Genomic DNA, 57,671 nt, shown 5'->3' on the forward strand with positions numbered 1-57,671 from the left:
TACAGAAAGGTTCCAAGAAAAACTTCACGGCCTTTCCCCGATAGAATATCGGGAAAAGGCCGTGGCATAATACTCTTTTTATTACTGTCTACTTGACAGGGAGATGACCACATCGGCTCTTTTTTTATTTCCCTTCATTTTTCTCTAACACGTATAAATCTTCTTCCATATTCGTTAATTTCTCACTTACAAGCTTTCTTGCATCTCCAATTGCTTGATTGTATGCAAATGGTCCAACTAATTTAATCATTTCTTCTATTAAACGCTCTGCTTGGAAACGCCCAATTTCATCTAGATCTTCTTCCATGAAAAATTGCTGAATTTGCGCTACAAGCTCTTCTTTTTTATCATTTGGTATTTTTATATTCATCATCGTTGTTACTCCTCTATATTTAAGATAATATCTTCCTTAACTCTACCATAGAAAAACGATTACCAGGACAGCTTTTTGTAACTCCTTCTAACTCCCTATGACCTAGTATATTTTCTTTCTTTATAGCAAATTGCTTCATAAACATTTTGCATAAAGAATATAATGCATTCACTTGCGGGGGAGTGGGATCGTATTTATCGAAATTTCCCGTCATACATATTCCAATTGTATGACGGTTATGGTCTTTCGCGTGCGCTCCAATATGTAAACCTCGCCCTTCCACTACAGTTCCATCCTTTTCGATAAAATAGTTGTAACCAATTCCGCTCCACCCCCTTACAGTTTGATGAAATTCATGCGTTTTATACACGTCCCATCCATCTTCAGCTGTATGGTGAATAATCAGTTTGTTTACTTTTTCTAAAGGAACTAATTCATCTTGAAATGTTAGATTGACACGTTTAATTTCCATTTGAACTGCCTCCTCTTAAAAATCAATCATTATAATCGTTTTATCATCTGGCCTTATTCTCTTTTCCGCTTCTAGCTCTTCAATAATTGCTATATATTCGTTTATACTATTCTTTCTTATATATGCAACAGTTTGTTCTAATGACCAATCTGGGTGAAATAACCCGTCTGAACAAATAAAAATCCCACTCACTTCATCTGTATGTACTTCACCATGTTGTAAATAATGTATCGCTTCTTTCATTCCATTTGCAACTGAATAACCATTTGGCATATTTGCAAGATAACGATTGTATTTTAACTGTTCTCGAACATCTTGAAAAACATATTCTTCTGGTACAGATAACCCTTTTTTACGATCTTCTTCCCTCTTCTTTTTTGCTCTTTTACTAATTCCTTCAACTGTGTCTTTCGTTAATACTTGCATCGTTCCATTTTGAAAAGTTGCGACAATCATACAGTCCCCAAGCTGCGCATATTCAATTTTCTCACCAACTATTTGGACTGCCGCGATACATGTGCACCACAAATGCTCTTTTTTTCTCGTGTCTACTTCATATTCTAACATTTTGCTTTGCAATACTTCATTTGCTTTGGCAACTGCAAATTGTAAACTATGATTCTCTCGTAATGCAGTAAAATAACTTGCAAATAAATGCGAAGCGATGTATGCTCCATTATGTCCCTTTTCATCACGAAACGGGACAAGTGGTGTTGCACCGTCACATACACCATAAATCTTTTTTTCTTTATTACAAAAATAAGAATCCTCACATTCTTGCTTCAACGGGCTTTTCTGTTGATATGTTTTTATCTTCACAACTGTATCCCCTTTCAAATGATAAAATACTCAAATTCTTTTGATTAATCTAATTTACCTAAATAAACTGTTTTTACCCAAAACTTTCAATATCATATATAATCTTGAAATAATATGAATTTTTCAGTGAAGGACGGGAAAGAAATGGTCAGATTCCTTGGTGTTATTATCGGTTCTATTATTATTGCGGTTGCCTTTAATCTTTTCCTTATCCCCCACAAAATTTTAAGTAGTGGAATTGGCGGAATTGCTATTATTTTAGGGATTGTAACCCCTGTAAACACAGGCATTATTAACTTTGTATTAAACTTACCTATCCTTATTTTAGGGTACATAGGTCTTGGAAAAAAAGTAATTTTTAACACAGTTGTCTCTGTAGTTGTATTATCTGTTGCATTATACTACGTTCCAGTAAAAGTCGTAGCAACAGATCCATTGTTATCTTCTATCTTCGGAGGTGTAATCGCCGGAGCTGGTATTGGTCTTGTTTTTAACTGTAATGGATCCACTGGTGGATTTGATATTATCGGTATGCTTTTATCCCGCAAGCGAGACATTAAACTTGGCGGATTCCTTATTATTTTAAATGCAGTCGTTGTAATAATCGCAGGATTCTTCTTCACCTGGGATGTTGCACTTACAAGCTTACTTTCAATTTATGTAACTGGTAAAGTAATTGATGCTGTTCATACAAAACATCGTAAAGTTACACTTATGATTGTAACAAATGAAGCAGAAAAAATGAAAAAACAACTTCTTTCAACTGTTGTACGTGGAATAACGTTACTTGATGGCGAAGGTGCTTATTCAAGCGAGAAAAAGCGTGTACTTATGACCGTCGTTTCTCGTGAAGAATTAGCAAGTATGAAACTAACAATTTCTGAAATCGACCCGAATGCATTCGTTAATATTACAGAAACTGTAGAAGTGTTAGGACTTTTCAGAAGAAGTTAAAGACTAGGTGGGAATCCACCTAGTCTTTATTTTGCATAAATTCAATTCGGTTTCCAAATGGATCTGACACGTAAAATCGAATTACATCTGGTCGTGCATAATCATCAATCACTTTAACACCTTGCTCTATAAGTGTTTGCTTAAATTCATTAATTTCATTCACATAAAAAGCTGGATGAGCCTTTTTAGCTGGTGTAAAGTTCCGCTCGACACCAATATGGATTTCTTGATTTCCACATTTAAACCAACATCCACCTCGTTTTTTCAACTCTTCTGGCTTTGGAATTTCTTCCATACCAATCGTATTCCCATAAAAATCACGCGCCTCTTCTTCACACCCTACAGGTGCAGCTACTTGCACGTGATCAATCCCTTGAATATAATTTTTCATTTTCTCTCCCCCTCCTCTACCCTAATGTTATACGGAAAACAACCGTCTGTAACTTACAAAAGGTTTATAAAACAATATAAGCTCCCCTTATTACCATCCTGCATTCACTTTGCAAAAAATAAAAAAACAAAATTTATTCTATAACTTCCATTTTTTATAGAAATACACATCACATCTATATTATAGTTATGAATAGACAAATCTTTTTAGATGCTATTTGTACGGAGGAACTATTATGAGTCGTAAAAAATATTCACCAACTCAAAAAAAACGTCATCCGAACATTTCTAGACGTTTGCGAAACCATATACAAGATCGTTCATTAACAGAAATGTACGCATCTCTGTTCGAACACAATCCGGATAGTATTATTTCATTGAATTTAGAAGGAGTTATTCTACATATAAATCCTTCTGCCGAAAGAATATTAGGTTACACTTCTTTAGAATTAGAACAGAAAAATATTACCTCTATTTTAGAAGCCCATATTTCTGAGCAAGTATTACAAAATATAAAGAATACTGAAGCGGATAATCAACAAGAGTATATCTTATCTATTTATCATAAAAATGGATTCTTATTAGATGTTGTGACAAAACTAGTTCCTATTTTTGTTCAAAATCGTCTTACTGGCGTATACGCTATTATGAAGCCGCTTGAAAAATCAGAAAGAATTGAGAATATGCTAAAAGAAAGTGAGAAGAGATTACGTACATTAGTAAACTCCATGCCTGCCTTTGTTATATTTAAAGATCATGAAGGGCGCTGGCTTGAGGCAAATGACTACGCACTTTCTTGCTTCAATTTCCATCATGTACCTTACCACGGGAAAAAAGATAGCGAACTCATTCAATATAATGAAGCATACCGAGAAGCTTTTTTACATTGTGAAGAAATAGATGAACTAGCATGGCAACAAAGACAAATTCTTCATGGCGAGGAATTTATTATACATAGAGATGATTTCGATCTAATCTTAAGTATATCAAAAGTTCCGCTTTATCATCCTGATGGTTCTCGCAAAGGTCTTATCGTGATGGGGAGAGATGTTACTGAGCTAAAAGAAACTGAAAAGTTATTACGAAAATCAGAGAAGCTCGCAGTAGTCGGACAACTGACAGCTGGAATTGCCCATGAAATTCGAAATCCACTCACTTCTCTAAAAGGTTTTCTAACGTTGCTCCTCCCTGAAATAAGTGAGGAGCAGAAATGGTATATCGATGTTATGTTAAGTGAGATTTCACAAATGGAATCCATCACGAGTCAATTTATGGCGATGTCTAAGCCACAAGTATTATCTATCCAAACTTGTAACATACAAACTTTAATTGAAGAGGTAGTTACATTTATTTTACCGACTGCAATTATGCATAGCGTTCATATCATCATGGATCATTTTGATTACGTATATGATATTCAATGTGACGGTAACCAATTAAAACAAGTGTTTATAAACATATTAAAAAATGCGATAGAAGCAATGCCAAATGGCGGAAATATTTTCATCCAAACAAAACCATTAGAGGATAATTTCATCTTAATACGAATTATCGATGAAGGTTGCGGCATTCCTGAAGATCGTATCTCCCGTCTAGGCGAACCTTTTTATAGTTTAAAAGAAAAAGGCACAGGACTAGGATTAATGATGTGTTACAAAATAATTGAAGAACATCATGGTAGATTACACATTTCAAGCGAATTAAATAAAGGTACGATTGTTGATATTGAGCTACCACTTTCTTCATCTCATCTTGCAATCCAGTCTTAAATAAAAAAGAAGCATCTGCTAATCGTTAGCAGATGCTTCTTTTTTTAAAATGCTTTGTCATACCACTCTTTTGCTTTTTCTACTTCACCCATCGTTAATTGATGCCCTCGATTTTCCCAATGCATTGTTACATTCGCATTTGCATTTTCTAATAGTCCCTTCAATTCCTCTGACTCTGCTGATGAACAAATTGGGTCATTTGTCCCAGCAGCAATAAACACAGATTTCCCTGCTAAATTTGCTAATTGCATTCCTCTTCTTGGTACCATTGGGTGATGAAGCACAGCACCTTTCAATGCATTTTCGTAATGGAATAATAAGCTTGCTGCGATATTTGCCCCATTCGAATAACCGATAGCTACAATGTTATTTCTATCGAATTTATATTCTTTAGCCGCTTCATCTAAAAATTCATTTAATTCCTTCGTACGGAAAATTAAATCCTCTTCATCAAAAATGCCCTCTGCTAATCGGCGGAAAAAACGCGGCATCCCATTCTCTAACACATTTCCCCTAACGCTTAATACCGACGCTTCCGGATCAACTATTTCTGCAAGTGGTAGTAAATCTAATTCATTACCACCTGTGCCATGAAGTAATAACAGCACTGGTTTTGACGTATCTTTTCCTTTTTGAAAAACATGTTTCATCATAATCCTTTTCCCCCTTCAATCACTTTAATCTAAATTTCTCACTTCAAATGGTAAAAGCGTTTGTTCAATCTGTTTTCTATGTTGTTCATATTGTTCCGGTAACTTTAATTCCTCCCCCATCGTCTCTAACGATTCATCATGAGCGAAACCAGGAGGATCTGTTGCAATTTCAAATAAGATTTCACCATGTTCTCTAAAATAAATCGCGTTAAAATAATTTCGATCTTGTACAGGAGTTACGTGATATCCAAAACGCGACACATACTCTTTCCAGTCTAGCTGATCAGCATCATCACTCGCTCTCCAGGCTATATGATGAACTGTACCAACGCCCATTTGGCCACGACCGATTGTTGATAATTTCAAATCAATAATATTTCCAATGTCAGCAGAAGAACGGAATCGAACAAATTCGCCCTCTTCTCCAATTTTTTCAAGACCCATAATATGTTCTAACAATTCAGCTGTTTTTTGAGGCTGTGCAGATAAAAGAACAGCACCTCCAAACCCTTTAATTGCTACTTCTGGTGTAACTTCTCCAAAACTCCAATTGTTTAATTCGCCTGCTTCTCTTTCAACTAATTCTATATGCAAACCATGCGGATCATCAAATTCTAAATACTGCTCTCCAAAACGAGTCATTTTTGTATACGAAACATCGAATTTTTCTAATCTATTTTCCCAAAACTCCATTGTACCTTTTGGTACAACGTAAGACGTAATTCCTACTTGACCGTCCCCAATAATACCTTGACGAGCACCTGCCCATGGGAAAAACGTAATAATTGTTCCAGGCTTTCCTCCTTCATTTCCAAAATAAAGATGGTACGTACCTGGATCATCAAAATTCACTGTTTGTTTCACTAAACGTAACCCTAATACACCAGCATAAAAGTCTACATTTTCTTGTGGATGCCCTACAATCGCTGTAATGTGATGGATTCCCATTGTTTTCTTTTCCATTTCTTCCACTCCTTTTTTATTTCATTATAAAAATTCTTTTACATTTAAATTCATTATTCATTTTGTCCATGCTGCAAAGTAAAATCCGTTATAATAATTTTATCTCGAATTCGAGATATTAATTACAAAAATACCTATTGGTGTCTAACCTATCAAATTATCTTGAACTCAAGATAATTTACAAAAAATATTCGTTCGATTTATAACCATAATATTTCTTCATTATGCATGTTATTTATCTCGAACTCGAGATTTATTATAAGTTACTTATTTTTTATTGTCAATAAGTCCTTACTTTCATTTTACATGTAAAAAGAGTAAACGCTATTCATCGTTTACTCTTTTTGCAAATCATTTCTTTTCTTCTTCCAGTACTGCTTCCATCTCATTAAATTCACGATGAACTGCCTTAACGGGTTCTTTCGTTAATAAACTTACAACGATAACAGTTAATAAACTACAGAAGAATCCAGGTACCATTTCATACATAGTCGCTTTTAAACTTGGAATTTGTACCCAAGTGATAACAACTAATGCACCGACAATCATCCCAGCAAGAACGCCCCATTTGTTCGTTCTCTTCCAATATAAACTTAATAAAATTGCTGGTCCAAATGCTGATCCAAATCCTGCCCAAGCATATCCAACAAGCGTTAAAATTGTATCACTCGGATGATACGCTAAAACAACTGCAATCATCGCTACAACTAATACTGACAGCCTACCGATAAATACAAGTTCTTTATCACTTGCATTACGACGGAAAAATGTTTTATAGAAATCTTCCGTTACTGCACTTGAAATAACAAGTAATTGTGAGGAAATACTACTCATAATCGAAGCCAAAATAGCTGATAATAAAAATCCTGTAATATACGGATGGAATAAAATATTTGAGAATGTTACAAAGACCATTTCTGGGTCTTGTAATGTCGCATTATTTTTAGCATAATAGGCGATACCAATTAGACCAGTAAGCATTGCACCTATAATTGAAATCGTCATCCAACCGATACCGATTCTACGAGAAGTTTTTAAATCTTTAATAGAGGTAATTGCCATAAAGCGGACAATAATATGTGGTTGACCAAAATATCCAAGGCCCCATGCTAAAAATGAAATAATACCAAGTATTGTGGTCCCTTTAAACATATCTAAATGCGATGCATCGACTTGCTTAATCGTATTAAATGTTTCTGTTACACCACCGACATCCGTAAAAGCAACAATTGGCACTAGTACAAGCGCAATAAACATAATACAACCTTGCACAAAGTCCGTCCAACTTACGGCTAGAAAGCCACCAAATAGTGTATACGCAACAACGACACCTACTGTTACAAATAAACCAATTTTATAATCAAGGTTAAAAGAATTTTCAAACAAACGTCCACCTGAAACTAAACCAGCCGACGCATAAAATGTGAAAAATACTAAAATGACGATAGCGGAGACAAAACGAAGTATTTTCGTACGATCTTTAAACCGATTCTCTAAAAAGTCTGGAATCGTAATTGAATCATTTGCTACTTCTGTATACGTTCGTAAACGCGGGGCAATGATTAAATAGTTTGCATACGCACCTATTAATAAACCTATCGCAATCCATACACTTGATAATCCTGTTGCATACATCGCACCAGGTAATCCCATTAGCATCCAGCCACTCATGTCAGAAGCACCAGCTGATAAAGCTGTAACTGCTGGACCAAGTCCCCTCCCGCCTAACATATAATCTGATAAATCGGATGTCTTCTTATAAGACCAATATCCGATATACAACATACCTGCCATATAAATAGCAAGCGAAACCATAATTTCAATCTTCACCAAATCTCTCCCTTAGTCCATAAGCCATTCAAAATTTCGAAAAATGACTTTTTCTATTTTCTTGTTTTCGCTTATGGTTCCCTACCTTAACAAACATTTTTTGTTCTTTCAAGTGAACGAGCACTTTTCATTACATGTGAAAACCTTTATAAACGCCTTTATCCCAGTGGATTACCCTGTTTTCAAAAGAAATTGAAGTAAAAATATTCTGATAATTAAACACCTTATTTTTTAATAAAAATAAGCCATACAAATGTATGACTTTTAATCTATTAAACATAGCTTACTATTTACTAGTAGGAAACAATTCTGAGAGAGGAACTACCCGCCCCATCTCGTCTTTAAATACAATATGATCTCTCTTTAAATGGCGCGGGCTCTTCACTCCCGCCGCTGCCGCTAATGAAAATAAACTATATCTCATACTAATAATATAATTCATGACTCGCCACTTCTTCTCATACGGATCTAACGCTTTTTGATAATGCGGATTCGTCGTGGCTACACCAGATGGACATTGACCAGAATTACATTGAAGGGCCATAATACAGCCACTTGCCATCATAAACCCACGGGCTGAACTTACAGCATCCGCCCCAATCGCTAAAGCAATCGCCACTTTATCTGGTGTGATTAATTTACCCGATGCAAATACTTTAAACTTATTACGGACACCATAATGGTTTGCTGTATCAATAAATGTAAGTAATGCTGGAATAAGCGGCAGTCCCATATAATCTGCCATCGATTTATACGTTGCCCCTGACCCGCCTTCTGAACCGTCGATTGTAATAAAATCTGGGTAAATGTTTAGTTCTTTCATTGTTTTTATTAAATCTTCCAAAGGCTCCTGCTGACCAATTACAATTTTCATTCCAACTGGTTTACCGCTGTTTTCTTGCAACTGTTGAATAAAACAAAGTGTATCCGCTGCATTCTTTAAAAATGAAAATCGATTCGGTGAATTAATCGTCTCTCCCTTTCGGACGTTGCGAACAGAAGCAATTTTCTCATTTACTTTTTGCCCCTCTAAATGACCACCACGTATTTTAGCACCTTGCCCAAATTTCAATTCGAATGCTCTAATATTACTTTCTTTCGCTTTCTCCATGAATTTTCCCATTGAAAAATTACCGTCTTCATCACGGTATCCAAATAACCCTGGACCAATTTGCGCAACGATATTCGCTCCTGTATGTAAATGTTCTGGAATAACGCCACCTTCACCCGTATTAATCCACGATCCGCCTGCCATTTTTGCTCCAAAACCACTCGCTAAAATATAATTTTCTCCAATCGCACCGTAAGAAGTCGCAGATGCACCAAACATGCCATGTAGCTTCCACGGATATTTACGGTTCTCACCGACTATAATTGCATCATCTTCTTCGTACAGCCAAAGATTCGTTGTATCCGCTGTCAATTTTTCTCTTCTTGAAAATAACCCTTCTTTATGAATCACGTACTTTTTACCTTCCCGCTCTTGCGTGAGATTCACACTTAATTCCTCAGTTAATATCGGAAATAATGTATTAGCAATATAATATCCAGAAGCTTCAAAATCTCGTTTTGATCCAAAACCAAGTATTTCAGAGCGATATTTCGCTAAAAACATAACACTTTGAAAATCGTAACGTGAGAAAGGCTTTCCATCCGTATCATGATCAAACCAATATTGTCGAAATTCAGGCCCTATCTTTTCCAGTAAGTAGCGCATTCTTCCTAAGTACGGATGTAATTTTAAAATAGAATGGTGTGTTCGTTTTTTTATAAAAAATGTAATGATAAAAAAGACGATTAAAAGCAACATTAAAAATAGTAATATACTAATAATAACGAGTAGCGTTTCACTCATCCCGCTTCCCCCTATGAAATTCCATAATAAAAGGAGAACACTAGATGTGCTCTCCTTTTATCTTTATTCATACTAACGTAGCAAGATGCTCTTTCGCGTCATATTCAACTAAACTTTCAGCGTGTTTAATTCGATGAACAAAGTCTGGATTAGCAATTAACGGTCTTCCGAATGCCGCTACATCAATCGTTCCTTCTTGCAACGCTTCTTCGGCCTCTTTCGGATTTAAATTACCAACCCCAACAATCGTACCATCCCAATATTTTCTTACTAGTTGATGAAAATTCTTTCCGTCAGCAATCTCTTGGGTATAATTCATCGTTGAAGGATGGATCATCGTTAACCCAACCTCTTTAAACATATTTATGAACGTTTCAATTGCAAACTCAGGGTTTTCCCACATATAAGTAGGATTATCACCTTTGAAAGCAGAGAAACGAAGAAGTGTTTTATTAGCTCCAACAGCTTCTATTACAGCCGCCGTTACTTCTTTCATAAACGTTAACCTTTGTTTTAAATCACCGCCATATTTATCTGTTCGCTTATTCGCAAACTCATACGTAAATTGATCGATTAAATATCCGTGTGCACCGTGAATTTCTACTCCATCAAATCCAGCTTCGATCGCATTTTTCGCAGCTTGTGCGTATTGCCCGATCACTTCTTGTATTTCTTCTAACGTCATTGCTTCTGGCGTATCAAACGGTTTACGAAAGCGTGGAACATTTCCCTCTGCAGCGATAGCCGACGGTGCTTGTGGCATTTGACCACCAATTATTTCATGATGACTCATACGCCCAACATGCCATATTTGAGCAATAATCGTCCCGCCTTCTTTATGTACCGCCTCTGTAACAGGTTTCCAAGAATCGATTTGCTCTTGTGTATAAATACCTGGTACTCCTGGGTTTCCTTTTGCTCTCGGACTAATGACAATTCCTTCTGTAATAATTAGTCCAATTCCATCCGCAGCACGTTTTCTGTAGTACTCCACTACATCCGCACCAACTACTCCAGTCTCATTATCTGCAAAGCATCTTGTCATCGGTGCCATCGCTATACGATTACGAAGAGACCAAGCTCCAACTTGAATTGGATCAAACAACTTTGTTTCTTCAACGTTTTCAAAAAATCCCCCAGCATTTACATTTGTTCCTTCATAAATACTCGCTGCTTTATTACTTGAACTTGTCATTTTTCTTCCCCCTAAAAAATCTTACTATAATCGCATCATACTTACTTTTAGATAGTAACGTCAATTTTTACGACTTTACAATAAAAAATTCGAATATCAAAAAATAAAATGCTATAAATAATATTAAAAAGGTTTCCTTAGGAGGAAACCTTTTTTGTTGACCATATATGGCTGTCAATTCGTTTATCTCTTTAATAAAAAAACACCTTATCAATAGAAGTGAAAATGGTTCAGTATTCTTCTAAAAATAATAACTTATATACCTAAAACAATGAAAGCCCTACCTCTCTTTCATCCTTACGGCTCCTCGTCCGTGCCAGTGTGAATCAGGATTGCAAAAATCAAGTAACTATTTTATCGAAGTATTCAATTAAACTTCGAACATTCATAAATGAAATTAAAAAATAAAAATGGATTTGATTGTAGTAATAACAATAGAGGTAATGCTCTAAAAGTGGTTTGAAAGAGTTGAATGTCTTTGAAATGATAAATTTTCTATAATTATGTTCCCAAAAAATTCAAGATCTTTTTTGGGATATAATACATTATTTGTAATGAACCTTAACAAAAGCTTTTTATCTGATTTTCTGTGATACCTTTAATTAATCCCAGTTCACTAATCAAAAATTCATATGCGTTATCTAACATCTTCTTTTCGCTTGCATTAAGTGCTTTTTCTTTCTGTATACGCATTAAATCACGCACAACTTCAGCACCTTCTTGCATTTTACCCGTCTTTATTTTATCAGTGTTCAATTTATACCTTTGTTTCCATGTAAGTAATCTATCTGATTCCCCATGTTGAAAAATATCCATTATGTGTGCTAATGCGGTTATATCCGTAACTGGACGTATATTCGAATTCAATATTCTCCCTGCTGGAATCATTAGTTCCATATTACTAGCCGACATTTTTATAACATAATACTGTTGTTTTTCTCCTGAGATTTCCTTCTCTTCTATGGCTTTAATTATACCTGCTCCCTGCATTGGATAAACAATGTTATCGCCAATTTGAAACAAATAATCCACCTCCATATATGGTAACCTTCTCAAGCTTAACACACTTTTAGTTTTTTAGCAAAATTTTTATTTTATCATAAAATTATTTTACACGTCAACACTTCAGAAGCAAGAAATTAAATTTACACAATACACTATAAAAATCGCAATTCCATTAACGGTTCCACACACACATTCATTCTCTTTTAATACAAAAACACATCACTACATTTAAGTAGTGATGTGTTTTTGATAAGACATAAATAAAAATCTACTTTTCCGTCTATATGCTAACCTGCTTACTAACCGTTTCCCTCGCTAAAAGAAAACTCATAATCACTTGCGCTGCTACTCTACTCGTCATATCTCTGAAATCAAGAGTTGGATCAATCTCTACTATATCCATCCCTTGAACGAGCGGTTCTTTACCAAGGAATTCAATCGCATCTAGTAAAGTCGTACTATCCATTCCACCAGGCCCAATTGCTGGACAACCTGGTGCAAACGCTTGGTCTAGCACATCCATATCAAGAGAAATATAAATAGAAGTCACACCTTGATTTCTTAATAATTCAATACTTTCCGTGATAATATCTTTTATTTCTCGCTCTCGTACGTCTTTCATTGTATACACTGTTACACCATGCTCTATTGCATATTCATGGTACGCACGTGCATTAGAAAAATTACGAATTCCAATTTGAACAAGTTGTTTCCCTGTAATGACATCATTTTCTAGTAAACTACGGAATGGTGTACCATTTGATGGGCCTCCATCATCTAAATTACGTAAATCATGATGAGCATCAAATTGAATAATCCCGACCTTTCCTTTACTGTTTGCAAAACCTGTTATACTCGGAAAACTAATCGAGTGGTCACCACCAAGAACGATTGGTATCATGTTCGGGTTTACTTTCGTTACATGACCAACTGTTTTCGCAATTCGTTTGTGACTTTCTTTTATATCCGTCACATGCATCGTAATATCGCCGCAATCATATAAGACACTTTCTTTCATATCGTGTTTTTCTGTAATTGCATATGTACTATATGCATCTAACATCGCACGAATTGTCTTTGGAGCAAAACTCGCTCCTGAATGACTAATAGATGGTTTAGAAAGGGGTGCTCCAATTAAGGCAGCACCGAATATTTCTACACCTTCCTCCCAATCTTTAATCATCTCACTCCATTTTGTCACTTCACGATCAATAAACTTTGCGTTTTTCTTTAAATAGTGGCCGTGCTCCACGATTGTTCACCTCTTGTATATGCAATATTACCATTCTTCCATACTGTATTCACATGACTTACGCCGTAATGATACGGTACGTAAGCATAATTGTAAGCATCCCATAAAACTAAATCTGCCTTACGACCAACTCTAATTTTCCCAGCTACATCACCACGGTTAATGGCATATGATGAGTTAACCGTTACGGCATTCCAAACTTCTTCTGGTGTCATTTTCAGTTTTAGCATCGCAATGCTCATAATAAGCTGAATATTTTCAGTTGGACAGCTACCTGGGTTAAAGTCTGTAGCTAACGCAACTGCAACACCTTCATCAATCATTTTACGACCACGAGCAAAGCTTTCTTTATTTAAATAGAAAGTTGTTCCTGGTAATAATGTTGCTACTGTATTCGAGTTTGCAAGCATTTCAATCCCTTTATCAGAAGCGCCAACTAGATGGTCTGCTGATGCTGCACCGATTTCTGCCGCTGCTTCCGCACCACCAAGAGGGTCGATTTCATCTGCATGAATTTTCACATCAAAGCCAAGCTCTTTCGCTTTTAATAAAAATTCTTTTGATTCTTCTACTGAGAACACACCTGTTTCACAGAAAATATCAACGAATTCCGCCAATTGTTTCTCTTTCATTTCTGGTAATAAGTCTAACATCCATTGTAAAAATTCTTTCGATCTACCTTTATATTCTTTCGGAACTGCATGAGCACCTAAAAATGTGGAAACTAAATCGATCGGATGCTCTTTTTGTAATTGTGCAGTTGCCTCTAATTGTTTCCATTCCGTCTCATCATCTAATCCGTAACCACTCTTCGCTTCTACAGTTGTAACGCCGAAAGATAACATACGGTCTAAATGGAATTTCGCTTTTTGAACAAGTTCTTCTTTCGACGCCTTTTTCGTTGCATTTACAGTTGAAAGAATACCTCCGCCTTGTTCTAAAATTTCTAAGTACGGAACTCCTTGTAATTTTAGCGCAATTTCGTTTTCACGCGATCCACCAAATACAAGATGGGTATGCGGGTCAACAAGACCAGGAGAAACCATTTTCCCCCCGCAATCAATAACTTCTTTCGCTTGTAATCCTTTCGCTTCTTCCGCTGTTCCAACGAAAGTGATTACACCATTTTCAATTCCAACCGCACCGTTTTCGATAACAGGAAGCGTGTTCATCGCTTCCCGTCTTAACAAGCCATCTTCTTGATCCATTGTTAGTAATTGACCGATATTGATTAGTAAAGTGTCCAGCATGCTTTCTCCTCCTTATTTCATCATTGGAATGTTAACGCCTTTTTCTTTCGCAGTTTCCACAGCTAAGTCATACCCTGCATCCACGTGACGAACAACACCCATACCAGGGTCAGAAGTTAATACGCGCTCAATACGTTTTGCTGCTGCTTCTGTTCCATCTGCAACGATAACCATTCCCGCATGAAGTGAATAACCCATACCAACGCCACCACCGTGGTGAACAGATACCCAGCTTGCACCGTTTACACTATTAATTAATGCATTTAAAATTGGCCAGTCAGCTACTGCATCACTACCATCTTTCATCGCTTCTGTTTCACGGTTTGGAGATGCTACTGATCCACAATCTAAATGGTCACGACCGATAACGATTGGTGCTGATAATTCACCATTTGCAACCATTTCATTAATGATGCGACCAAATTTCGCACGCTCACCGTAACCTAACCAACAAATACGTGATGGAAGTCCTTGGAACTCAACTTGTTGACGTGCCATACGAATCCAGTTACATAAATGTTCATTATCAGCGAACTCACGTAAAATTACTTCGTCTGTTTTATAAATATCTTCTGGATCACCAGAAAGCGCTACCCAGCGGAATGGCCCTTTTCCTTCACAGAATAATGGACGAATAAATGCTGGAACGAATCCTGGGAAATCGAAAGCATTTTTCAAACCTTCATCGAAAGCAACTTGGCGAATGTTATTTCCATAATCAAATGTAATTGCGCCTTTTTCTTGCATCGCAAGCATCGCTTCCACATGTTTTGTCATACTTTCTTTTGATAATTGTACGTAACGTTCTGGATCTTCTTCACGAAGTTTCGCTGCTTCTTCTAACGTGTAACCTACTGGAATATAACCGTTTAATGGATCATGAGCAGATGTTTGATCTGTAACTAAATCTGGCGTAATATTACGCTTCACTAGTTCTGGTAAGATCTCTGCCGCATTTCCTAACAAGCCAATTGAAATTGGTTCTTTCTTCTCTTTATACTCGTTCGCAACAGTTAATGCTTCTTCTAATGATTCTGTATACATGTCACAATATCTCTTTTCAATACGACGATCGATGCTGCGCTTATCAACATCAATAGCAATAACAACACCGCCGTTCATCGTTACAGCAAGAGGTTGTGCACCACCCATACCACCTAAACCAGCAGTAAGTGTTAATGTACCTTTTAATGAACCATCGAAATGTTGACGAGCTGCTTCACCAAATGTTTCATATGTTCCTTGTAGAATCCCTTGCGTTCCAATGTAAATCCAGCTACCAGCTGTCATTTGTCCGTACATCATAAGACCTTTTTTCTCTAGTTCTCGGAAGTGATCCCAGTTTGCCCATTTTGGTACTAAGTTTGAGTTCGCTAACAGAACGCGAGGTGCATCTTCATGTGATTTAAAAATGGCAACTGGTTTTCCTGATTGAACAAGTAACGTTTCATCGCTTTCTAACGTTTTTAATGAATCTACAATCGCCTGATAGCTTTCCCAGTTACGAGCTGCACGGCCAATTCCGCCATACACAACTAATTCTTCTGGTTTTTCAGCAACTTCAGGATCTAAATTGTTCATTAACATTCGAAGTGCAGCCTCTTGAACCCACCCTTTCGTTTGTAACTCAGTACCTCTTGGCGCACGAATTGTTTGTTTTACTTTTTCCATTTCAATCTCTCCCTTTTCTCGTTTTATAGTGCTGCGTTTACATCCAATCTTTCTTTTATCGAATAATTCGTTTTTAACCAATGTGCAATATTTTCAATATCCGTTGAGAAGATGCGATCATTTGTAATAGATGGTACTTGCTGACGCCCTTGATGGTAGAAGCTCTTCGTCACTGTACTCATGTTTTCAATTCCGCGATATTCTGCCGCTTGCATCGCACAAATCATTTCAATTGAAAGAACACGTCTTACATTTTGAATAATTTGATGTGCATGACGTGAAGCGATTGTTCCCATACTTACGTGATCTTCTTGGTTAGCTGATGACGGGATTGAATCAACACTCGCCGGATGTGCTAACGTTTTATTTTCAGAAACTAGTGACGCTGCAGCATATTGCATAATCATTGCACCAGACTGAAGTCCTGGTTCTGGACTTAAAAATGGCGGTAAATCGTTTAACTGCGGATTTACTAAACGCTCAATACGACGCTCTGAAATGTTTGCAAGTTCCGCCATTCCTACTTTTAAGAAGTCCATCGCAAATGCAATCGGTTGACCATGGAAATTACCACCTGAAATTACTTTTTCCCCGCCATCAAAGATTAGCGGATTATCTGTTGCGGCATTCATTTCAATTTCTAATTTTTCTTTCACATAATTCAAAACTTGCCAAGAAGCACCGTGTACTTGCGGGATACAACGAAGTGAATAGGCATCCTGTACACGTAGTTCTCCTTGTTTTGTTGTTAACTTACTATCATGAAGAATGTCACGAATTCTGCTTGCTACATCCACTTGCTCTTTATAGCCACGTGCTTTATGAACATTTTCATCAAATGCATCAATAATGCCTTGTAACCCTTCAATTGTCATCGAAGCAATTAGTTCAGCTTGATACGCCGTTGCTTCTGCTTCTATATAAGAAAGAACTCCTTGTGCTGTCATCGCCTGCGTACCATTAATTAACGCAAGACCTTCTTTCGCTTCAAGTTCAATTGGCTCAAGCCCTTCTTCTGTAAGAGCAACCATTGCATGAACGCGTTTCCCCTTATAGAACACTTCACCTTCGCCTAATAATACGAGCGCAAGATGAGATAAAGGTGCTAAATCTCCACTTGCACCAAGTGAACCTTGTTGCGGAACGACTGGATGAATTTTACGATTTACAAACTCAAGAAGCATATTTACAACAAGCGGCCTTACGCCTGATACTCCTTTAAGCATCGTGTTCGCTCGTAAAATTAACATTCCGCGCGATACTTCTTCCGGGAATGGATCACCTATCCCACATGCATGTGACTGAATTAAATTATGTTGAAGTGCCTTTACATCATCTTTTTGGATAAGCACATCACTAAACTTTCCAAATCCAGTTGTAATACCGTAAACGACTTTTCCGTCCTCTACAATTTTCTCAACTACTTCGCGGCACTCCGCTACCTTTTGCATACTAGTTGGACAAGCTGTTACACCTTCTCCTTCCAGTAATAACCTCTTCATTTCTTCAACTGTCAATGTATGTCCTGTTAACGTAATCATCATTTTTCCTCCTTAAAAAGGCAAAAGGGGACCTTATCTTTTTAAGACAGACTTCTGTCCTAAAAAAGTAAGGCCCCCTTCTAACTAATAGACTATGGGCAAATCATATGTGATTAATTCCTAAACCAATCGCCTCATGCTCAGATCCTTTTACAGGTGCACCAATCGTTCCATATAATGCAACAGCAACCCATTCGCCTTCTTTTTTCCCGTCGTATGGTGTACCGCGCACAATCGCAAAACGAAGTCCTACTGTACGAAGAACGTCTGCTAACTGAATTTGACCTCTCGTCACTCCGTACAAAGCTTCCATAATTGCATGATAAAGTGCATGTGTTTCTCTGTAAACGTCTGTTTCAATAACTTGGTTGCTTTTAGCCGCTGTTTCCATTGCTGCGACAACCTTTTGCGAATTCATCGAACCCACTTTCCCCGTACAATACTTCCAACCTTTTGGAATGGATAATACAGGACTTTCATTCTCATCCGCAAGTGCCAACAGCATGGCCATACGACCAATTCGATGTGTTCCTTGAAGAAGCATGTGACTCTCTCATTTCTTTTGAATTATTTGAATATTACTTAATTTAAGAATATATGAAAACGGTTAAATCGTCAATAGTTTAAAATCATATTCAAACATTTTTTTCATCCCCCTAATTTTGTGTACACAAATGATTTACACAAAATTTCCAGACGTGCTATAGTCTCACTAACAGATGCAAAGGGGCGAAATTTCAGTGACAAAACGAAAAGATATTCATTTTCGAATTGAAGAGAAATTACTTGAAAGGTTTGAATCAGCACTCCATTACGAAGGTTTAAAGAAAACAGATGTATTAACACATGCAATCCAACAATTTTGCACAAAGGTGGAATGTGACAAAATGAATGATGTAAAACGTCAATATAACGTTAGCAACCATTTACAAACACGCATCGACACACATACACATTACGAAGAAAAACACGTAGATTTAGATAAGATCGTCATTGAACATTTACACCTTCAAGGGGATGAAAACATATTAGAGGTTGGGTGCGCTAGTGGAAAATTCCTTTCCCTTTTACAAACAAATGGTCATAAAGGCCCATTAACCGGGTTTGATCAATCCGAAGCTATGCTTGCTGAAGCTGCTAAAATAAATAACTTAATAGAATGGAAACGAGGGGACGCTAGTAAACTTCCTTTCGAAACAAATTGTTATGACCTAATAATTGCAAGACATATGTTATACCATGTGAAAGATGTTGAAAAAACAATTCAAGGCTTTTATAAAGTCATTCGTTCTGGCGGAACACTTTTAGCTACAACAAATTCTAAAGTTTCATTACCTCGTATAGTTGAAATGTGTAACAACATGCTTGACGCATTTGATCTACCGAAAACATCACCAGCAGTCTCTCCATTTTGTTTAGAAAATGGTAAAGAGATAGTAGCATCTGCTTTTCAAACGGTTGAAGAAACAGTTATTCATAATGCGCTCGTTTTTGATCATGCTACCCCAATAGTAAACTATATTTCCAGCATGTTTCCATCGTTAAATATACCCGATAATATGTATCTTCAAGCCGAGATGAAAGAATGGCTAACAGAAGAAATCAACAAGGAATTATCTCTCCATAACGGTATATGGCGCGATCCAAAAACGTTAGTAATTTATCGGTGTAAAAAAGAAAAAAGCTAGCATTTGCTAGCTTTTACACGTTTTCTCGTAAAAGTTTCTCCATTACTACATTACCTTTACCACAATAAAAATCTGTATTATGTTTGTCTGCCACTCCAAAATAAGAGGCAATTGCTATTCCAAATGGTACAAATGCATGCCCTTGTGCTGTAATGATATTTGAGTGTTGCACAACTTCTTCATACACGAAATTTTCTACTGGAAAACAATCGAATTTTTGATAATCTATAGTCGCAGTATAAGAAATCCCTTTAAATAACCCTGCTTTTGCTAGCGCATACGGTCCAGCACAAATTGCCGCCACTAATTTTTCTTGTTCGTGAAATTGACGAATGACTGAAAAAAGAGATTTCGCATCTTTCAACTGTACTTCTTCTCCACCTGGAATAAGTACCCCCTCATACTCATCTACACGTACTTCACTTACTTCTATATGTGGTTGCACTTGCAAACCTGTTTCACTTATAATCAATTCTTTTGTTAAGCCCGCTGTAATGATTTCAAATTTATTTTTCAGCAATGCCGTCGCTACTGTTATTTCAAACTCCGCAAATGTTGGGTATACAAATAAAAGTATTTTTTTCATAGCCCTCTCTCCTTTAACCAGTCCATAAAATATACCTCTAAATCGTCAACTGTTAATCTATTCGTGTCCACATAAGTTACAGGAAATTGTTTATACCAGTCTTTTTCAGTTTCTGCTAATTTAAATTGCTCCTCAAATGTACTTCTGTTTCTTGTTCTATCATTATTTTTTCTATCATATAAATTACTTTCCGATACATCCAAATAAAAAATAGCATCCGAACGGCATTCTCTTAATTTATATAATTCATCTTTCAATTCATTTTCTATATCCCACTCTTTCCCTATAACCATTGGGTAAAAAAGTGTATAAAATTCGATGTCTTCTGGCCCACGATCAAAAATCACGACTGAACCTTTTGCATTTTGAAAATCTTTTATTTTAGCTTCTATAAACATTTTTTGATTTGCTATAAACCCTTCTTTTGAATTCATATCCAACTTTAATCGCTTTCGCTTTTCTACAATTGGATAAGGATTTTCATATATAACTGAAAACCCACATCGCTCTAACCTTTTAGCCAATGTCGTTTTTCCGCTTGCCATCGGTCCTTGGAGTGAAATTACATATGCCATTCCTCTCATTCCCTTGCGCTTTAGTAAAACTATAATATACAGAATCTTGAAAACTATCAACATTATATATATCATCTTGTTTCTTATTCTTATCTAACTTATAATGAAAAATAGAGATTATGACGGACGCATCAATAATGTAAGCTTGGAAATCCAAGCTTACATTATTTTTTGCTTTCCCTTTTCTAATAAAAAGAGTATACTAGATTGGAACGTATGTTCTTAATAATTACATACAGTAAGGAGATAGAACAATGGTATACGACACAAAAGCAATTTCTTGGAATGAATCTTTAAAACAACTTCAACGCCGCTATACAAACAAACAAGTTGACCGAAAAGAATTTGAGGATATTGAACTGATGGAATTCTTCCGCGATAACGACTACATTTCTTTACCTACACACATAAGCGGCCTATCAAAAACACGTTTTACTTCTTACTCTATTTTCACAACTGAAGATAAAGATCGTAAAGTTGGCACATTAATCATTGAATATGTAGAAGATGATAATAATAATTTACATGTGGAACAACTATACTTTGTTTAAATGATAACGCTTGGTCAAAATGACCAAGCGTTCTTGCTTTCTATGAATCTCACTGTATATAATATGAATAAAAGAAAACCGCTATCATTAAGGGGGGATATGCTTGCTCGAAGGATGGTTCAGTTGGTTCATTGTATTATGGACGGTTATTTTATTAGGGCTTATGTCTATCGGTGGATACTTTATGTTCAGAAAATTTTTAAAACGTTTACCAAAAGAAGACGGCATGTCCATTTTGGATTGGGAAGAACACTACATAAATAAAACGAGACATTTATGGGCTGACGAACAAAAACAATTGTTAGAAGAGCTTGTAAGTCCTGTTCCAGAACTATTTCGCGATGTTGCAAAATCAAAGATTGCTGGAAAAATCGGGGAACTTGCATTACAAGAAAATGCCTCTCAAATTACACAAGACTTAATTATTAAAGGATATATCATTGCCACACCAAAGCGTGATCATAAATTTTTAATTAAAAAACTACAAGAAAAAAAGATTGATTATTCTAACTATCGATCTTTACTCGCAAAGTAACTTCATATTATTTTCGATAAAAAAGACAGCGCCTTTGACGCTGTCTTTTTTATTTGGTACATATACAGTTTTTAAGTTAGTTTCATATCTTTTTCATTATAAAAACCATCTTCTTTTTCCATTTCCTTCTGTAATTTCGTAAAGGAACGATACATTGCAATTCTCCATGACACAATCATCGCGAACGCAAGTAAAAAGAACATGCCACTAAGTTGTCCTAAATCAAGAGATTGGCTTAAGTATGTTTTAAATACAATCCGCACTACAAGTAATCCAATTAATATAAAAACAAAGGCTTTGGAACGCTTCAAATAAATCTCTTGTCCTCTAATTTCAAATTTAGATGTTTTAATAAGAAAAATAGAGAAAAACAAACCGACGCCAATTGCTTCTAACATTTCCGCTGGAGTTAATCGAAATTCAGGAAAAACATACATCAATGCTCCCGTGCTCATAAAAAATGGCGGAAGTATAATTTTTTTCAATGTTGCAGGTTTCTTAGCTGCTTTTAAACGAATAAACATCGCACCGACAGCCATACAAACAGCAACGATACTTGATAAAAGAACTATGTTCATATTTTCTCATCCTTTTTTGTGGCTATATGCAAAATATACTTTCATTATATGCTTTTCCGTTAGTATTTCCAACATTTTCGCAGAATAATACTAAAAACCGGTAAAACCACCAAATAAACTTGAGAAATATACGATAATTTTCGTCATCCAGTTAAAGTATAGGAAGACCCCCATAACAATCATAATATATCCTCCGACTTTCATGAAGGCCATACTATTTCTTTTAATCCAAGACATTTTCGTAATAAAGAATGACAGTACGAAAAACGGGATAGCAAATCCAAGTATGTAAGCAATCATGTAAATCATTGCTGATTCTGGGTTTGTTGCTGCTAATCCAATTACGGACACTAGAATTGGTCCGGTACATGGCGTCCACCCTGCTGCAAAGGCTAATCCAATTAGTACTGATCCAAAATAGCCACTTGGACGATTTTTAAATGTAAATTTACGGTCTTGCATTAAAAATTTCGGCTTAAACACCCCGACAATAATTAAGCCGAACACGATGATAAATATACCACCTAACTGTCTGATTAAATCTTTATAGTCAGTAAAGATTCCTCCAATAAAACTTGTACCAAATCCAATTGCAATAAATATAATTGAAAATCCAAGTAAGAAAAACGCTGTATGTATCATACTTCTTTTGCTAAGCATTGCATTTTCTTCTTTCAATTCAGAAACCGACATACCTGTTATGTACGATAAAAATGCCGGATAAAGCGGTAAGCAACATGGGGAAATAAATGATAAGAACCCGGCGCCAAACGCTAAAAAAATACTAATATCTTGCATCATTCCACTCCTCTCCCTAAATATTGTAACAAAAACACATAAAAATACTATGAACAATTCGTGAAATCACTTTTACAACGTGGCAATAAGAAAAACCGTACTTCCTCACAGTTTCTAATAAAACGTTTTTATTTCCTTCTATTATATAGAAAAAACTCAAATGGATTATGAAAACTCCTTTAATTGTCATTACCATAACAAAGGTAACATAGTTTCTCAAATAATTAGCACGTTACTAGTACGTCTATATACATATTGGTTTAAAAAATATTTTTTTCAAATGCTGGCTCTATACAATGCAAAGTTGATTTTATAATACTTCTACTATTAATAATTTCAAGATTATGCATAAATATCATACTTTTATTATTATTCTATAAAATGTCATACTTTTCTTTCATTTGACCCTTTATTTCTAATTTTGTATACTTCCCTCTAGTTATATATTTTCGATACGGAACAACTTCATATAGATGGGAGGAATTTTTCATGCTTCGTTATTCTCTTTTAGTTTTATTAGGAGCGTGTAGTTATGGAATTTTAGCTATTTTTGTTAAGCTTGCATATGCAGAAGGATTTTCACTTGGAGAGGTAATTGGCAGCCAATATTTGTTCGGTTGGATTATTTTGCTTGCTATTACACTTCTATTTTCTAGACATCGCGTTCCTTTAAAGCAAGCATTACTTTTATTCGTTGCAGGAACATCTGCAAGTTTTACCGGAATTTTTTATTATGCTTCATTAAAAACTGTACCAGCTTCTATTGCAATTATTCTTTTATTCCAATTTGTTTGGGTCGGAATTATCATTGAAGCAGTCGCAACAAAAACATTACCTTCAAGAGAAAAAGTTATTTCTGTTATTTTCTTACTTGTAGGGACATTTTTATCAAGTGGTTTACTTGAACAATCAGCAGGTGCTTTCAATACGACTGGGATCATTTTAGGTTTATTATCTGCTGTTACATTCGCAACATACATTTTCGTGAGCGGAAAAGTTGCTGTTGAAGTACCTTCATTACCGCGCGGTGTTCTCTTAATGACTGGTGCTTTAACTTTAGTCATGATTGTATTCCCACCAACATTTATTTTTAATGGTGCCATTTCTCAAGGTCTTTGGAAATACGGTTTAGGATTAGGAACATTTAGTATCGTAATTCCATCTATTGCCTTTACAATCGGTATTCCAAAAATCGGTTCTGGCTTAGCAACTATTCTTGGTGCAGCGGAACTACCAGTTACAACAATTATGTCCGTATTCGTTTTAAAAGAGGCTGTACTATCTTCACAATGGTTCGGTGTATCACTTATTTTAATCGGGATTGCAATCCCGCAAATTGCATACGCAATGCGTGGACGTTATCGTAAACATCATACGCATAAAAAAGTCGCAGCATAAAGCGAAACTTTAATTAGTTGAACCAATCGGACTGCCCATTAATACGGGATAAACGAGAGAGGATTTTCATTTGAGAATCCTCTCTTTTATTGTTGTATACTTATGATAAATATTTTGCTGAAGAAAGAAGGCATACTACATGGTATCTATTTCAAATCAACTAAAAGAAAAACTTATTTCCATCCGTCGACATTTACATGAGTATCCAGAACTATCGTATGAAGAGTTCGAAACAACAAAAGCAATAAAAAATTGGTTAGAAGAAAAAAACATTACTATCATTGACTCCAATTTAGAAACAGGAATTATCGCTGAAGTGTCTGGTAATAAAAACGGGCCAATTGTAGCAGTTCGTGCTGATATTGATGCCCTTCCTATTCAAGAAGAAACACATTTGTCCTATGCATCTAAAGTACGAGGAAAAATGCATGCTTGTGGACACGATTTTCATACAGCTGCCATTTTAGGTACTGCTTTCTTATTAAAAGAAAGAGAATCTTCCCTAAATGGAACGGTTCGCTTCATATTCCAACCAGCTGAAGAAAGTAGTAATGGCGCTTGCAAAGTTATTGATGCTGGACATTTACGTAATGTGCAAGCGATTTTCGGCATGCATAATAAACCTGATTTACCAGTAGGTACAATTGGCATTAAAGATGGTCCACTGATGGCTGGAGTTGATCGATTTGAAATTGAAATTCACGGAGTTGGTACACACGCGGCTGTACCAGATGCTGGCGTAGATCCTATTGTCGCATCCTCTCAAATTGTGATGGCACTGCAAACAATTGTAAGCCGAAATATAAGTTCATCTCATAATGCGGTTGTTAGTGTTACAAATATTCACGCAGGAAATACGTGGAACGTAATTCCTGAAAAAGCTACGTTAGAAGGAACGATTCGCACGTTCCAAGCTGAAACACGTGAAAAGATTCCAGCACTCATGGAGCGTATTATTAAAGGTGTATCTGATGCATTAGGTGTAAAAACGAAATTCCGTTTTTATTCAGGTCCTCCTGCTGTTCACAACGATAAAGCTCTTACAGACTTATCTACTCAAGTTGCCACAAAGATGAATCTTAATATCATCTCGCCTAGTCTATCAATGGCTGGAGAAGATTTCTCATTTTACCAACAGGAAATACCAGGTTCATTCGTCTTTATGGGAACGAGCGGTACACATGAATGGCATCATCCTGCTTTTACAATTAATGAAGAGGCACTGCCTATAAGTGCAGAATACTTTGCTTTACTAGCCGAAAGAGCACTTAAACAATTCTCATAAAAAAAGCCGTTCAAAGTGCATCTCAGCACCCTGAACGGCTTTTCTTATTAAGTTAAATCACGTTTTAAAAACACAGTATATGAAATACATAAAAATACGAACAAATAAAGTAGCAACATACATGATGCAAACGGGAATGTTACTCCATCAATAAAACTTCCGTTCTTTGAAATACTATATAAATCTGTGTTTGCTGGCAATAAATATTTCGCCCAGTTATATCTAGTGGCTGCTAATAACGCAATATTGCCTGATAAAGCAAGGAATAGTGAAATACCAATTGCACCTCCACTAGATCTCGTTAACACAGAAATCATAAATGCAAACGATGCGTACACAACCGTTGGTAACCACGATAAAACATAATATTTACTTGCTTCTACAAAAATGTTTTGTTTTATTATATTTCCATCTTGGAAAATAAACTCACTCCATGCAGGCTGTTGGAATTTATAAATAACAAGTCCACATAAAGCGGAGAAGATCATATTAAATATAAATAATAAAGCTGCAAATATAACGATTGCTAAAAATTTTGCTGTTAAAATTTTAAAGCGACTCGCTGGTCGTATCGTTAAAAATTTATATGTTCCCCAGCTATATTCATTCGCAAAAATTGTACTTGCATACACGAGGATAAATGGGAGCAAAATTGGAAATACGATAAAACCTGTATCTCTCATGAAAGAAAGTGGAGAACTGCTTGCCGGTGCTGTATCCGTATCTAAATGCTTCATCTTAAGCTGGTATTCTTTTACAAGCTCATCCCCTGATTTTTCTGCTAAAATAGCTTCTTTTTTCATGCCAAGCTTTTTCTCAATTTCTACAGTTCGTTCTGTATAATCTACTTTCCATCCTTTTGTTTCCGGTTCAAAATACTTTACCGTAACCCATCCTAATCCGATTATTAATACTGCAATAACTGCAAATGGAATAATCGTTCGCTTCCGCTTAAATATTTTATACAGTTCGTTATATACTAAATTAAACAATATCTTTTCCCCCTGTTAATTCTAAAAATTGCTCTTCTAACGTTTTTCTTTCTTCATATACACGATACACTTGAATATTTTTCTCAAGCAATGTACGAATAACATTTGGGATTTCTTCATCTTTTACATTAATAAGTAATTCATTATCTTTTACTAAAACATCATGCCCTAATATTTCTGCTGCTTTATTCGCATCATCTACACGTATACGGATCGTCTCCATCTCTTCGCTTTGGCTATGCTGAATATTTTGCGTAGCCACATATTCCCCGTGCTGAATAATGATAACTCTGTCACACATTAATTCAACTTCTGAAAGTAAGTGACTTGATACAAGTACAGCTTTTCCTTGTTCATGTGCAATTTTTTTTATGTACATTCTCATTTCATGTATTCCACTAGGGTCTAATCCATTTGTCGGTTCATCTAATATCAACACGTCTGGATCGTGAATAAGTGCCTGAGCGATTCCTAAACGTTGTCTCATGCCGAGTGAATACGCTTTTACTTTGCGATCAATTACTTGTCCCATCCCTAACAATTTCACTACTTCATCGATACGTTCTTCGGTCACATTACCATTCATTCGTCCGAAATATGTTAAATTTTCATAGCCGCTCAAAAAAGGATAAAATTCAGGTGTCTCAATTACCGCTCCAATTTTCGCAGCTGTTTTTTCGAATTGCTGTTTCACAGATTGACCATCAATCCATACTTCACCTTCTGTCATACGGATCATACCAACCATCATTCTCATTAAAGTCGTTTTTCCAGCACCGTTTGGTCCGAGTAAACCGACAACCTCGCCTTTTTTCACTTCAAAACTAATATTTTGTACAAGTGTCTTTGATCCGATTCGCTTCGTTAACCGATCGACTTTTACAATTGATTGTTCATTTGTCATTCTATACAACCTTTCCTTCCCATTCTTTGTCAGGTCTTTTCACTGTAACATGATTATTTTTATGTGTAAAATGGAAAAAGGCATGATTTCTCATGCCTTTTTCTTGAAATGCAACGAATTTTTATCTTGTAAACTTTGAACAAATCGAAAACATTGCACCATCGATAATAGAAGGATAACAATCATAATTATACTCACTACTACTATTGCATATATTGTAATCGGTGCACTATTTATCCCTTGTATTCCTGCTATTCTTATAAAGATAATCGTAAATAATTTTAAAAATAACATCCCATTAACTAATCCAAAAACAAACGCTGCTCCATAAATGAATAATTGCTCCTGACATAATAAACATAGTACTTCTTTTCTTTTTATATTTTCTGCTACATAAGATGTAAACTCCTCTCTCCTCACTAGCAAAAGGGAGTACATCATTTTATATGTAGTAAAAATACATATGAAAATTAGTACAATAAACAGTGTGTAAAAATACATTTGAAATACAAATGCATCCCCTACTTTCAAAATAGCTCCTTCATTAAATTGTAACGATATCATAAAAAACAAAATCATAATACTCATAGCAATCCACATAAATTGCTTCATCCTTTTGGTAGCAAATGTTCTAATATTTTTTCTCGCTAACCGACATAAAGACATAAAATTCTTCCCCTACCTTATTACATACGCATTCTATACTACTAGTGTATAAAAATATGACATTTTAAACATCGCACTACAATCGGAATTTCTTCTAAGTCTTTAGTCCTAGAAAACGAAATGATAAAAAATCACATTTAGAATATAATTGTAAAAAGGAGGAGATTGCATGCGTATAAAATTACTATCAATCTTGTTTTTATTATTACTCACAAGTTGTAGCCAAATAAAAAACAATGAAGTTGCCATTGTTGAGCCATACAAATTAACAAAAGAGCAAGCTTCTATTTTACAAATGACTCCTTTTCAAGAAGGAAATAGCATGTTTTATAACGTTACGCTTAAAAATGATAAAGATGAAATAAATGCTACAATTGATTATTATAACAATGGTAAAAAAACAAAAGAAATTGCTAATATAGCTACCTCACATTTTTCAAAAAAGAAAGTAAAGCTTTCTTTTTTACCACCACATTTCCAATTCGATAAAGATATACAAGAAAAAAGGCAGTGGTATATGAATATTGAAGGTGCTTCAACGCTTGTTCATGAAGAAGCACCACCAAGCGTAAATAGCTCCGCAACTACTACAATCCAATCTATAAAAAATTTAAAATACAATCAAAAAACAATTTTAGCTGCTGTAATCCAAACAAGTAAAGAAACTGTAAGCGTCCCTACAATTGACGAAGACAAAGGTATTGATTTACTCTTAAAAGAGAATGAACACGTTTATCTATTTAGTATCGAGCTAAAAAAAGAACAATAAAGCGGAAATGCAACTTAAGTTGCATTTCCGCTTTATTGTTTAACAAGGTGTACTTTTATAAATCTGAATTAACTTCATTTTCTGTTACTACTATTACTCATCTTCTACTTCTATTCTTTTCTTCTCTCTTGCAATTTTTAAAAACTCTAGCAACTCTGGATTACTATTCATTTTTTTGTAAGCCACTGACATTTCTGCCACAAAATTAGAATCATATAATTCTTTATATACAACTTCTGTTTTATATAACTTATTTGCCGATACGGGTATTACTGTAATTCCAATCCCTGCCGCTACAAGCCCCATAACTGTTTGATACTCTGTTGCTTCTTGTACAATACGTGGACTAAATCCAACTTCTCTGCAAAGAGATAAAATTGTATCATACAAAGCTGGCCATACTGGTCTCGTAATAAATACAAACGGCTCATCTCGTAAATCTTCTATATGTATTTCATCTTTCTCTGCAAGTGGATGTGCCTTTGGTAAACATAAGGTACAAGATAACCTTTGAATTGGCTCTAATTCTAATAATTGTGTTGGAATTGGTGGACGTAAAAAGCCAATATCAATACGGTTATCATGAAGTGCATGAACTTGATCTGGTGTTGACAATTCATGTAATGCAACAGACACTCTCGGAAATTTCTTTCTATATTCCCTAACAATTGATGGTAAAATATCATATATCGCCGCACCTACAAAACCAATTGAAAGTGATCCTACTTCTCCCCTTTGCGCACTTTGTGCAACTTCTACTGCTTTTTCAATTTGTTCAAACGCTTTTTTTACTTCTTTTAAAAACATTTCTCCTGCTTCTGTTAGTTCAACCTTTCTTTTCGTTCTTGAAAATAATGTAACTCCCATTTCTTTTTCTAATTGCTGTATTTGTTGACTAAGTGGTGGTTGTGTCATTTGTAAACGAGCAGCTGCCCGTCCAAAGTGTAACTCTTCTGCCACAACAACAAAATATTGCAAATGCCGTAATTCCATTTTTGGACACCCTTTTCACTTTCGATTAATATGTCTAATATATTAATAACATATAATTTATATATTAGACAAATATTTTGAATGAACGTATAGTAGAAATTGTTAATTCTTTTTTACAATTTTTATGTAAAAAAAGAAAGAGGTGGTTACTGTATGAAATGGTGGAAGTTAAGCGGACAAATTTTGTTACTATTTTGTTTCGCTTGGACAGGTGAATGGATTGCAAAACAGACACACCTCCCAGTTCCAGGAAGTATAATCGGTATTTTTTTATTATTAATTTCGTTAAAATTTAACCTAGTTAAAAAAGAATGGATACAGGACGGAGCAGATTTTTTATTAAAAGAACTTATTTTATTTTTCATCCCTTCTGCAGTCGCTGTCATACGTTACAGAGATACATTAACACAATATGGAATCGATCTCATTTTAATTATTATGATTAGCACTCTTTGCGTTACCTTAGTTACAGGACTTTTAACAGAATTGCTACTAAAGCGGAAAGGATCAACGCAATGATCGGATTTCTTTGTTTATTATTAACACTATTCACATATTGGATATCAAAAAAAATGTATCAACGTTGGAATTGGAGTCTACTTTCTCCTCTTCTCGTCTGTCCCATTATTTTAATTGCTTTATTGCTCGGATTAGATACACCTTATGAAACATATGAATCTGGTGGTCACTGGTTAACTGAATTATTAAAGCCCGCAACAGTTGCTTTTGCATGGCCAATCTATAAATATTTTGATTTATTAAAGAAACATGGAATGGCTATCTTACTTAATGTCATTGTCGGTTCGTTTTTATCAGTTATTACTTCAGCACTACTAGCAAATTATTTTCAAATTGATTCATCACTAGAACATAGTTTAGCGCCACATATCGTAACAACACCAATCGCAATGGCTATTTCAGAAATGATTGGTGGTATGTCACAATTAACTGCTGTATTTGTCGTTTTAACTGCCTTAACAGGAGCATTGCTCGGTCCTTCTCTCATACGTATTTGCCGTATTAAAACAGCAATCGCAAAAGGTATTATGTTAGGAACAAGCGCAAATGGAACCGGTACATCAAAAGCATTCGAAATCGGTCCTGTGGAAGGAACAATTGCAAGTTTATCCATGCTTTTAACAGCAGGCGCTAGTTTAGTTATCGTTCCGCTTTTCTTGTCTTGGATACATTAAAGAAGCAAGTATTTACATACTTGCTTCTTTATCTATATATTGGCACAGCAATTCATAATCCTCTGGAAAAGCTAAACACAATTGTTCAACTTCATGTATCCCTTTCCAAGCAATTTCATGTATTAACTCATCAGGATCTTGGATTTTCATATTACCGCCTATTTGTTTAACAAAATAATAATGGACATACACTGGAACACCGTATGTAATACCCTCTTTTTCATATATTTTATTTACCACTTCCACATTGTAACCTGTTTCTTCCCAAACTTCCCTGATACAACATTCTTCTAGTGTCTCTCCCTTTTCAAGTCCTCCACTTGGGACAGACCATCTTTTTTCTTCTCCCTCTTTGCCCTGCAGTACCATTAAAACTTCATTTCTTTCATTTACACATACCGCTGCACTACCTATCCATCTCTCCATAAACATCCCTCCCCTACTAAAATTCGCCCTCTTTATTATTTTCCCCTTGAAAAAAGAGGAAAATAATAAAACAATGACGAAAAATTACATCAACTTCATAGACAATCCTTGTTTAGAAATTAAAACTGGAAGGATGAAAATATGATTTCTAATTATGTTGTGGAATGTGTCTTTTGTGAAGAAAATCGAAAGGCTCGCCAAGCTATTGTCACAGTTCCCGCGACTACTCAGCTACTAGCCATTGAAAAAGTGCGTGCGGAATGCAAACGTCGCTTCGGAAAAACTGTATTATTACAAACAGAAATTAAAGAAAAAATTGTTTTTGAACAAAAAGAAAGCCGACCATAAATTGGTCAGCTTTCTTATCCGATCATATTTTCACATGAAGATTAGGGGCATCCTCTTTAAGGATCGGGATTTTCCCATTATGTACGTTCCATAATGGTCATCGAACAATATATTTCTATGCAATTAACTATTGAATAGAATAGGGCAAAACTTGTTCGCATTTTTAGAAAAGGGATAGGGATATAATTCAAGTAGTACTTCGAATACTCGAACTTTACACTCATAATATTAAAACAAATCCTTTTATATGGGAAATATGAATTACCTACATAATTCATTCGTAAAATATATTAATAGTTTGCTATATTAATTTTATCCCGCTATTTGTAAGCAGTAACCCCCTACTTATTATAATTTCACCTTACTCTATCAATAGCATACATCCAGCTAAAACCGGTGTCATAATCATCGAAAACCTCAAAAGCATTCGCGGTGCATAATTTGTAAACTTCGCGCCAATATATGCCCCTAACATGGTCCCAATTAATACTTGCAATAACAATATATAATCTAAATATCCTTCCGAACTATATCCTAGACCGCCTCCAATTGCAATCGGTAATATAACAAGCATTGTTGTCCCTACAGATTGCTGAATCGTTAATCCCAATAGAACCATTAATCCAAGCTGAATAAACGGTGCAGAACCAATCCCAAATGAACCAGCCATCATTCCAGTAACTAATCCAAGGCATATACATTTCAACAAGTAGTTCATGGAAAACTCTTTATGCTTATATAAAGATGACTGTTCTTTGTTTTGGAACATAATTAATTTAATAAACATAAAAATTGCCGATAAAAATAACATCCCAGCTGTAAACCAATGAAGAAGATGTGCTGGTATAAGTGAACCAAATTTAGAACCAATATAAGAGCCAATTGCGCCAAATCCCCCAACAATCCCGCCTATAATAAGTGCTACATTACCTTCACGGTAATGACTGACAACACCTGATAATGTCGTAAACGCCATTGCAGTTAAAGATGTTGCAAGAGCAACATGAATAGGAATATGAAATACTAAAGTGAGTATCGCGATAATAAACCCAGCTCCTCCAGCTCCAACAAATCCTAATAAAATACCCATTACTAACATTGTTATAATAATTGCCACAGACTTTCCCTCCAGTAACACAATTATCCATCATATTTATCCTTACATACAAATAAAAAGCACCCTAGATGGATGCTTTTTATTTCAATGATATGTACTTAATCTTGATTAATCAAAATGACCGCTGGACCAGCTACTACTACTCCAGCTACTTCTATTTTTTCAAATTCCTTTACTGTAATAGATATAACTCCTTCTCTTTCCATCAATTCTTTACTCAGGACATCAGTCGGGATTGCTTTCACCGTCTTACCTCCTTTTCATTTATACAATATGATAAAGTGAAACTTTCATCAGTGGGGTTTTTGTCCGTACTTATTGATTATTAACCCTCACCAATCGGGCGAATAATCGCCCAATGCATCTATATATATGCATCACCTCCGCTTTCATTCCTTATTCCACTCAAAAACCTTCTCCCCCTTCCTTGACATATTGAAAAATAAAAAAGAAGCTATAACATATAGCTTCCTTCCACGTTTCTTTAATCTTTATGCACCGTATATTCCATGACTTTACCATCTCTATCAAATTGTAAAATAAGCTGTTCGCTATCTATTGGGATAAAGCCACGTTCAGTCCCAAGATAATACAAAGTGATAACTCCTTCTCCCCCACTTCTCGTTTCCGTTGGGGCTCCTAACAATTGTGTAATTTCTTCATTTGATTTCCCTTTTAATTTATATTTTTGTAATAGATCATCTACCATATGTACCCGCTTATCTGCATGATTTAACCATCTATTTTGATTAAACTTTGATGTATATTCATTTACACTTAGTTGTACAGTGCACACTATTAATGGTATGAGTGCTACTATTAACCCCCCCAACATTTGCTTCTTTTCTTCATTACGATTTTTAGAAACATATAAAATAGCCCTTTGAATCATGACTAATAAAACAAATGGTATGAATACTACAAAAATGCTCCTTACACTTAAGGGTATATGGACCATATCAATGACGAATATAAATACAATGTACATTACTATATATAAACAAAAAGAGACATACAAAATGCCACGTAGCATAGCGTTCAGAAAGATCTCCCCTTTTAACTCACTATATAATTCATCCGGCTAATCATTTCTTGAATCTGTTCTAATTCTTGCACTGTATATACTACTTCCCCTGCTAATATTTCATTTCTAAAGAACGTTACAATTTGCTCCCGATCTTTTAATCTAGGTGTTTCCTCACTAGAAAGGTCTACTATTTCTTTTCCATTTTTATTATAAAAATATACAACTGGTTTTACTTTTTCTTTTATACTATTAGCCTGCATTTCTTTCAAACCACTGTATAAAATTTGAGATAGTTTCTTCGCCCTATATACTGGATTCCCTTCATTTTTCACTTGTATAGTTGACGAATCTTTACCTACTATATATTCAAATGTCTCTTCTTTTTCAACTTCTTGTTGATACTTACCCATTTCATCAATCATAAATGAATATATACCAGCATTTTCTTTCGTTAAACCATGAATTAATTTCTCTTCCCATTCTTTCGTCTCAAGTAGATAAATACCAGTTTTGCACAAGATGAGATGATGGATTCGATTATCGTTTATTTCACTATTATTTTTAATAAAAACATTCGGCATGATTTGAATTTCAGCATCTAATATGGTGCCTTGCTCTATGAATCCTCGTTTCATATAATGTAATGTTTCGTACGTATTCATTTCAGCGCCGTTTTTAGTATATTCTCGTAGATTTGCAATTAGTTTTTGAAACATATGTATTTCGTTATTATGTTTATTTTGCATTTCACTACGTTCTTTACTATGCTGCACAGCTAATTGATTTTTCATCATACGCATATTTTCAATTTCTCTATTTGCACTTACTTGTAAATCATTGTATTTTTTCTGTTCCATATTTTTTAAATTATTTTGTTGTTCTTTATGCTCTATCACCGTAGCTGCAATTTCATTTTTATACGTTTCAATCGCTTGTTTCTTTTCAAATTCTACTTGCTGACTCTCTGATTCTAACTGTTTATTTTTATAAAACAGCACAAATACTACAGCTAATAATATTAAAACCGTACCTATTAGCACATAATTCATATTTTTACCCCTTTATTTCATTATCGATTATTTTTTATAAATATATCTATTATAGTATACTATGGTTTCGATATAGACTTTGTAAAAGTTGTATATTTTTAATAAAAGGCACCTCTGACGGGGCACCTTTTATTTTCACTCTATTGTACACCATACTGAATATAACTTGGATCGTAGTATATCCATTGATTTGTCCCTAAGCAAAGCCATCCATCTTGCTTACTCCATACTCGATACGATTCACCATGATGTAACTGTCTTATAACATTTCCATTTAATGATGGAGCATCACGCAAATTTACATTATCACCAGTAATAGTCGCCACATAATGTTTATACTGAATATAACTCGGATCATTATATACCCACTGATTTGTCCCTAAACAAAGCCATCCATCTTGTTCTCCCCAAACTTCATATGTTTCGCCACGATTCAATTGGCGAATTACACTAGACTGCAAAGATGGTCCACTTCTCAAATTCACATTATCTCCATTAATTATAGCAACCCCGTACACTGGAGTTGCATTATTAGGCGGGGAAACATTACCTCCACCACTTGCTCCATTCCCTTTTAAAGCTTCTAATGAAACTGCAGCTGATACATCACAATTTCCTACGCCTGAAATTTGTCCAGAATCTGTGTACTGCCACGCTGTCCACGTTGTCCATCCACCAGCATCAGCAGGCGGTGTACTCGAGTATTTAGCAATCCAAAGCGGTATATCACTTAATCCGCTAATTCCGAACTCATTAATATACCAAACTCCTGTATATAACATTACATCTTTTCCAGTAGCCTGTTTCACATAATTTATGAAGCTTCTTGCCCAATTCGATATAGCGTTACCAGTTAAATTACTGTTACTCGGATCTGTTGGTGATTCTAAATCCAGAACTGGCATTAAGTCTGTCTGGTTATTTTGTAATATACTCACAAAATATTTTGCCTCTGAAATTGCATCATTTTGTTCTGGGCGCGCAAAATGGTATGCACCAATTAATACATTCGCATTTCGTGCTGCTTGTACATTCTTAGTAAAAGTAGGATCAATGTAGTTTACACCTTCTGTCGCTTTTGCATACGCTGCTGGAATTCCAGATGCCTTCACTGCATTCCAATCAATATTCCCTTCCCAATGAGACACATCAATAAACGTAACATTTGAACTTGATCTGTTTTGCATATAAAATCTCCTATCATTTTTTTACTTCGTATACATACAATATGTACAAGTTTCATAAGAGGACACGACATTTATGCTATAGAAACAAAGAGTAAACATATTTTGTATACAAAATAAAAAAGACCTTGTATTACAAGGCCTTTTGCAAACTCACTTTATTTTGTAGCAAATACATATTATAATACAAACCTTGCTCACTTAATAATTCTTGATGTGTCCCTCTCTCTACTATCTCTCCATCATGCATCACAAAAATTTGATCCGCATCTTGAATTGTAGATAACCTATGCGCAATGGCTATCGTCGTTCTACCTTTTCGCATTTGTTGCAACGCTGTTTGAATAGCCTCTTCTGTTTCTGTATCGATATTAGCTGTTGCTTCATCTAATACTAATACTTTCGGATTCGTTGCTATCGTTCTAGCGAAAGCAATTAATTGTCGTTGACCGCTTGAAAATGCTGCACCTCTTTCTACTACTTCTGTTTCATACTGTTTTGGTAACTTTTCAATAAACGTATTCGCTTGCACAAATCGAGCAGCTTCTTTTACTTCTTCATCCGTAATTTCTTCATTATACATACGAATATTTTGCTTTACATTTCCAGCAAATAAAAATGCATCTTGCAATACGAGTCCTATTTTCTTTCTAATCTCTCGTTCTTCAAATTTTTCTAAATCTACACCGTCTATTACAATATTTCCTGACTTAATATTATAAAATCGCATTAACAAATTCATAATCGTACTTTTTCCGCTACCAGTATGCCCAACAAAAGCAACCGTTTGCCCTTGTTTCACGTGAAATGATACATTTTTTAAAACGTCACGCTTTCCATCATATGAAAAAGTAACATTTTTAAATTCAATATCTCCATCCACGATTTGAGGATTCTCATTACCTTTTTGAACCGGTGCTAAATCTTTCTCGTCCATTAAATGAAATACACGTGATGACGAAACAAGTGCCTGTTGGAAGAAGGACAATTTCATCATCATCTCATTTACAGGTTGGAAGAAACGATGTATATAGTTAACAAAAGCATATAAAACTCCTACTTCAACAGGGCTCTTTAAAGCATCAATCCCAAATAAACCTAGTACTAACGCAATAGCTACAATATGTACTAAATCCGTAGCTGGTCGTAAAAGTAATGCGTCTAACTTCAAAGTACGTCGCCCTGCACTATAATGTTTATTATTCACTTCTTCAAACTCTTTTCTCATACGTTTTTCTTGTCTGAACACTTGAACAATATTCATTCCTTGTATAGACTCGTTCAACTTTGCATTTAACACGCTTAGTTGATTACGTACTTCTAAATAAAAAGCTGCACTTTTCCGGCGATATAATACCATAATCGCAAACATTATCGGAATTAATACGAGAGAAAATAGCGCTAATTTTACATCTAATAAAAACATCGCTACTAAAATACCTACTAAAAAGACTACATTTTTTACAAATGTTGATAATACACTGACATAAAAATCTTTAATCGCTTCCGTATCATTTGTTATACGCGATACAAGTGTACCAATCGGCGTACGATCAAAGAAACTTAATGACAGCTTTTGAACATGTTCATATACTTCAACTCGCATATCTTGAACAATCTTAAAAGCAATGTTCTGAAAGTACAATAGATTTAAATACGTAAATAGTACTTTTAATAAATGAGCAACTATGTAAATTACAAATAAAGTAACGAGCGCTGATCGTTCAAAATCCCGCGGTACTAGGTGTTCATCGAGGAATTGTTTAATTAAAAAAGGACCCATCATTTCCGTTACTGTCGCACCAACTAAAAAGATAAATGCTAAAGATAGTAACCCTTTATATGGCTTCATATAGGAAAGCAATCTACTTAAATCACTTCGCTTCTTCTCTACCATCATACGCCTCCTTTCTCGACTAAAGCTTCTAATTGCTGGCTTTCATACATTTCCTTATACCAGCCGTTTTCCTTCATTAATTCCTCATGTGTACCTCTTTGTACAATTCTACCTTCATCAACAACAAGAATAAGATTGGCATGCTGAATTGCACTTAATCGGTGTGCAGTAATAATCGTCGTTTTCCCTGCTCTCTCCCTCTTTAAGGCACTTAAAATCGTCTCTTCTGTTTTTGCATCTACCGCTGATAAACAATCATCCAAAATTAAAATTTCAGCATTTGTTAATAAAGCACGAGCAATAGAGATTCGCTGTTTTTGACCACCAGATAACGAAACACCTCTTTCCCCTACTACTGTTTCATATCCTTCTGAAAATTGGAGGATGTCATTATGAATACAAGCAGTCTCTGCTGCTTGGGTAATTTCATTATATGTAGCATCCGCCTTTCCAAAGGCAATATTCTCGCCAATACTTGCTGAAAATAAAAAATGATCTTGCGGCACGTATGAAATGGCAGAACGGACACCATGAAGTGTTATATCTCGAATATCTCGCTCCCCAATTTTTAATTCACCATTAAAATGATCATACTCACGGATTAAACATTTTAATAAAGTCGTTTTCCCTGCGCCTGTACGTCCTACAACTCCTAGCGTTTCGCCCTTCTTCAAATCAAAGTGAATATCGTTTAAATGTAACAATTCATTTTTCTTATACGAAAATGAATCAACGGCAAACAAAACATTACCGCTCGCTATTGTATGTACAGCATTTTCGCTATTTACTACATCTGATTTTTGTGAAAGAATTTTTTCTACACGGTCATATGAAGCACGCCCACGCTCCATAATATTGAATAACCATCCAAACGCTAACATTGGCCAAACGAGGGTACCTAAATATGTCGTAAATGTAACGAGATCACCTACTGTTAATTCACCTCTTACAACTAATACCGATCCGTAACATACTGCGATTAAAAAAGAAAATCCAACGATAAGAGAGATTGTCGGATCAAATAACGAATCAATACGTGCAACTAACACATTTTTATGTACAACATCTTCTGATTTTCTTCGAAACGCCTGTAAATCTTCTTTCTCTTGTCCAAGCGAGCGAATCACTTTCATTCCACTCATACTCTCTTGCACTTTATCATTGATTTCCGAAAACGATTGCTGTGCTTTATGAAACCTTTTATGTAATAAAGTTCCATAATAATTTGTCGAAATAGCTACAATCGGCATTGGAATTAAACTTAATAATGTTAACTTCCAACTAATTGTAAAACCCATCGCTACGAGTACACATCCTCCGACAGCTAATGAGTCAACAAGCGTCAAAACACCTGCTCCAGCAGTTTGCTGGATCGCTTGAATATCATTGGTCGCATGTGCCATTAAATCACCTGTCCGATTTGACTGATAGAAAGATGGACTCATCTTTGTAAAATGTTCATACAAATTTTTTCGTAATTGGCGAGCTAATTTTAATGAAGACCCGAAAATCATAATACGCCATATGTAACGTAATATGTACATCGTAATACCTACAATTACTAATAGTACAACCCATTTTAGTAACTTATCGGTCGTCAATGTTCCATCATTAATTTCATCTACAACGATTCCAATTACTTTTGGTGCTACAAGTTCTAAAAGTGCAACGCCAAACAATAAAATAATTCCAGTTATGTACGCTCGTTTTTCTTGTTTAAAAAACCACGCTAAATTCATAAACACTTTCATTTTTTTCCTCCTCCCTTAAAATGAGCGATGTTTTCAGTTTACCAAAAATACAGAATTTTTAAAAGTTTTAAAAACTATAACTAACAAAAAGAAAGACACTCTTAGCGAGTGTCTTTTAGCGCTTATTTCATTTGTTGCTTGTTCATTGCGCTCATCATTTGATTGATTTTCTTTTGGGAAGGTTTTTGTCCCATTTGCATCATCATCATTTTTAACATTTGTTCGTTAATTGGTGGATTTTTTTGTAAGTAATTCATCATGTATTTGCGGGCAATGAAAAATCCTAACGCCACGCCTGCTACTAGTGCTACTACGCCCACTAGAATACCTAACCAAATTGGCATATATTTTCCTCCTTCATGTTGTCTACCTTACAGTGTACTAAAACCTTTTCAATAAGACAAGATACAATTCGACATTTTTTACACATATGTTCGTACTTGTTTTAGAGGATTCAGCCATCCGTACTTTGTATTTTCATAATCCATAGCTAAAAATGTTAATTCACACTTTCTTAACACCTCAAAGAACGTCGTTTCCATAGAGACATTTCCAGAGGTATTCATACGAATATAGTGCGGTTTCACCATTATTTCGCCGTACTCTGCTCCCGTATAAAGTGTATGTGTATGATGTGTTCTATCATATTTACCAAGAACGCGCAAAGCTTGTTCTAATTTATGATGAATTTTCATTACTTGCAATGGCATCGTTATATACATCATTTGCTTATATAACACTTTTTTCTCCGAAAGGGACCCAGATTCTGAAAATCGAGCAAATAAATCAAAAAACAAATATTCACGACCAAAATAAGCTTTCGCAATATCCTCTTGAATTAAATACAATTCATACGTTTTCATTTTTCCACTCCCAATCTGGACAACCTTTTCTCTTCATTATATATAAGAAAATTTGCAATGATTGTCTGACTGCGGAGAGATAAAAAACTTTTTCTGTCGAAAAAACTCATTTACATAGAAAAACCTCTCCATGCCGGAGAGATTTTTCTGAAATCATTAAAGCATTTCTTTTACTTTACGAACAACGTTCTCTACAGTAAATCCATACTCTTCCATAATCTTCTCACCAGGAGCAGAAGCACCGAATGTATCGATACCTAACACATCTCCTTCAAGACCTACGTAACGGTGCCATCCGAATGTAGCACCCATTTCGATTGCGAAACGTTTTGTTACTGCTTTTGGTAATACAGATTCTTTGTACTCTGCAGTTTGAGCTTCGAAGCGATCCATAGATGGCATGCTGACAACAGCTGCGTCAACGCCGTCTACCGCTAATGCTTTTTGAGCTTCAACAGCTAGGCTTACTTCAGATCCAGTTGCAAGTAAGATTACGTCAGCCGTTTCTTTCTTGCTTGCAGAAACTACATATGCACCTTTTGCTACTTTTTCATACGTATCATCTTTTGCACCTTCTAATGTTGGAAGGTCTTGACGAGTTAATACTAAAGCAGTTGGTTTGTTTGTAGATTCTAAAGCTAGTCTCCAAGCTGCAACAGATTCGTTACCATCAGCAGGACGGATAACAGAAACGTTTGGCATTGCACGAAGCGCTGCTAATTGCTCGATTGGTTCATGTGTTGGACCATCTTCACCAACAGCGATACTGTCATGTGTGAATACATACGTTACTGGCAATTGCATTAATGCTGCAAGGCGAATTGCTGGACGTAAGTAATCAGAGAATACGAAGAACGTACCACCGTAAGTTTTTAAACCACCATGTAGTGCAATACCGTTCATTGCTGCACCCATTGCGAACTCACGTACACCGTACCAAATGTTTTTACCGCTGTAATCATCTCTTGTAAAGTCTTTTTCGTTATTCATGTATGTTTTGTTAGAACCAGCAAGGTCAGCAGATCCACCGAAGAATGATGGTACAGACTCTGCAATTGCATTAATTACAGCACCAGAAGAATTACGAGTTGCTGCTTTTGATCCTAATTCATAAGTTGGTAAGTTTTGCTCCCAACCTTCTGGAAGTTGACCGTTCATTGCTGCTTGGAATTCGTTTGCTAATTCTGGGTATGCTTGTGCATATTCACCTAGCATCGTGTTCCACTCAGCTTGCGCAGTTTCACCAACATCTTGTACTGTTTTACGGAAGTTGTCATATACTTCTTCTGCTACGTGGAAGTCTTGCTCAGCAGTCCAAGCATATGCTTCTTTCGTTAATTTTGTTTCTTCTACACCAAGTGGAGAACCATGTGAAGCTGATTTTCCTGATTTGTTTGGAGAACCGAAACCAATTGTCGTTCTTACTTCAATTAGCGTTGGGCGTTTTTCGTCAGCTTTCGCTTCTTCAATTGCTTTCGCGATTGCTTCAATATCGTTTCCATCCTCAACACGGATTACTTGCCATCCGTATGCTTTGTAACGATCTTCTACACTTTCAGAGAATGAACGATTTAAATCGCCATCTAATGAAATATCGTTTGAATCGTAAAGCACAACAAGACGACCTAATTGTAAATGAGCAGCTAATGAAGATGCTTCAGCAGAAACGCCCTCCATTAAATCTCCATCACCACAAATAGCGTATGTATAATGATCTACTACATTATACGCATCACGGTTATATTTAGCAGCTAAATGTCTTTCAGCCATTGCCATACCTACAGCAGTTGCAATACCTTGTCCAAGTGGACCAGTCGTTGCATCTACACCAGCTGTATGACCGTACTCAGGATGTCCTGGAGTTTTGCTTCCCCATTGACGGAAGTTCTTTAAGTCATCCATTGTTACATCATAACCAGATAGGTGAAGTAGGCTGTATAATAACATTGAACCATGACCTGCAGATAATACGAAACGATCACGGTTAAACCACGTTGGGTTATTTGGATTGTGTTTCATAAATTGAGTCCATAATGTATAAGCCATTGGTGCTGCACCCATTGGCATTCCTGGGTGACCAGAGTTTGCTTTTTCAATCGCATCGATGGATAATGTGCGAATCGTGTTGATAGAAAGTTGTTCGATTGAATGTGACATGCTATTCTTCCCTTCGCTTATATTAGTAAACGTTTTATACATTTATATGATAGCTTCCCACGCAAGATTATACAACATGTATCGACAAATATGTTGATATTTTTTTGATTTTTTATAAAAAAATCAATGTTTCCGGGAATGTATGGGCATTCAATATGACATACTTTTTCATTATTTTTATTTTAAAAAGAAAGGGAATTATCTGTATATTTATACAAATTTCTTCTATACTTACTTTTTTAAATAAGTTTTTAAAAACATAAAAAAAGCATCTAACTTCGATGCTTTTCAAATAAGTTAAACAATCCGTTTCCGAATCGAGCTTGAAATCAAATCAATTATAATTACCATTAAAATAATACCTAATAAAATAATACCAACACGAGACCAATTCCGTGAACTCAGCGCAAAAATTAAAGGTGTACCAATCCCTCCTGCTCCGATAACTCCTAAAATCGCAGCGGATCGTACATTAATTTCAAATCTGTATAACGTATACGATAGAAAATCTGGTAACACTTGCGGTAACACCGCATACCAAAGTATTTGAAAACGATTTGCTCCTGTTGCTAGTAACGCTTCCGTCGGTCCTTTATCTATGTTTTCAATTCCTTCTGAATATAGTTTTCCTAACATTCCAATAGAATGCAATCCTAAGGCTAATACTCCTGCAAAAGAACCTGGACCAACAGCTTTTATAAATAAAAGAGCCATAACTAATTCAGGAAACGTACGAACAAAACTAAGTACAAATTTCCCAAATCCTGAAGTTAATTTTCCACTACTCATATTCGTTGCCGCCCAAAAAGCAAACGGAACAGATAAAAATGCAGAAATAAATGTACCTAATATCGCAATTGCCAACGTATCAATTAATCCATGTAATAAATCTTCACCATCTGGCAAAGATACATACGACCAGTCTGGAGTCAATATCCCTGTCATAATTGCTTTTGTAATTTCTCCCGCCGTTTCCTTTATTCCCTCTAGCGGTACTCCTGAAAAAGCCCATATATAAACAAATGTAAGTGCTATAAAAATAAACGAGCGATACACACTCGGTTTCTTCGGTTTTGGTACGATTATCGTCGTTTTACTCATTATAATTTCTCCCGCAACAATGTACTTACATAATCAATTACCAATACAACAACAAGAGTATAGATGATAATAGATGCAGTTTGTTGATATTGTAAAAATCCAAGTGTACGATCATAATATAGTCCAATACCACCTGCTCCTACTAAACCTAGGACAGCCGCTGCCCGTACATTCACCTCAAATGTATATAGTACATAGGAAACAAAGTGTGCTTTTACTTGTGGAATGACTCCATAAACAATCCATTGCACCTTATTAGCCCCTACAGCTGTCATCGCTTCTAGTGGGCCAGGGTCAATTGATTCAATTGATTCATACAACAATTTCGCCACGAGCCCAATTGAGAAAAAAGTAAGAGCTAAAATACCCGGAAGTGGTCCTATTCCAAAAATAGCTACGAAAATTGCCGCTAATAATAAATCTGGTATCGTTCGAATAAAATTTAAAATCAATCGAGCTGGACTGTATAAAAATGTACTAGTAAACACATTACTTGCCGCAAACAGTGCAAGTGGAATAGCTAAAATCGCTCCTAAAGTCGTCCCAATAATCGCCATACGTATTGTATCTAACATTGCTGTTGTAATAACTTGAAAATAACTCCAATCTGGCGGCACCATTTCTTTTAACAAATCCATTATATTAGGAAAACCAACTACTAGCTTTGAAAATGATGCGTCGACCTGTATACTACTTCCCCACAACAGTACAATGAATAGAATAAACGTTAACATATGTTTTAACTTACTCGGCGGCTTCGGTATCGACTTCGAATATATCGTCACATCATTCATTTAGCTGCCACCTCTAACAATTCACTTTTCTGTGCTACGTCACCATAAATTTCAGCAAACTTTTCATCCGTTGCTGCTTCTACTAAACCATCAAAAACAATTTCGCCTGCATGTAATCCAATAATACGCGTCGCATATTGCCTAGCTAAAGCAATAGAATGTAAGTTTACAATTGTTGTAATTCCAAAATCTTCATTAATTTTCTTTAAATCATCTAATACTTGCTTTGTTGTTAGCGGATCTAACGACGCAACAGGTTCATCTGCCAATATGATTTTTGCTTCTTGCGCCAATGCTCTAGCTATCGATACACGTTGTTGTTGTCCTCCTGATAATTCATCAGCACGTGCATATGCTTTTTCTAAAATATTCACTCTTTTTAACGCTTGAAATGCGAGCTCCACATCCTCTTTCGGAAACAAACCTAACGTTGTACGCAATGTCGAATGATATCCAACACGGCCAGCTAATACATTCTTCAATACTGTTGATCGCTTTACAAGGTTAAAACTTTGAAAGATCATACCAATATCCCGGCGCATACGTCGTAAATCTTTTCCTTTTGCAGCTGTAATAGACTCACATTCAATCATGATTTCGCCTTCTGTAATCTCATGAAGACGATTTACCGATTTTAGAAGTGTAGACTTTCCAGCTCCGGACAGCCCTACCATTACAACAAACTCACCTTTTTGAATTTTCAAGTTTATATTATTCAATCCTTTTGTACCATTTGGATACACTTTGGAGACATTTCGAAATTCTATCACACATCTTACCTACCTTCTATGTATTCAAAACGGCAAACTAACTGAAAACATTCCCTTTCAGCTAGCTGCCATTTCCATATGTATTATTGCGTTTTTACTTTCTTCCCATATTCACGAACGATGTCAAATTTACTATCATCAGATTTAACATATCCTTCATGTGAATATACTTCTTTAATGATTTTGTGACCTTCCTCATTTTTTCCAATTTCAATGAAAGCATCCTGTAATTTCTTGCTCCACTCTTCATCTAAATCAGAACGTACCGAAATCGTATCGTTTGGAATTTTCTCCGTAAATTTCACTATTTTCGTTTGCTCGAATATATTCGGATAATCTTTTTTTACAATATTACGAGCATCTTGGAATACAACAGCTGCATCTACGTCACCATTTAAAAGAGCAATAAGCGACTGATCGTGACCTTTTAATGTAACAGGTTTCACATCTTTTAACGGATCAATTCCCTCTTTTAATAGAACAGCTGCAGGCCATACATACCCTGCTGATGATGTTACATCTTGATAACCAATCTTTTTACCTTTTAAATCTTTTACACTATTTATATTAGAGTCTTTTTTAACAACAAACTCAGATTTATAATAATCTACTAAATCTTTTGTAGGAGCTCCTGTTTCATCCTCTACTCCAAAACGTTGTGCTTGTAAAATTACATTTGCAGCCTTCTTTTCATGTGCTAATACGTACGCTGTTGGCGGTAAAAATCCTACATCTACTTGTTTAGATGCCATCGCTTCTACAATTGTATTGTAGTTCGTTGAAATACTAACTTTTACAGGAATATTTAATTTATCACTTAATAGCTTTTCCAATGGTTTTGCCTTCGCCTCTAACGTATCTGCATTTTGAGAAGGAACAAATTGAACATTTAAAGTCTTCGGTACATACCCTTTTTTCGTATCTTCATTTTTACTTGCACTTGATTCCTTCGTTCCACAGCCACTTAATAATCCCGCTGCTAGTACAACTGTTGTGCTCATTGCAAAAACTTTTTTCAACATATTAATGCCTCCATTTTTCATTGTTATAAAATAACCTTTCATAAACATGAAGAAATATATCACATATTTTTACAAATAATTGATTATTTACAGAATCTTTACATATTCTATACACTCACATTAAAATTCTCTTCACATATTTGATATGATGAATTGGAAGATAACAATAGAAAAGGTGAGTCATATTGGAACAAAATCAAACTGTAACTTTAAACATCTTATTAACAAGCGATATACATGGCACTGTTTATCCTATTCACTACCAAGATAACTCCCCAGCAGAACTTGGTTTAGCTAAAATTTCTACTCTTATAAAAAAAGAACGTTCCCAAAATACAAACGTTCTTTTAATTGATAATGGCGACTTTATTCAAGGAACACCATTTACTTATCATTATGTTACATACGAAAAAAACAAAAAAAACCCAATGTCCTTATTAGCGAATTACTTACAGTATGACGCTGCAATTATCGGCAATCATGAGTTTAATTACGGGATGGATATATTAAATAATACTGTGACTACTGCGAACTTCCCGTACCTATCAGCAAACATTTTAGATAAAAACATAAAGAAGCCTTATTTCGGAAAACCTTATATAATCAAACAGATTGAATCCAATATAAAAATTGCTATTTTAGGGGTGACAACGCACTACATTACCAATTGGGAACAACCCCATCACATTACAGACTTACAATTTGAAGATGCATTAGAAACAACGAAAAAGTGGGTTTCTTACATTCGCAAACATGAGAAACCAGATTTACTAGTCGTAGCGTATCACGGGGGAGTTGAACGAGATTTACAAACCGGGGTACCGACTGAAGTTTTAACAGGAGAAAACCAAGGATATGCAATGTGCCATGAAATTGAAGACATAGATATTTTATTAACAGGCCACCAGCACCGGGAAATTGCTCACACAATGGCTAACGGTGTAACAATTTTACAGACCGGATGTAATGGACATTCAGTTGGAAAAGTAAAAATAACATTCGAAAAAACAAAACATAAATGGGTTAAAAAAGAGAGTTCTTCTGAATTATTATCTGTACAAGGAGTTGAGGCTGACCAAGATGTACTTTCATTGGTAGCCGATTACGAAGAGAAAACACAAAAGTGGCTTGATCAACCTATTGGAATCATTCAGGGGGATATGCAAATTTCAGATGCTATGCAAACTCGTTTGCATGATCATCCTTTTATCGAATTCATAAATAAAATACAGATGGATATAGCTAATGTATCAATTTCTTGTACAAGTTTGTTCCATAATACATCTCCAGGTTTCCCGGAACATGTAACAATGCGTGACATCGTTTCTAATTATATTTATCCAAACACATTAAAAGTAATTAGAATAACTGGAGCGGAGATAAAAAATGCTCTTGAACTCTCTGCTTCTTATTTCACATTAAAAACAGATGGATCCATCACCGTAAGTCCTACCTACATAGAACCAAAGCCACAACATTATAATTATGATATGTGGGAAGGGATTTCATACGTATTAAACATTTCAAAACCAATTGGTGAAAGAGTAGAATCTTTACAGCATAACAGTGCTCCTCTTAATATGAATGAAGAATATGACGTTGTAATGAATAATTATCGTGCAAGTGGCGGGGGAAATTTCTTTATGTTTCAAAACAAACCGGTAGTAAAAGATATACCCACAGATATGTCTGAACTTATCGCTAATTATATATTGGAACATAAAACGATAGAAGCAACAGTTAATAACAACTGGAAAGTTATTAAATAACGATTTTTACATATAAAAAAGATGGGCTTCGCCCATCTTTTAATTTAATTTTGCATTATCTTGCTTTTTTAAAGCTTTTAATTTCGTCGGTGTAACATCTGTACCTTCTTCGTTAACAACTTTAATACCTTTAAGTTCGTTTAACATATTTTGACGAAATCCTTTTAAATATTGTTCACGTAGCGATTGACGCTCACGTTGCTCTTCTTCAGTTAAACCTTCAGCTTTTGCTTTTTTCGCTAAGAAGTTAATGCGTTCAACGAGTTCGTGATTAATCATCTCGAATCCCCCTTCTAATCAAAACTGATTATTATCATACAATAGTTACTCTTCTTTATCAAGCAATTGCTTCGTATACTCTACATATCTACGATGTACAGTCGCCTTTGAAACATTATGACCAAATCCACGTAATGTTGCTGCAATTTCTTCAAACGTGAGTTCACTTTTTCGCAAACGTACAATTTCCTCAATTGGCACTTCTTTTTTCTCTCTTCCTACACTTAAATGACGATTTTTTAAATTTTTTTCTGGACGATAACCTTTTTCTACTGCACGTTGCATACCTCGTTTAATTTTCAAATTATGAATCTTTCTTTGATATTCTTCAACAATACCAATAATATCTAATACCATTGAATCAGAATCCGACAATTGTAATTCACCATTATGTGTATGCGTATATACTTTTATGCCTTCTTTATGTAAACAATGCATTAACGCGATCTTCGCATTTCCTCTACCAAGACGCGTTTCATCTTGTATAAGTAACACATCAATTTGTTCGTCTCGAATTGTATCCAGCACCTCTAATATACCGTCACGTTCAATTGTATATCCACTAGCCTTCTCTTCAATCACCTTAGTAACATTCATTTGATAGCGCTCAGCTAAATGCAATAATTCATCTTTTTGACGTAATAATGATGTTTCTTGCGCTTCTTTCGTTGTACTCACACGTGCATAAATAATTGCATTCATTTTGAACCCCTCTTTCTCCCTATTATTTCCCTATAGTGTAACATAAATCCGCCATTTGTTCGAACTTATGTTTGTAGAATGTTTTTTCACATGTTATACTTATTAATAAGAAAAATGAAAGAAAACGAGGTGTTAGAAAACATGGAAAAGTTAACGAAACGCCAGCAAGACATTCTCGACTTTATTAAGCTAAAAGTACAAGAAAAAGGATATCCACCTTCCGTACGTGAAATTGGTCAAGCAGTCGGCCTCGCTTCTAGTTCTACAGTGCACGGACATTTATCACGATTAGAAGAAAAAGGATACATTCGACGCGATCCAACAAAACCACGTGCCATTGAAATTTTAGGTGAAGACCGAATGGATACGGAAACACAATCTGTTATTCAAGTTCCAATTGTCGGAAAAGTCACTGCTGGTTTACCAATTACAGCGGTCGAAAGCGTAGAAGAACATTTCCCACTTCCAGCTAGTATTGTTGCTGGAGCAGACAAAGTGTTCATGTTACGTATTTCTGGAGATAGTATGATTGAAGCTGGTATTTTCGATGGAGATTTAGTTGTTGTTCGCCAACAGCAGTCTGCATATAATGGTGAAATTGTAGTCGCTTTAACAGAGGATAACGAAGCAACAGTTAAACGTTTCTATAAAGAAAAAGACCATTTCCGTCTACAACCAGAAAACTCTTCATTAGAACCTATCATTTTAAAACAAGTGTCAGTTATCGGGAAAGTAATTGGCGTATATCGTGATTTACATTAAAAATAACAAAAAGAAGATAATTACCTTATTTATATACGGTAATTATCTTCTTTTTGTATTTTGATAGATTTCCATGCATTCTATTTCTTATTAACGAGTTTCAATCGTCACATCTCCCGCAGCCGTTTTACCGCTAATCTTTTTACTACCATTTCCAATTGTTACATTTTTATTTTCTTCATTAAAAATTGTTACATCTCCAGCAGCACTTTGCCCAGTAATTACCGCATCTTGTGGTTTTTCCGATAAAGTAATATCTATATCTCCCGCAGTTGAACTTGCTTCTAGATTATACTTAGAATCATGATCTTGAATATTTATTTCCCCACTTGTTGTTTTTGCGGTCACTTTCCCTAATACCTTCTTAAAGTTCACCTCACCAGCTTTTGTCGATCCCTCCACATTCTTAGCCGTTACTTGTTTCAACTCTACTTCTCCAGCAAGTGTTCTAACACTTACGCTATCACTTTTCACATCACTCATTTCGATTTGTCCAGCAGATGAATTTACTTTTATATCTTGGTAAGAGCGTTCGGGCACAAGGAGAGTCAATTTAGACGTTTGAAACCTAAAATTGTAAAAAGAAAAATCAAATGAAGCACCTTTTTCTCTTTCCCCAATAATTTTTAATGTGTCACCATCTTCTGCGATACGAATCTCTTGTTTACGTACATCTCCCGATTGCTTTACATAAAAAGAAGAGTCAGGAGATTTTTGGACAATAATATCCCCGGCATCTAACTTAACTTCTATATTTTTTAATGTTTCGTTTTTAATTACATTTTCTTTATCGCCTTTTTCAGCAGTTTGTACTGCTTTTTCATATGTTTGGGAAATTCCTATTATTCCAATAATGATACAAGCGATAGCGATTAAAAATAGTTTTTTCATCATTTACTCTCCTTTTATCATTTTGAAGTTCCATATTACATATCGTACACACAATCTCTTAAACCACTTTGTACTATAAAAAGCGATAATACATAACAATAAACCTACCCCAACAAACGTTATACTAACGAAAAGATCCAACCATATAAAAGTACCCATAAATACTTTTCCAATAACGAAAAATGGTGTTACTACACTAGCAATACCACCGATCCAAAAAGAAAATATAAAAGCAATAATTGCGACTAACGGGCCTAACACAATAATAAAATTAAACAAACTAAGTCCAATCGCTGCCATAACAGCTCTTGTCACATTTGAAGTCGATGGATTTTTTTTCATTTCATCGAAGCGATACATCGCAAGTAATTCTTTCGTGATTACTTTCGGAGAACCAAGGCCCTGTATTATTTCCGATTCAGTTTTCCCCTCCTCTAGTCCAAACTGAAAGTGCTCTTCATAATCCAATAAAATATCTTGCCTCTCTTCCTCTGGTAACTTTCTAAGATAACTTGATAATTCTTTAAGAAACCCTTCTTTACTCATCCCATTCCACCCCTTCAATAATTTCTTGTACCCCTTTCGCAAAATCACGCCATTCTGTTACTAACAAATGAAATTGCGTCTCCCCTTGCTCTGTTAATTGATAATATTTACGAGGTGGCCCTTCCGTAGATTCCTTTAAATACGTTTGAAAATACCCTTCTTTCGTCAAACGACGTAATAAAGGGTATACTGACCCTTCCGATATTAAAAATTTATTAGAAATTTGCTGAACAAGTTCATAACCGTAACTATCTTTACGTTTTACAAGTGCTAATACACAAAGTTCAAGCACACCTTTTTTAAACTGAACGTTCAAGTGCCATCCTCCTTTCCTATCTTAGTACTGTTCAATACACGGTACCTGTTTTATCCATAATATACCACTTAGTATTATTTATTGCAAGGTACTAAACTATATTTATTCCCTAAATTTAGAAAATTAACTAACGAAATCCTGAATAAGACTATGTTATAACTAAGCAGCATTCAAAGTTTCATTTCATTTACATTAATATTAGACTTCATTCACTCTTTCCTCTTGAAAAATCCACCACAACCTTATTCACTATAGCTAATGAGAAAAAGCCCCAATACTTATCGGTATTAGGGCTTTTTCTCATTAGCTATATATGAATCGAATTCCTATTTGAGAACCTGCATATGCGACAAATACTTTAATACCATATTTTATTTCTCATCATCGTTCCCCAAGATTTTTCGCTTAACATCTGATAAATCCTTCGACAACGAACTAAATGCTTTTGCTTGTTCTTCAATGACCTGTTGATTTTTTTCAATAACTTTTTGATATTGTTCTTCGCGCTGTTCATTCTTTTTTTGCGTAGTAAACAGCATCCATACAAATAAAGCTGCGAATGCTCCTTGTTGAATCATTGAATTGAAGATTTGTTCTTCCATCGTTCTCATCTCCTTTTCAAAAATTAAAGAGAATCATACGAGTGATCCTACTCTCATATCCTTATCTCACATTAAAATGTTCTTCTTTTACCCATGTGTTTTGCCCAATATCGATATAACCATCTTTTCTTGCAAAAATCCCATATGGATAAGATCCATCCACATTTCCTTTATAATTACCATTTGGACCATCATATGTGTTAATGCCATAACCTGCGGGATATTTTGAGTAAGCATGGAACCACTCTACTTCAAAGTGTTCTTCTTTCGCCCACGCTTCCCAACCTAGACATAACATATTTTCATTCCCACCATACCAAGCAGCATCTATAATTAAATATGGCATTTTTGTATTAATGACATGACCTGTGAACCAAGCACCTTTTCCAGGACCACTATATAAATTGATGCCCCATCCTTCTGGGTATTTAGACGTTGCAATTCCCAGTCCTTTTGGTTGTAGTGGTTTATTATTATCTTCATTAAATGCTTTGTTTATCTTCTCAATGAATTGATCCACTCTTCCTTCATCGAGCATTCGATGTGGGCAATGCTTTCCACTCCACGATTTATGTGTACGTACATTACTAATCGGTATATTGAATTGTTTCATTAACTGAGCAATAACAATTGCTGCATTATCCTCCGCCTTGTAATATCTATCCCCACCGCTTAGAGAATAGCAAATTTCCACTCCGATAGATTTACGATTACCATTTCCGTTACCATCACCTGCATGCCAAGCATTACGATCAAACGGAATACCTTGTACTGCTTCTTTGTCATCTACTGCAACATGAAACGACACTGAATTATTATTCCCAATCATATACGATATCTCATTTTCTGCTGATGCATCATTGTACGTATTATGTACTGTGATGAATTCTGGTGTCATTGTATTGGGACACTTTATACCATATTTACTTGGATCCACTAATTTTTTTCTAATTTCCATTACTGATTATCTCCTTTTTTATTTTTTATCATTTAAAATTCCACTGAATTATTAAGTACATCTAGAAACTAAATCCTCAGACAGGCCATATTCTATATAATGGGTTATGGTCCTCACATTCAAAAAAAAGAAAAAGAGCAACTTTTCACATCAGTTGCTCTTTCAAAAATCGCACTCTATATTCCGCCCAGCATTTTACAGATATTACTCTAATCTCAAGAGGTATGATAACAAGTTTTTTCATCCTACTTAATACATGCTGATTTAAAGATATTATCTTACATTAAAATGCTCTTCTTTTACCCATGTGTTTTGTCCAATATCAATGTAACCATCTTTTCTCGCAAAAACACCATATGGATAAGATCCATCCACATTTCCTTTATAATTTCCATTTGGACCATCATATGTGTTAATACCATAACCTGCTGGATATTTTGAGTAAGCGTGGAACCACTGCACTTCAAAGTGTTCTTCTTTTGCCCAGGCTTCCCAACCTAAGCAAAGCATATTTTCATTCCCGCCATACCAAGCAGCATCTATAATTAAATATGGCATTTTTGTATTAATGACATGACCTGTAAACCAAGCATCTTTTCCAGGACCACTATATAAATTAATGCCCCATCCTTCTGGGTATTTAGACGTTGCAATTCCCAGCCCTTTTGGTTGTAGCGGTTTATCAGAAGGGTCAGTTGTACCACCACCGTCTCCTTTTCCTAAGTAGTCTAATGGATTCACAGCATTACTCTTATTGATGTTCCAAGACCCTTTATGCAATTCAAAATGCAAGTGTTGACCACTAGAATCCCCTGTGTTCCCCATAACCCCAATAGTTTGTCCTTGTGTAACATAATCACCTTCTTTTACTGTTCGAGAACCGCTACGCATATGGGCATATACTGTTTCCCATGTAACCCCATCAATAGTGTGCACAATCATAATACATTCACCATAACTGGATGAAATATAAGAACGACTAACTCGTCCGCTAGCTGCTGCATAAATTGGATGATAGCCCGATTCAGCAAGATCTATCCCATGATGATCTGGTCTGCTCCCCCGAAATCCACTTGTTACTCTCGTTGTATCTGTTGGATAAATAAATTTTGCCATAATAATCTTCCTTTCTATTCATACGTAATATAAAAAGGCACTTAAAAAAGCACCCTTTTATATTTTTTCTATATATTAAAATTTATAATTTTAAATCAAATAATAAAAAACTTTGTTATTACCTTACATTAAAATGCTCTTCTTTTACCCATGTGTTTTGTCCAATATCAATGTAACCATCTTTTCTCGCAAAAACACCATATGGATAAGATCCATCCACATTTCCTTTATAATTTCCATTTGGACCATCATATGTGTTAATACCATAACCTGCTGGATATTTTGAGTAAGCGTGGAACCACTGCACTTCAAAGTGTTCTTCTTTTGCCCAGGCTTCCCAACCTAAGCAAAGCATATTTTCATTCCCGCCATACCAAGCAGCATCTATAATTAAATATGGCATTTTTGTATTAATGACATGACCTGTAAACCAAGCATCTTTTCCAGGACCACTATATAAATTAATGCCCCATCCTTCTGGGTATTTAGACGTTGCAATTCCCAGCCCTTTTGGTTGTAACGGCTTATTGTCACCGCCACCAGTTCCTCCATCAAAATCTACATATTGTTTAACAATTTCAGAGTAGAAGAAATTCCCCCCGTTTTTATATCGATAACCACCATTGTAGGCAACAGCGATAGGGTTACTATATTTCACCATAGCACCGGTCGTATTTCCAAGTGATGGCGCAACAACCGTTTTAGAATACAGATCTGCCACCGGTAATGAATGCTGTTTATTGTTAGATGCTAACCAGCGAAGGTAAGCTCGTCCAAAATTATATGATTGAACAATGGCACTTAAATCTGTAATGCCATTTTTCTTCGCATCATCAAAAGCACCCTTTAAATGCTTCACTCCGTAATAAATTGAATCTTTCGGGTTTTTAATTGTATTCATTGCCCACCCTTGTGATTCACTGGATTGCATAATATCAGGTGTCGTTTCAGAATTCCCTCCACTTTCCACCATAATAATTCCAAGCACGTAAGGAACTAACTCAGGTACACCTTGTGCAGAACATTCGCTTTCTACCATTGATTGCCAACGTAACACCTGTTGTGGCAAATTCTTTGTTTTGACTGAAGCAGCTAATAAACTCATCATTAAACATCTCCTTATTTTTCTATTATTTTCGCCTGTAAAACTACTACTTTACTAAATATAACTAGAAGCTAAAGACCTATTAATCCATCAAATCACTTCATATTACTCACCTTCTTTCACACCAAAAAGAGCAACCATAAAAATAGTTGCCCTTTCGTCGAAATCTTATATTACTACTATAAATCACTTTTTCAATACTTTCTGTACACTGCATGTATCCTACAAAAAGGTAACACTAAAATCCATCTAAAAACTTGACAATCTTCCTTATTTCAGCATGTTTTCGGCGTATATAGCCTGTACTATAATGTAATTCAAACGCAATTTGCTCTAAAGTCATTCCATCAACATATTTCATTTTAAGTATTTGATGATCCAGTCCTGTAAACTTATTAATCAAAAGCTTTAAATCATACTCTTCATTCATTTTATGAGCTAATTCATATTCAATTGCTTCAATCCGCCCTTCTACCTTAGCCCCTTCCGATTCAGCGGTTAATCGTACATTTTGCAAATCACCGCTAATCCAACGCTTCAATTCGGCTTTTGATTTATCTAAGTTGTATTCTAAATAAGCAATTTCTTCTTCTAACTTCTTATAATCTTTGAGCCATTCGAACACTTACTGATTCACCCACTTCCGTTCTTTTTACAAAGTCTCTTAATACTAATTTAATAGCATGAATATGCTTATTAGCCTTTTCAATCTTTATTGCTTGTAAATCATCTAGCATTTTTTCTTATGACCTATATTTATTTAACACTTCTTGTAATCTCTCACGCTCTTCATCAGTAGACTGCACGGTTTTTCTTTCCTCTTCCAGATTTGTTGATTCATCATCTTTATATAACCAATCGGGTACAATCTCTTTTCTATTTGAATACTTCCTACCTGTCCCGTTATATTTCTTTTTCTTGCTCATTTCGAAACGTCTATCTAGTATAGCCACATCAACTAATGTTTTAACTTCTTGCTCCTTCCAATTCCTCAATATAGCCTTAATGTAGTTCCATCTTGGCGCATTCTCATCAACAGCTTTATTAATTGCATGCTGAATTAACTCCCCACTAAACAAATTACAAAAGCTCCCCAACTCTGCAATTGCAATTTCACTTAACGGAATGCCCATCCCCTTAATAAAGTTACAACTTACTTTAACCCTCTCATTGATGAATACACGAGATTCTAATTTATCCATATCATCATAATCATTATTATTTCGTTTATTAGTATTTAGTCTATTAGTATTTAGTAGTTTCTGATTTTCCTCATATGGCTTTACCACATCTTGGTTTTCCATTTGTGGCATGTCCCTTTGTGGCGTTTCGTAAATTTCCGTATCCCACCTTGTAATTTTTTTCGTATTCCCATCACGAACAGGATAACGTTTTACATAACCTAATTCTTTTAATTCCTTAAAACCTGTACGGAGCGAATCTTCTCCATCCTTAGCATGTCGAGCTAATTCACTAATATGAAAAGTCCAATCGTCTGGTAATGTAAGCGCATAGGCTAAGATTCCTTTCGCTTTCCATGACAACCTTTCATCTTTTAAACCAGTATTATTTATAACGGAATAATTACTATCTTTTTTCACTCGAATAATCCCCAT

At 35.3% G+C, this 57,671-nt stretch carries 64 protein-coding genes; 14 read left to right on the forward strand and 50 right to left on the reverse strand.

Translation table 11 applies throughout. From position 1 onward, the window contains the following. Positions 1-70: IS3 family transposase (locus tag MR136_RS28720; protein WP_325782447.1), on the forward strand; the 70-nt coding region annotated here is incomplete at its 5' end. A 54-nt stretch (positions 71-124) separates the two neighbouring features. Here the strand turns inward: MR136_RS28720 and MR136_RS26135 are convergent. Genes MR136_RS26135 through MR136_RS26145 form a run of 3 tightly spaced genes read right to left on the reverse strand, consistent with a single transcriptional unit; the run spans position 125 to position 1,682 of the window. Beyond that, positions 125-373 carry a DUF2164 domain-containing protein gene (locus MR136_RS26135; RefSeq protein WP_000981066.1) on the reverse strand — a complete coding sequence of 83 codons (249 nt, stop codon included), beginning with the start codon at positions 371-373 and terminating at the stop codon, positions 125-127. A gap of 19 nt (positions 374-392) precedes the next feature. Further along, complete coding sequence (locus MR136_RS26140) at positions 393-845, reverse strand: peptidoglycan recognition protein family protein (RefSeq protein ID WP_000404002.1); 453 nt, start codon at positions 843-845, stop codon at positions 393-395. Between the two features lie 15 nt (positions 846-860). Further along, positions 861-1,682 (reverse strand): protein phosphatase 2C domain-containing protein, encoded by an 822-nt coding sequence (locus MR136_RS26145; RefSeq protein ID WP_135277391.1) that lies wholly within the window; start codon positions 1,680-1,682, stop codon positions 861-863. Positions 1,683-1,808: 126 nt separating this feature from the next. On the opposite strand from MR136_RS26145, the gene MR136_RS26150 reads away from it, so the two are divergent. Continuing rightward, a complete protein-coding gene (locus MR136_RS26150; RefSeq protein ID WP_000251344.1) occupies positions 1,809-2,618 on the forward strand; it encodes a YitT family protein in 810 nt (269 codons plus the stop codon). 19 nt (positions 2,619-2,637) lie between these two features. On the opposite strand, the gene MR136_RS26155 is transcribed toward MR136_RS26150, so the two are convergent. Beyond that, positions 2,638-3,009 (reverse strand): VOC family protein, encoded by a 372-nt coding sequence (locus MR136_RS26155; RefSeq protein ID WP_000800772.1) that lies wholly within the window; start codon positions 3,007-3,009, stop codon positions 2,638-2,640. A gap of 235 nt (positions 3,010-3,244) precedes the next feature. Between MR136_RS26155 and MR136_RS26160 the strand changes: the two genes are divergently transcribed. Continuing rightward, complete coding sequence (locus tag MR136_RS26160; RefSeq protein WP_000087652.1) at positions 3,245-4,777, forward strand: BA3702 family sensor histidine kinase; 1,533 nt, start codon at positions 3,245-3,247, stop codon at positions 4,775-4,777. Between the two features lie 44 nt (positions 4,778-4,821). Here the strand turns inward: MR136_RS26160 and MR136_RS26165 are convergent, their stop codons facing one another. From MR136_RS26165 to hutP, 11 genes are all read right to left on the reverse strand, one after another. Continuing rightward, positions 4,822-5,430 (reverse strand): alpha/beta hydrolase, encoded by a 609-nt coding sequence (locus tag MR136_RS26165; protein WP_061457603.1) that lies wholly within the window; start codon positions 5,428-5,430, stop codon positions 4,822-4,824. Between the two features lie 24 nt (positions 5,431-5,454). Further along, a complete protein-coding gene (locus tag MR136_RS26170; RefSeq protein ID WP_000412739.1) occupies positions 5,455-6,393 on the reverse strand; it encodes a ring-cleaving dioxygenase in 939 nt (312 codons plus the stop codon). Between the two features lie 351 nt (positions 6,394-6,744). Beyond that, the gene (gene putP / locus MR136_RS26175; RefSeq protein WP_000687591.1) at positions 6,745-8,223 is read right to left on the reverse strand and encodes a sodium/proline symporter PutP; all 1,479 of its coding nucleotides are present in this window, start codon (positions 8,221-8,223) and stop codon (positions 6,745-6,747) included. Between the two features lie 286 nt (positions 8,224-8,509). After that, positions 8,510-10,078, reverse strand: a complete 1,569-nt coding sequence (locus MR136_RS26180; RefSeq protein ID WP_061457605.1) for an FMN-binding glutamate synthase family protein — start codon at positions 10,076-10,078, stop codon at positions 8,510-8,512. A gap of 67 nt (positions 10,079-10,145) precedes the next feature. Then, the gene (locus MR136_RS26185; protein ID WP_000204582.1) at positions 10,146-11,273 is read right to left on the reverse strand and encodes an alkene reductase; all 1,128 of its coding nucleotides are present in this window, start codon (positions 11,271-11,273) and stop codon (positions 10,146-10,148) included. 561 nt (positions 11,274-11,834) lie between these two features. Further along, entirely contained in the window at positions 11,835-12,296 is a 462-nt protein-coding gene (locus MR136_RS26190; RefSeq protein WP_170879444.1) for a CarD family transcriptional regulator, read from the reverse strand. Between the two features lie 262 nt (positions 12,297-12,558). Continuing rightward, positions 12,559-13,530, reverse strand: a complete 972-nt coding sequence (gene hutG, locus MR136_RS26195; RefSeq protein ID WP_000399851.1) for a formimidoylglutamase — start codon at positions 13,528-13,530, stop codon at positions 12,559-12,561. Beyond that, positions 13,509-14,780: an imidazolonepropionase gene (gene hutI, locus MR136_RS26200; protein ID WP_000887524.1), complete on the reverse strand. Its 1,272-nt coding sequence runs from the start codon at positions 14,778-14,780 to the stop codon at positions 13,509-13,511. Before hutI ends, hutG begins: the two co-directional genes overlap by 22 nt. Positions 14,781-14,792: 12 nt before the next feature. Next, the gene (gene hutU / locus MR136_RS26205; protein WP_017674198.1) at positions 14,793-16,451 is read right to left on the reverse strand and encodes a urocanate hydratase; all 1,659 of its coding nucleotides are present in this window, start codon (positions 16,449-16,451) and stop codon (positions 14,793-14,795) included. Positions 16,452-16,474: 23 nt separating this feature from the next. Continuing rightward, on the reverse strand, positions 16,475-17,992 hold the full coding sequence (hutH, locus tag MR136_RS26210) for a histidine ammonia-lyase (protein WP_000631874.1): 1,518 nt from the start codon (positions 17,990-17,992) through the stop codon (positions 16,475-16,477). 103 nt (positions 17,993-18,095) lie between these two features. Further along, on the reverse strand, positions 18,096-18,536 hold the full coding sequence (gene hutP / locus MR136_RS26215) for a hut operon transcriptional regulator HutP (protein ID WP_000926516.1): 441 nt from the start codon (positions 18,534-18,536) through the stop codon (positions 18,096-18,098). Positions 18,537-18,732: 196 nt separating this feature from the next. Here hutP and MR136_RS26220 point away from each other — a divergent pair, with 196 nt between their 5' ends. Further along, entirely contained in the window at positions 18,733-19,680 is a 948-nt protein-coding gene (locus tag MR136_RS26220) for a class I SAM-dependent methyltransferase (protein ID WP_000166760.1), read from the forward strand. A 13-nt stretch (positions 19,681-19,693) separates the two neighbouring features. On the opposite strand, the gene MR136_RS26225 is transcribed toward MR136_RS26220, so the two are convergent. Together MR136_RS26225 and MR136_RS26230 are read right to left on the reverse strand one after the other, a co-directional pair. Then, a complete protein-coding gene (locus tag MR136_RS26225) occupies positions 19,694-20,266 on the reverse strand; it encodes a DJ-1/PfpI family protein (RefSeq protein WP_017674196.1) in 573 nt (190 codons plus the stop codon). Next, positions 20,263-20,841: an ATP/GTP-binding protein gene (locus MR136_RS26230; RefSeq protein ID WP_000332129.1), complete on the reverse strand. Its 579-nt coding sequence runs from the start codon at positions 20,839-20,841 to the stop codon at positions 20,263-20,265. Before MR136_RS26230 ends, MR136_RS26225 begins: the two co-directional genes overlap by 4 nt. Before the next feature lie 254 nt (positions 20,842-21,095). Between MR136_RS26230 and MR136_RS26235 the strand changes: the two genes are divergently transcribed. Together MR136_RS26235 and MR136_RS26240 are read left to right on the forward strand one after the other, a co-directional pair. Then, the gene (locus MR136_RS26235; RefSeq protein WP_000262401.1) at positions 21,096-21,392 is read left to right on the forward strand and encodes a hypothetical protein; all 297 of its coding nucleotides are present in this window, start codon (positions 21,096-21,098) and stop codon (positions 21,390-21,392) included. Positions 21,393-21,495: 103 nt separating this feature from the next. Then, entirely contained in the window at positions 21,496-21,927 is a 432-nt protein-coding gene (locus MR136_RS26240; protein WP_000889373.1) for a DUF2621 domain-containing protein, read from the forward strand. Positions 21,928-21,998: 71 nt separating this feature from the next. Here the strand turns inward: MR136_RS26240 and MR136_RS26245 are convergent, their stop codons facing one another. From MR136_RS26245 to MR136_RS28725, 3 genes are all read right to left on the reverse strand, one after another. Next, the gene (locus tag MR136_RS26245) at positions 21,999-22,505 is read right to left on the reverse strand and encodes a CcdC family protein (protein ID WP_001028439.1); all 507 of its coding nucleotides are present in this window, start codon (positions 22,503-22,505) and stop codon (positions 21,999-22,001) included. A gap of 90 nt (positions 22,506-22,595) precedes the next feature. Next, positions 22,596-23,303, reverse strand: a complete 708-nt coding sequence (gene ccdA, locus MR136_RS26250) for a cytochrome c-type biogenesis protein CcdA (protein ID WP_061457610.1) — start codon at positions 23,301-23,303, stop codon at positions 22,596-22,598. Positions 23,304-23,319: 16 nt separating this feature from the next. Then, positions 23,320-23,469 (reverse strand): peptidase T, encoded by a 150-nt coding sequence (locus tag MR136_RS28725; protein ID WP_306426812.1) that lies wholly within the window; start codon positions 23,467-23,469, stop codon positions 23,320-23,322. A 323-nt stretch (positions 23,470-23,792) separates the two neighbouring features. Between MR136_RS28725 and MR136_RS26255 the strand changes: the two genes are divergently transcribed. Together MR136_RS26255 and MR136_RS26260 are read left to right on the forward strand one after the other, a co-directional pair. Next, the gene (locus tag MR136_RS26255) at positions 23,793-24,701 is read left to right on the forward strand and encodes an EamA family transporter (protein WP_061457608.1); all 909 of its coding nucleotides are present in this window, start codon (positions 23,793-23,795) and stop codon (positions 24,699-24,701) included. Between the two features lie 139 nt (positions 24,702-24,840). After that, positions 24,841-25,986 (forward strand): M20 peptidase aminoacylase family protein, encoded by a 1,146-nt coding sequence (locus MR136_RS26260; protein WP_000253675.1) that lies wholly within the window; start codon positions 24,841-24,843, stop codon positions 25,984-25,986. A 47-nt stretch (positions 25,987-26,033) separates the two neighbouring features. Here the strand turns inward: MR136_RS26260 and MR136_RS26265 are convergent, their stop codons facing one another. From MR136_RS26265 to MR136_RS26275, 3 genes are all read right to left on the reverse strand, one after another. Further along, positions 26,034-26,978, reverse strand: a complete 945-nt coding sequence (locus tag MR136_RS26265) for an ABC transporter permease (protein ID WP_000482759.1) — start codon at positions 26,976-26,978, stop codon at positions 26,034-26,036. Beyond that, positions 26,971-27,882 (reverse strand): ABC transporter ATP-binding protein, encoded by a 912-nt coding sequence (locus MR136_RS26270; RefSeq protein WP_000180622.1) that lies wholly within the window; start codon positions 27,880-27,882, stop codon positions 26,971-26,973. Before MR136_RS26270 ends, MR136_RS26265 begins: the two co-directional genes overlap by 8 nt. 90 nt (positions 27,883-27,972) lie before the next feature. Continuing rightward, on the reverse strand, positions 27,973-28,548 hold the full coding sequence (locus MR136_RS26275) for an ABC transporter permease (RefSeq protein WP_000050617.1): 576 nt from the start codon (positions 28,546-28,548) through the stop codon (positions 27,973-27,975). A gap of 169 nt (positions 28,549-28,717) precedes the next feature. Between MR136_RS26275 and MR136_RS26280 the strand changes: the two genes are divergently transcribed. After that, on the forward strand, positions 28,718-29,317 hold the full coding sequence (locus MR136_RS26280) for a hypothetical protein (protein ID WP_001220617.1): 600 nt from the start codon (positions 28,718-28,720) through the stop codon (positions 29,315-29,317). A 93-nt stretch (positions 29,318-29,410) separates the two neighbouring features. Here MR136_RS26280 and alsR read toward each other — a convergent pair whose 3' ends face one another. Continuing rightward, positions 29,411-30,310, reverse strand: coding sequence for an acetoin biosynthesis transcriptional regulator AlsR (alsR, locus tag MR136_RS26285; protein ID WP_000423234.1), 900 nt, complete (start codon positions 30,308-30,310; stop codon positions 29,411-29,413). A 153-nt stretch (positions 30,311-30,463) separates the two neighbouring features. On the opposite strand from alsR, the gene MR136_RS26290 reads away from it, so the two are divergent. Together MR136_RS26290 and MR136_RS26295 are read left to right on the forward strand one after the other, a co-directional pair. After that, positions 30,464-30,829: a CidA/LrgA family holin-like protein gene (locus MR136_RS26290; protein WP_017673070.1), complete on the forward strand. Its 366-nt coding sequence runs from the start codon at positions 30,464-30,466 to the stop codon at positions 30,827-30,829. Beyond that, positions 30,826-31,503 (forward strand): LrgB family protein, encoded by a 678-nt coding sequence (locus tag MR136_RS26295; RefSeq protein ID WP_000578954.1) that lies wholly within the window; start codon positions 30,826-30,828, stop codon positions 31,501-31,503. The genes MR136_RS26290 and MR136_RS26295 overlap by 4 nt, the downstream gene beginning before the upstream one ends. Positions 31,504-31,515: 12 nt before the next feature. Here the strand turns inward: MR136_RS26295 and MR136_RS26300 are convergent, their stop codons facing one another. Beyond that, the gene (locus MR136_RS26300) at positions 31,516-31,929 is read right to left on the reverse strand and encodes an NUDIX hydrolase (RefSeq protein WP_000442982.1); all 414 of its coding nucleotides are present in this window, start codon (positions 31,927-31,929) and stop codon (positions 31,516-31,518) included. Between the two features lie 141 nt (positions 31,930-32,070). Between MR136_RS26300 and MR136_RS26305 the strand changes: the two genes are divergently transcribed. Beyond that, positions 32,071-32,277: a DUF3903 domain-containing protein gene (locus MR136_RS26305; RefSeq protein WP_000625222.1), complete on the forward strand. Its 207-nt coding sequence runs from the start codon at positions 32,071-32,073 to the stop codon at positions 32,275-32,277. A gap of 361 nt (positions 32,278-32,638) precedes the next feature. Here MR136_RS26305 and MR136_RS26310 read toward each other — a convergent pair whose 3' ends face one another. From MR136_RS26310 to MR136_RS26375, 14 genes are all read right to left on the reverse strand, one after another. Beyond that, positions 32,639-33,394 carry a sulfite exporter TauE/SafE family protein gene (locus tag MR136_RS26310; RefSeq protein WP_059303518.1) on the reverse strand — a complete coding sequence of 252 codons (756 nt, stop codon included), beginning with the start codon at positions 33,392-33,394 and terminating at the stop codon, positions 32,639-32,641. Positions 33,395-33,492: 98 nt separating this feature from the next. Beyond that, positions 33,493-33,639, reverse strand: coding sequence for a BC1881 family protein (locus MR136_RS26315; protein WP_000644411.1), 147 nt, complete (start codon positions 33,637-33,639; stop codon positions 33,493-33,495). 239 nt (positions 33,640-33,878) lie between these two features. Then, entirely contained in the window at positions 33,879-34,427 is a 549-nt protein-coding gene (locus MR136_RS26320; protein ID WP_017673069.1) for a hypothetical protein, read from the reverse strand. A gap of 23 nt (positions 34,428-34,450) precedes the next feature. Continuing rightward, the gene (locus tag MR136_RS26325; RefSeq protein ID WP_001110284.1) at positions 34,451-35,470 is read right to left on the reverse strand and encodes an NERD domain-containing protein; all 1,020 of its coding nucleotides are present in this window, start codon (positions 35,468-35,470) and stop codon (positions 34,451-34,453) included. Between the two features lie 140 nt (positions 35,471-35,610). Further along, on the reverse strand, positions 35,611-36,657 hold the full coding sequence (locus MR136_RS26330) for a GH25 family lysozyme (protein ID WP_001181398.1): 1,047 nt from the start codon (positions 36,655-36,657) through the stop codon (positions 35,611-35,613). A 130-nt stretch (positions 36,658-36,787) separates the two neighbouring features. Beyond that, positions 36,788-38,551 (reverse strand): ABC transporter ATP-binding protein, encoded by a 1,764-nt coding sequence (locus MR136_RS26335; protein WP_000229520.1) that lies wholly within the window; start codon positions 38,549-38,551, stop codon positions 36,788-36,790. Beyond that, positions 38,551-40,302, reverse strand: coding sequence for an ABC transporter ATP-binding protein (locus MR136_RS26340; protein WP_061457612.1), 1,752 nt, complete (start codon positions 40,300-40,302; stop codon positions 38,551-38,553). Before MR136_RS26340 ends, MR136_RS26335 begins: the two co-directional genes overlap by 1 nt. Before the next feature lie 122 nt (positions 40,303-40,424). Next, complete coding sequence (locus MR136_RS26345; RefSeq protein ID WP_001123317.1) at positions 40,425-40,646, reverse strand: YneF family protein; 222 nt, start codon at positions 40,644-40,646, stop codon at positions 40,425-40,427. 78 nt (positions 40,647-40,724) lie between these two features. Beyond that, the gene (gene sirA / locus MR136_RS26350) at positions 40,725-41,165 is read right to left on the reverse strand and encodes a sporulation inhibitor of replication protein SirA (protein ID WP_000860645.1); all 441 of its coding nucleotides are present in this window, start codon (positions 41,163-41,165) and stop codon (positions 40,725-40,727) included. Positions 41,166-41,321: 156 nt separating this feature from the next. Further along, on the reverse strand, positions 41,322-43,322 hold the full coding sequence (tkt, locus tag MR136_RS26355) for a transketolase (protein ID WP_000019766.1): 2,001 nt from the start codon (positions 43,320-43,322) through the stop codon (positions 41,322-41,324). Between the two features lie 297 nt (positions 43,323-43,619). After that, positions 43,620-44,423, reverse strand: a complete 804-nt coding sequence (phnE, locus tag MR136_RS26360; protein WP_000047897.1) for a phosphonate ABC transporter, permease protein PhnE — start codon at positions 44,421-44,423, stop codon at positions 43,620-43,622. After that, positions 44,423-45,217, reverse strand: coding sequence for a phosphonate ABC transporter, permease protein PhnE (gene phnE / locus MR136_RS26365; protein WP_017673067.1), 795 nt, complete (start codon positions 45,215-45,217; stop codon positions 44,423-44,425). The genes phnE (MR136_RS26360) and phnE (MR136_RS26365) overlap by 1 nt, the downstream gene beginning before the upstream one ends. Further along, complete coding sequence (gene phnC / locus MR136_RS26370; RefSeq protein ID WP_000569244.1) at positions 45,214-45,987, reverse strand: phosphonate ABC transporter ATP-binding protein; 774 nt, start codon at positions 45,985-45,987, stop codon at positions 45,214-45,216. The genes phnE (MR136_RS26365) and phnC overlap by 4 nt, the downstream gene beginning before the upstream one ends. An 83-nt stretch (positions 45,988-46,070) precedes the next feature. After that, positions 46,071-47,009 (reverse strand): phosphate/phosphite/phosphonate ABC transporter substrate-binding protein, encoded by a 939-nt coding sequence (locus tag MR136_RS26375; protein WP_000915065.1) that lies wholly within the window; start codon positions 47,007-47,009, stop codon positions 46,071-46,073. Positions 47,010-47,194: 185 nt separating this feature from the next. Between MR136_RS26375 and MR136_RS26380 the strand changes: the two genes are divergently transcribed. Beyond that, positions 47,195-48,778, forward strand: a complete 1,584-nt coding sequence (locus tag MR136_RS26380) for a bifunctional metallophosphatase/5'-nucleotidase (protein WP_242259679.1) — start codon at positions 47,195-47,197, stop codon at positions 48,776-48,778. 39 nt (positions 48,779-48,817) lie between these two features. Here the strand turns inward: MR136_RS26380 and MR136_RS26385 are convergent, their stop codons facing one another. Then, entirely contained in the window at positions 48,818-49,057 is a 240-nt protein-coding gene (locus MR136_RS26385; protein WP_000607015.1) for a DUF896 domain-containing protein, read from the reverse strand. Between the two features lie 45 nt (positions 49,058-49,102). Then, entirely contained in the window at positions 49,103-49,759 is a 657-nt protein-coding gene (locus MR136_RS26390; RefSeq protein WP_061457614.1) for a YneB family resolvase-like protein, read from the reverse strand. Between the two features lie 141 nt (positions 49,760-49,900). Between MR136_RS26390 and lexA the strand changes: the two genes are divergently transcribed. Continuing rightward, positions 49,901-50,521, forward strand: a complete 621-nt coding sequence (gene lexA / locus MR136_RS26395; RefSeq protein ID WP_031312119.1) for a transcriptional repressor LexA — start codon at positions 49,901-49,903, stop codon at positions 50,519-50,521. 90 nt (positions 50,522-50,611) lie between these two features. Here the strand turns inward: lexA and MR136_RS26400 are convergent, their stop codons facing one another. The 9 genes from MR136_RS26400 to MR136_RS26440 all read right to left on the reverse strand — a co-directional run bounded on the left by MR136_RS26400 (position 50,612) and on the right by MR136_RS26440 (position 57,671). Then, complete coding sequence (locus tag MR136_RS26400) at positions 50,612-51,415, reverse strand: DUF4097 family beta strand repeat-containing protein (protein WP_031312118.1); 804 nt, start codon at positions 51,413-51,415, stop codon at positions 50,612-50,614. Continuing rightward, positions 51,416-51,958 carry a DUF1700 domain-containing protein gene (locus MR136_RS26405; protein WP_017673064.1) on the reverse strand — a complete coding sequence of 181 codons (543 nt, stop codon included), beginning with the start codon at positions 51,956-51,958 and terminating at the stop codon, positions 51,416-51,418. Continuing rightward, positions 51,951-52,274: a PadR family transcriptional regulator gene (locus MR136_RS26410; RefSeq protein ID WP_001102628.1), complete on the reverse strand. Its 324-nt coding sequence runs from the start codon at positions 52,272-52,274 to the stop codon at positions 51,951-51,953. The genes MR136_RS26405 and MR136_RS26410 overlap by 8 nt, the downstream gene beginning before the upstream one ends. A 371-nt stretch (positions 52,275-52,645) precedes the next feature. Then, a complete protein-coding gene (locus MR136_RS26415) occupies positions 52,646-52,876 on the reverse strand; it encodes a BhlA/UviB family holin-like peptide (RefSeq protein WP_000392444.1) in 231 nt (76 codons plus the stop codon). A gap of 61 nt (positions 52,877-52,937) precedes the next feature. Next, positions 52,938-53,834: a peptidoglycan recognition protein family protein gene (locus MR136_RS26420; protein ID WP_000405767.1), complete on the reverse strand. Its 897-nt coding sequence runs from the start codon at positions 53,832-53,834 to the stop codon at positions 52,938-52,940. Positions 53,835-54,107: 273 nt separating this feature from the next. Further along, a complete protein-coding gene (locus MR136_RS26425; protein WP_001051368.1) occupies positions 54,108-54,950 on the reverse strand; it encodes a M23 family metallopeptidase in 843 nt (280 codons plus the stop codon). Between the two features lie 118 nt (positions 54,951-55,068). Then, positions 55,069-56,055 (reverse strand): lysozyme family protein, encoded by a 987-nt coding sequence (locus MR136_RS26430; protein ID WP_033692154.1) that lies wholly within the window; start codon positions 56,053-56,055, stop codon positions 55,069-55,071. 238 nt (positions 56,056-56,293) lie between these two features. After that, positions 56,294-56,680 carry a DUF1492 domain-containing protein gene (locus tag MR136_RS26435; RefSeq protein WP_000464425.1) on the reverse strand — a complete coding sequence of 129 codons (387 nt, stop codon included), beginning with the start codon at positions 56,678-56,680 and terminating at the stop codon, positions 56,294-56,296. Between the two features lie 118 nt (positions 56,681-56,798). After that, positions 56,799-57,671: a DnaD domain protein gene (locus tag MR136_RS26440; RefSeq protein WP_000511420.1), complete on the reverse strand. Its 873-nt coding sequence runs from the start codon at positions 57,669-57,671 to the stop codon at positions 56,799-56,801.

The sequence above is a fragment of the Bacillus cereus group sp. BfR-BA-01311 genome, assembly GCF_022664295.1.
GTDB classification, from domain to species: Bacteria; Bacillota; Bacilli; order Bacillales; family Bacillaceae_G; genus Bacillus_A; species Bacillus_A cereus.

What these genes read in the sequence shown, in the direction of transcription:
- MR136_RS26255 (WP_061457608.1), top strand. Translation starts at nt 23,793, where the DNA reads ATGCTTCGTTATTCTCTTTTAGTTTTATTAGGAGCGTGTAGTTATGGA.
- MR136_RS26335 (WP_000229520.1), bottom strand. Translation starts at nt 38,551, where the DNA reads ATGGTAGAGAAGAAGCGAAGTGATTTAAGTAGATTGCTTTCCTATATG.
- MR136_RS26300 (WP_000442982.1), bottom strand. Translation starts at nt 31,929, where the DNA reads ATGGAGAGATGGATAGGTAGTGCAGCGGTATGTGTAAATGAAAGAAAT.
- MR136_RS26160 (WP_000087652.1), top strand. Translation starts at nt 3,245, where the DNA reads ATGAGTCGTAAAAAATATTCACCAACTCAAAAAAAACGTCATCCGAAC.
- MR136_RS26260 (WP_000253675.1), top strand. Translation starts at nt 24,841, where the DNA reads ATGGTATCTATTTCAAATCAACTAAAAGAAAAACTTATTTCCATCCGT.
- MR136_RS26275 (WP_000050617.1), bottom strand. Translation starts at nt 28,548, where the DNA reads ATGTCTTTATGTCGGTTAGCGAGAAAAAATATTAGAACATTTGCTACC.
- MR136_RS26230 (WP_000332129.1), bottom strand. Translation starts at nt 20,841, where the DNA reads ATGGCATATGTAATTTCACTCCAAGGACCGATGGCAAGCGGAAAAACG.
- MR136_RS26245 (WP_001028439.1), bottom strand. Translation starts at nt 22,505, where the DNA reads ATGAACATAGTTCTTTTATCAAGTATCGTTGCTGTTTGTATGGCTGTC.
- MR136_RS26340 (WP_061457612.1), bottom strand. Translation starts at nt 40,302, where the DNA reads ATGAAAGTGTTTATGAATTTAGCGTGGTTTTTTAAACAAGAAAAACGA.
- hutI (WP_000887524.1), bottom strand. Translation starts at nt 14,780, where the DNA reads ATGCTGGACACTTTACTAATCAATATCGGTCAATTACTAACAATGGAT.
- MR136_RS26375 (WP_000915065.1), bottom strand. Translation starts at nt 47,009, where the DNA reads ATGTTGAAAAAAGTTTTTGCAATGAGCACAACAGTTGTACTAGCAGCG.
- MR136_RS26400 (WP_031312118.1), bottom strand. Translation starts at nt 51,415, where the DNA reads ATGATGAAAAAACTATTTTTAATCGCTATCGCTTGTATCATTATTGGA.
- alsR (WP_000423234.1), bottom strand. Translation starts at nt 30,310, where the DNA reads ATGGAATTACGGCATTTGCAATATTTTGTTGTTGTGGCAGAAGAGTTA.
- MR136_RS26165 (WP_061457603.1), bottom strand. Translation starts at nt 5,430, where the DNA reads ATGATGAAACATGTTTTTCAAAAAGGAAAAGATACGTCAAAACCAGTG.
- MR136_RS26345 (WP_001123317.1), bottom strand. Translation starts at nt 40,646, where the DNA reads ATGCCAATTTGGTTAGGTATTCTAGTGGGCGTAGTAGCACTAGTAGCA.
- MR136_RS26270 (WP_000180622.1), bottom strand. Translation starts at nt 27,882, where the DNA reads ATGACAAATGAACAATCAATTGTAAAAGTCGATCGGTTAACGAAGCGA.
- MR136_RS26180 (WP_061457605.1), bottom strand. Translation starts at nt 10,078, where the DNA reads ATGAGTGAAACGCTACTCGTTATTATTAGTATATTACTATTTTTAATG.
- MR136_RS26420 (WP_000405767.1), bottom strand. Translation starts at nt 53,834, where the DNA reads ATGGAAATTAGAAAAAAATTAGTGGATCCAAGTAAATATGGTATAAAG.
- lexA (WP_031312119.1), top strand. Translation starts at nt 49,901, where the DNA reads ATGGAAAAGTTAACGAAACGCCAGCAAGACATTCTCGACTTTATTAAG.
- hutU (WP_017674198.1), bottom strand. Translation starts at nt 16,451, where the DNA reads ATGGAAAAAGTAAAACAAACAATTCGTGCGCCAAGAGGTACTGAGTTA.
- MR136_RS26430 (WP_033692154.1), bottom strand. Translation starts at nt 56,055, where the DNA reads ATGAGTTTATTAGCTGCTTCAGTCAAAACAAAGAATTTGCCACAACAG.
- MR136_RS26170 (WP_000412739.1), bottom strand. Translation starts at nt 6,393, where the DNA reads ATGGAAAAGAAAACAATGGGAATCCATCACATTACAGCGATTGTAGGG.
- ccdA (WP_061457610.1), bottom strand. Translation starts at nt 23,303, where the DNA reads ATGCAAGATATTAGTATTTTTTTAGCGTTTGGCGCCGGGTTCTTATCA.
- MR136_RS26320 (WP_017673069.1), bottom strand. Translation starts at nt 34,427, where the DNA reads ATGCTACGTGGCATTTTGTATGTCTCTTTTTGTTTATATATAGTAATG.
- phnE (WP_000047897.1), bottom strand. Translation starts at nt 44,423, where the DNA reads ATGAGTAAAACGACGATAATCGTACCAAAACCGAAGAAACCGAGTGTG.
- MR136_RS26330 (WP_001181398.1), bottom strand. Translation starts at nt 36,657, where the DNA reads ATGCAAAACAGATCAAGTTCAAATGTTACGTTTATTGATGTGTCTCAT.
- hutH (WP_000631874.1), bottom strand. Translation starts at nt 17,992, where the DNA reads ATGATTACGTTAACAGGACATACATTGACAGTTGAAGAAATGAAGAGG.
- MR136_RS26385 (WP_000607015.1), bottom strand. Translation starts at nt 49,057, where the DNA reads ATGATTAATCACGAACTCGTTGAACGCATTAACTTCTTAGCGAAAAAA.
- MR136_RS26150 (WP_000251344.1), top strand. Translation starts at nt 1,809, where the DNA reads ATGGTCAGATTCCTTGGTGTTATTATCGGTTCTATTATTATTGCGGTT.
- MR136_RS26135 (WP_000981066.1), bottom strand. Translation starts at nt 373, where the DNA reads ATGATGAATATAAAAATACCAAATGATAAAAAAGAAGAGCTTGTAGCG.
- tkt (WP_000019766.1), bottom strand. Translation starts at nt 43,322, where the DNA reads ATGTCACATTCAATCGAACAACTTTCTATCAACACGATTCGCACATTA.
- MR136_RS26185 (WP_000204582.1), bottom strand. Translation starts at nt 11,273, where the DNA reads ATGACAAGTTCAAGTAATAAAGCAGCGAGTATTTATGAAGGAACAAAT.
- MR136_RS26140 (WP_000404002.1), bottom strand. Translation starts at nt 845, where the DNA reads ATGGAAATTAAACGTGTCAATCTAACATTTCAAGATGAATTAGTTCCT.
- MR136_RS26425 (WP_001051368.1), bottom strand. Translation starts at nt 54,950, where the DNA reads ATGGCAAAATTTATTTATCCAACAGATACAACGAGAGTAACAAGTGGA.
- hutP (WP_000926516.1), bottom strand. Translation starts at nt 18,536, where the DNA reads ATGCTTCTTCAAGGAACACATCGAATTGGTCGTATGGCCATGCTGTTG.
- MR136_RS26325 (WP_001110284.1), bottom strand. Translation starts at nt 35,470, where the DNA reads ATGAATTATGTGCTAATAGGTACGGTTTTAATATTATTAGCTGTAGTA.
- MR136_RS26295 (WP_000578954.1), top strand. Translation starts at nt 30,826, where the DNA reads ATGATCGGATTTCTTTGTTTATTATTAACACTATTCACATATTGGATA.
- MR136_RS26415 (WP_000392444.1), bottom strand. Translation starts at nt 52,876, where the DNA reads ATGGAAGAACAAATCTTCAATTCAATGATTCAACAAGGAGCATTCGCA.
- MR136_RS26290 (WP_017673070.1), top strand. Translation starts at nt 30,464, where the DNA reads ATGAAATGGTGGAAGTTAAGCGGACAAATTTTGTTACTATTTTGTTTC.
- MR136_RS26305 (WP_000625222.1), top strand. Translation starts at nt 32,071, where the DNA reads ATGATTTCTAATTATGTTGTGGAATGTGTCTTTTGTGAAGAAAATCGA.
- MR136_RS26440 (WP_000511420.1), bottom strand. Translation starts at nt 57,671, where the DNA reads ATGGGGATTATTCGAGTGAAAAAAGATAGTAATTATTCCGTTATAAAT.
- MR136_RS26405 (WP_017673064.1), bottom strand. Translation starts at nt 51,958, where the DNA reads ATGAGTAAAGAAGGGTTTCTTAAAGAATTATCAAGTTATCTTAGAAAG.
- phnE (WP_017673067.1), bottom strand. Translation starts at nt 45,217, where the DNA reads ATGAATGATGTGACGATATATTCGAAGTCGATACCGAAGCCGCCGAGT.
- MR136_RS26225 (WP_017674196.1), bottom strand. Translation starts at nt 20,266, where the DNA reads ATGAAAAAAATACTTTTATTTGTATACCCAACATTTGCGGAGTTTGAA.
- MR136_RS26235 (WP_000262401.1), top strand. Translation starts at nt 21,096, where the DNA reads ATGGTATACGACACAAAAGCAATTTCTTGGAATGAATCTTTAAAACAA.
- MR136_RS26280 (WP_001220617.1), top strand. Translation starts at nt 28,718, where the DNA reads ATGCGTATAAAATTACTATCAATCTTGTTTTTATTATTACTCACAAGT.
- sirA (WP_000860645.1), bottom strand. Translation starts at nt 41,165, where the DNA reads ATGAAAACGTATGAATTGTATTTAATTCAAGAGGATATTGCGAAAGCT.
- MR136_RS26390 (WP_061457614.1), bottom strand. Translation starts at nt 49,759, where the DNA reads ATGAATGCAATTATTTATGCACGTGTGAGTACAACGAAAGAAGCGCAA.
- MR136_RS26155 (WP_000800772.1), bottom strand. Translation starts at nt 3,009, where the DNA reads ATGAAAAATTATATTCAAGGGATTGATCACGTGCAAGTAGCTGCACCT.